This window comes from Streptomyces sp. NPDC054796, assembly GCF_053611545.1.
On record NZ_JBSHAO010000012.1, the window covers coordinates 31456 to 89126 of the forward strand.

Sequence of the window (57671 nt, forward strand, 5' to 3'; positions counted from 1 at the left end):
CTTTGGGGGCCCCCCGGGGGCGCGGAGCCCGTCGGGGGGGTAACGCAGCCGCGCGGGCGCTCAGACGCGCTCGGCCGACACCAGCCACGCGGGCGCGTACAGCCGCCCGTGCTCGTCGGCGCCGTCGAACTCCGAGCGCAGATATGTGTCGGGCGCGTCGTAGCCGAACGCGCGGGCGCCGCGCTCCACATGCGCGTGCGTGAACGCGGTGAGGTAGCGCGTGCGGCGCAGTGTGGTGATGCGCCATCCCGCGTCCGCGCTCAGGACGTCGCGCAGCTCGTCCTCGTCGATGTAGTGCACTGCGTCGTTGGGTTTCCCGGCCGCGTCCGAGAAGCACAGCAGATGCAGACGGCCCCCGGGGCGGCACACGGTGTGCAGTGCCTCGACGTAGCCGCGCCGCAGGTCCGCGTCGAGGCAGTGGTACAGGGCGCTGTCCAGCACCGTGTCGAAGCCGCGCCCCGCGAGGGGGTCGCCGGGTCCGCTGAGCGCGGTGGCGTCGGCGACGGTGAACTCGATGCCGGCGCCCTCGGCCGCGGCCCGTTCGGCGGCCCGTGCCACGGCGTGCGGCGAACCGTCGAAGCCGGTGACGCGGTAGCCCGCGCGGTGCAGGAAGAACGCGTTGTCCCCGGTGCCGAACCCGGCGTCCAGCACGCTGCCCGTGATCTGCCCGGAGCGCTCCAGCGCGACCACCTCGGGCTGTGGCGCGTCGATGTCCCAGGGGGTGAGTGCCTCTCCGACGATCTCGCGCAGGGGTGACTCGCCCCGGTAGAACGCGTCGTACCTGAGCGCGCCTGCCGACACACCTTCCGACACGCGTTCTGGCGCGCTGTCCGGTGTGCCGTCCGTGGGCTCGGGCTGCTCGGGGCGCTCGGTGTGCCCGGACGTGGCCATGCTGACCTCCACTGGGATTCGGGGGAGTGGGGCGCCCCGCGATGGCGGACGGGGCCGTGCGCTCGCGGACCCGGCGGCGGGCCGGGCGCGCGGTCAGGCTCCGGCCGTCTCGGCTTCGGCGAGCCGCTGACGTACGCCCTTGAGCGCGGCCGACCAGGCGATGAGGTCGTCCAGCAGCTCGAAGAGGGTGGGCTCCTGGTGCTCTCCGGGGGTGATCTCACCGGGGAGGGTGGGGTCGGTGATGGCGAAGTCGGTGAAGGCGTTGAGCGCCACCTGGCTGCTGACGGTGGCGACCTTCAACTCCGTCATGACGGCGCGCAGGTGCTCGACGGCGCGGGTGCCGCCGTGCACTCCGTGGCTGACAAAACCGGCCGCCTTGTGGAACCACTCGCCGTAGAGGTAGTCGAGGGCGTTCTTCAGGGAGCCGGGGAGGGAGTGGTTGTACTCCGGGGTGACGAAGAGGAAACCGTCGAAGGAGTCGATGGCCCGCGACCAGCGCTTGGTGTGCTCGTGGCTGTACTGGCCGAAGGCGGCCGACACCGCTTCGTCCAGCACGGGGAGGTCGAAGTCGGCCAGGTCCAGGAGTTCGAGGGTGACGCCTCCGTCCTTGACGGCGGGGTGCCGCCCCGCTGCCTCGAAGGCCCACTGAGCGGCGACCAGGGTCCGGCGCTGGGGGCGGGTGCTTCCGACGATCACGGCGATCCGGGTCATGGGGTCCTGCTTCCGTCGACTGCTGGCTATGCTGTCAGCAGTAAAGTACAACAGGTATGGCAGCAAGTAAAACGATGGGTTTCCCTTACCTGGGAGGACGGGCGGCGATGGACAGGCGCGCGAGGCCGAACGAGAGACCTGGGGTGCCCGGACCGGGGACGTCGGGACGGGGGACGTCAGGGCGGGGAATTCCCGCGCACAGCGGGCAGCCGGACAAACGCCGGGCGATTCTGGACGGCGCGCAGAACGTGTTCGCGCGGGACGGCTACACCCGCGCGAGTATCGACGCCATTTCGGCGGAGGCCGGTGTGTCCACGCGCACCGTCTACAACCACTTCCGGGACAAGCGGGCGCTTTTCCAGGCGGTCATTCAGGAGAGCGCACGACGTGCGGCCGAGGCGCAGATCGCTGTCATCGACCGCTATCTGAGCAAGGTGACCGATCTGGAGGCCGACCTCGTGGCCTTCTGCCGCGCCTTCGCCGGACCCGAGACCTCCGCGTGTGCGCCGCACCGGGGGCTGGTGCGTCAGGTCAGCGCCGAGGCGGGGCACATCCCGCGCGAGGCGCTGGAGGCGTGGCGCGAGGCCGGGCCGCTGCGGGTCCGTCGCGAACTGGGCGCGCGGCTCCAACGGCTCGGCGAGCGCGGACTGTTGAGGGTGCCCGACCCCGCCGGCGCCGCGTTCCACCTGATGCTGCTGACCACGGTGGCCGACCTCCCCGACCGCCCTGAGCCCTCCGTGGGCCCTGACGGGATCGTCGCGACGGGCACGGTGGACGCCGCGGATGCGGGAGCGGGACCGGGAGCGGGAGACGTGGCGCACGGGGTGATCGTGGCCGGGGTCCGCGCGTTCCTGCACGGCTACCGCCGCCGGTCTCCCGGCTCCTGAGACGGGCGCCCGGCCGTGCGCCCGCCCGTACGCGTCCGCTCAACTCCGTTCAATTTCCTCCTCCCCGCCGTCGAACGCCATTGCGGAATTCTGGAAAAGGGCCAGGTGGCCGCCTGTTACCCGGAGAAATGCGGGCCGGAACGGGCGGTCGTCCGGTGCGTTAGCGTGACCGGCCGGTATTCGGCGACGGGGCACGACAAGGCACGACGGGGGAGCGGAAACAGGTGGACGAAACGAAGGCGTCCGGGGCCGGTAAATCTCCGCAGGCCGACAACCGTATGACGGGCGGGGAAGCGAAGTACGTGATCATGACGGGCACGACGGACGGGGTGACCATCCGTGAGGAGGCCCCGCCGCGTCTGTCCTCGCCTCGGCGCCGGGCCCGCCAGAAGGCGCTGTTCGCGGTCCTCGGCGCGGTCGTCGCGGCGATCCTCGTCGCGGCCGGGGCCGCCGCCTACCGCTTCTGGCCGCCCGAAGGCGCTGCCCGTGGCGGCGGTGAGCGTGTCCCGGCGGCGGCGCCGGGCCGCGCCAGCGCGTCGGCCACGCCGAGCGTCGCCCCGTCCTCGTCGGCGCCGCGCGGGCCCGCCGTGGCGGAGGCGCCCGCTTCCGCGCCCGTACGGGAGACGCCGCACGAGGCGCCGTCCTCCGCGCGGCCCGGCCAACCGGACGACGATGAACCGCCCCCGAAGTCCCCGCCCGACGCCCCGTTCACCGACTACGAGACGACGACGCCCGGCACCGAGATCGTGGACGGACCCGCGTGCGGCTCATACTTCCTGTGCGCCTACCGCAGCGCGGGCCACGAGGACCGCTTCGACTTCCGCGCCCCGGAAAGCGACTCGGGCGGCACCTGCTACAGCTTCCCGTCCGGCGACCCCGGCTTCGTCGCCGTCGTCAACGGCCGCCGCTACTCGTACCACGTCTTCGAGAGGCCCCGCTGTGAAGGCGAGAGCAGAACCCTCGCCACGCACAACAGCCACCAGGACCTCCCGTTCCGCTTCCGCTCCTACACGAAGGCTTGACCATTCTCGCCCGCATAAGTGAGGACGATTCCCTTCAGCTCGCGTGAGCGGGCTCGGGGGCTTCACGCATCCGCCTCCGGCCGGTGGCCGGGACTCGCACCGTAGTGGTGCTGCGCGTGCTGTTGGTCACCGTGCCACCGGTCCGGCGGGCACGGGCCTCGATCTCCGCCGAGGCGTTGTGGTCGGCATCGTCCTCGTGCCCACAGTGGACACAGGTGAACACATGTCCGCCTTCACCCCGCTATTGCGCCGTTGGCTTATGGCCCACACGCCCCAGATCCGTCCGGAGGCCAACGAGCCCTCGGAAGCGGGGGGTCTCGTCGGCTGGACGACGCCGTCCGCGCGGCGGCCCACGTCGCTCCAGGGCGGCGGGACCTCCGTCGAGCCCGACGTCACCGAGGCGCTGACGGACGCGAACGACGGTCCACGCACGCACGGTCCACGCACGCGCGAAGGCGCCGCCGGACCCGCCCCGTGAAGGGGCTGGGCCGACGGCGCTCTCGTGGTGTGCCGGGAAGCCGGGGGTCAGGCGCTCGCGGCGGCCTGGGCCTCGCGGACCTGCTTGAGCGCACCGGACCAGAGGATCAGGTCGTCCAGCAGCTCGAAGAGGGTGGGCTCCTGGTGCTCTCCGGGGGTGATGTCGCCCGGCAGGGTGGGGTCGGTGATGGCGAAGTCGGTGAAGGCGTTGAGTGCCACCTGGCTGCTGACGGTGGCGACCTTCAGCTCGGCCATGACGGCGCGCAGGTGCTCGACGGCGCGGGTGCCGCCGTGCACACCGTGGCTGATGAAACCGGCGGCCTTGTGGCCCCACTCCGCGTGCAGGTAGTCGATGGCGTTCTTCAGGGAACCCGCGTAGGAGTGGTTGTACTCCGGGGTGACGAAGATGAAGCCGTCGAAGGAACCGATGGCCTGCGCCCAGCGCTTGGTGTGCTCGTTGCTGTACTCGCCGAAGGCCGCGGGGGACTGCTCGTCCAGCAGGGGGAGGCCGAAGTCGGCCACGTCCACGAGCTCGACGCTCACTTCACCGTTCTTGACGGCGCTGTGCCGTCCGGCGGCCTCAAGGGCCCACTGAGCGGCGACCAGGGTCCGGCGCTGGGGGCGGGTGCTTCCGACGATGACGGCGATCCGGGTCATGGGGGTCCTGCTTCCTTGTCCTCTGGTTGAGCTGACACAGGTAAAGTACAACAAGCATGGCAATATTTACAACGGCTATTGCGCCTCTTGGCCCGGCTCATGGAGCAGCGGGTCCCCTTCGCGGGGTGCGGAAGGGAATGGGGGTTGCCCTGTTCGTCGGGGGTGTTGCGCGGGACGGTTGTCCGGTGTGGTGGGTGCCGTAGGGTCCCGCGCTGATTTTTGTGCCGCAGCACGCCTGGGCGGGGCCCCTTGCGCGGGGCGGTTCGCCGTTTCCGGGTGCGGGTGGGTGGCTTCGGCGCGGCGTGTGGTTGCGGTGCGTCGCGGCTTGCGCCGCGTGATTCCGGGTTCCTGTTGGGGTTGTGGGTGCGTGGGTGGGGGGTGTCCGGTGCCGCGGTGGGGTGTCTCCTCGGCGTGAAGCTTTCGTCGTCGCCTCTCGGCCGGTGACTTTCTCGACCTGCGGGGACACCCCACCGCGTCCCCGTCCCGCCGGTGGCCCACCTCCACTCCGGGTCGGCAGGAGCCGACTCCATGACGTGCGGCGGCACGCCCCCAGCGCGGGACCTGCGGTCCCCACTTCACCGGCCGACCGTCCCGCGCAACACCCCCCTTCGCAGGGGTGCGCCTCACCAATTGCCCCTTGAGGGGTCGTTCGCGTGCTGCGGGCTTGTGCCCACCCTCCCCCAGCTACCGCTGGGAGGTGCCCCTCGCCGAGCGGAACGCCTGCCCACAACAAGGGTGGCCGGGCCCCTCCTGCACGGTGCCGGGGCGGGCGCATGGCGGTGGTGTAGCGGTGCCGGTGAGGCGCCGGTCCACAGCATGGGAACAAGCGGAGGGGGCACCGGCCGAGAGTTGGCCACCGGGTGGGAGGTGGTGCGGTGGGGTGTCCCCGCAGGACGAGCAAGTCACCGGCCGAAAGCCGAACGCGAGACCTTCACGCCGAGGAGACACCCCGGCGCGGCGCCGACCCCCACCACACAGCGACCCCATATCCACGGTCGAAACCCGGAATCACGCGGCGCAAGCCGCGTCGCACCGTCACCACACGCCGCGCCGAAGCCACCGACCCGCACCCGGAAAACGACGGCGCCCCGCCACATGACGCCGCCGCCCCGCCGACGAGGGGCACAAAAATCAGCGCGGGACCCTACGGCGCCCACCACACCGGCGAACCGTCCCGCGCAACACCCCCGGCGAACAGGGCAGCCCCCCATTCCCTTCCGCACCCCGCGAAGGGGACCCGCTCAGGTGCCCGTTCGGGCGAGCAGGCTCACGACGTTCGGGTCACCGCCGGACACGTCCGTCCCGTCGGACGCCGCGGGCCGCGGCCGACCGCGCGTCGCGCGCGCCGTGGAGGGCGGTGGCGCGGCACCCTCGGCCGACGGATGGCCGACGGTGGCGGCCAGCGCCGAGCGGTCGGTGATGCACAACTTCCGGTAGACGCGGCTCAGATGCATCTCGACGGTGCGCCGGGTGACGTAGAGCCGGTCCGCGATCTCCTGGTTCGTCAGCCCCTCGGCCGCGAGCAGCGCCGTGCGCCGCTCGGCCTGGGTCAGCGACTCGGGCCCGGTCTCCGCGTGCCGTCGCGGCTTCGCACCCGCGTCCGCCAGATCGCGCCGCAGTTCGGCGACGAGCCGTGCGGCGCCGGAGCGTTCGGCCAGCCCGGCGGCCGTGCGCAACTGGAGGCGGGCCTCCCTGCGCTTGCCCGCGCGTAGCAGATCGCTGCCCAGATCGCGGCGCACCTGGGCCTCCTGGAAGTCCGTACCGGCCGACCGGAACAGTTCCACCGCCTCGTTCAGCAGCGCCGTGCGCTGCCTGCCGCCCGCCACCTGGGCCGCGGCCCGCAGCGCGCGGCCCACCACGTGCGGGGCGCCCCAGCGTCGGGCGAGGTTCACCTCGTCGCGCGCGAGCCGCTCCGCCTCCGCGCGTTGCCCCAGCGCGAGATGGGCGAGCGCCGCCTCCGAACGCCACGCGCACACGGCCGGGTTGAGCCAGCCGCGCGCGGTCAGCAGCCGTCCGCACTCCCACAGGTCGGCGAGCCCCGCCTCGGTGCGGCCGGCGGCCAGGTGCAGCCGTCCGCGCTGGAAGAGCAGCTTGTGGCTGAGGGTCTTCGGCACGTTCTCCTCGTCGAAGCCGTCGAGCACCGTGCGCTGCGCCGCCTCGCTCTCGCCCAGCTCCAGCAGGGTGTCGGCCGCCCACAGGCGTCCGTGCGTCGCCGAGCCCTCCCAGTCGCCGGAGGTGGCGGCGGAGGCCGGGGCCGGGGCCGTGTCCTCGGGGTGCGGCGGGAGAAGGGACCGCTCCGCCTCGCCGGCGCTCCCCGCGCGCAGGGCGCAGTGCCCGAGCACGTGCCGCGCGGACTCCGCGGCGGCGCGCTGCCCCGAGGCGCGTGCCTCGGCCAGCACGGCGCGGCACGCGGCCAGCGCCTCCGCGTGCTCGCCCGCGCGGGAGAGGACGGTGGCCAGCGACAGCCGCTCGGCGGGGAGGACCGCGGCGCTGCCGCCCGGATCGGCCAGCCCTTGGCGGGCGAAGGCGACGGCCTCGGCGCGCCCCTCGCCGCGCCAGTGCGCGTGCAGCGCCTCGGCGACGGAGACGACGCGGCGCACCCAGGGCCGTCGCACCTCGGCAGCGCGTGGCGAGGTGAGTGCGGGCGGGGCGACGCCGCCGTTGAGGGAGGCCAGCAGCCCGGACAGCGCCCGGATGCCGAGCCGTACCTCCTCGTCTGCGCCGCCGGGCTCGGCCGCCTCGGCCTGGACGGTGCGCAGACCGGCGTACGCGCGACCGCTCAGCACCTCGGCCCAGCCGTAGTCGACGAGCGCCGTCGCGCGGGTGTCGCCGCCGCGCGGCGCCAGTTCGAGGACCCGGCGGAACTTGTCGGCGGCCCCGGCCGGGTCGGTGACCAGCTCCACATGGCCGAGCCGGTGCAGCAGCCGTGGCTCGTCCTCCTCCTCGCACACCGCCAGTGCCTGCCGCAGGCAGGCGCCCGCCTCGCGCAGCCTGCCCCGGCGCACATGGCTGTCGGCGGCGTCGGCGAGCAGTTCGCGCGCCCATGGCTCGTCCATCGGGTCGGCCCGCACCAGGTGTGCGACGACCTCCTCGCTCGGCGCGGCGGAGCGGTGCAGCATCTCGGCCGCCCTGGCGTGCAGCGACGACTGTTCGCTGGGGGAGAGCGCGGCGAGGAACGAGGTGCGCACGAGCGGGTGGCGGAAGCTGACGGTCCCGTCGGACTCGCGCAGCACGCCGCCGTGCACCAGCGCGTGCAGCAGATCGGCCGTCGACTCCGGTGTCATGCCCGCGAGTTCGGCCACCGTGCAGGGGCCCGCGACCGAGCCCATCACCGCAACTCCGCCGAAGACCCGGCACGCGCCGGGGAACCGGAGCCCGAAGCGTGCCGCCAGTGTTTCAGCGACCTCCACGGCGCCCATGTCCCGGATGCGCTCGGGGTCCATGCGGGCCAGGTCGGTGCCGGTGCGGCTGATCTCCCGCAGCAGCGCGTGCATCCACAGCGGGTTGCCGCCCGTCACCTCGTGGCAGACGCGGGTGAGTTCGGGCCGCACGGGCCCGCCCGCCAGCGAGCCGAGCAGATAGCCGACGCTGTCCACGTTCAGCCCGCGCAGCACCAGTTGCTGGTGGAAGCCGCCCGTCAGACCGACGGCCGCGCTCTCGTTCTCGGCCTGCCGGCCCTCGGCAGGGGGCACTCCGCGTGCCAGGGAGGCGAGGAGCGCGACGGGCAGCACCTCGATGCGGGCCATGACGTGTCCCAGCCAGTACAGGGACGGTGTGTCCACCCACTGCACGTCGTCCACGACGATCAGCACCGGGCGCCGGGCGGTCAGTTCGGTCAGCAGTCCGTACAGCTCCCGCGCCATGGTCTCGGGTTCGTCCCGGCTCCACGCGGTGCTGGCGCTGGCGCCGGTGCGGGTCGCGTCGGCACCGGCGTCTGCGGGGGAGGGGCGCTTGAGCTGCTGGAGGAGCTGGTCACGGGCCTGGTGCGCCACCGCGTACGGGATGCCGCGCTCCTCCTTCCTGCCCCGCACGGCGACGACGCCGAAGTCGCGGGAGCGCGCGGTGCGCATGGCGCCGCGCAGCAAGGACGACTTGCCCGTGCCGATGCCCCCTTCCAGTAACAGGCTGGTGCCCATCCCGGCGGTCGCGCCGCCGAGAACCTTGTCGAGGGCGGATGTTTCGCAGTCCCTGCTGAGCATGTCGGCTCTCCTCGGATACGCGTCGTCCTTCGCCTGTCGTGCGTGCCTCCGTGGTGCTGTTCGCCGCGCTTCCGCGCCCCTCCCCGAAGGGGGGCTCAGAAGGCGGTGCCGTGCCCGTGCTCGTCCCGCCACTGGTCGGTGGCCACCCCGGCGAGGACGACGGTGACGACGTCCTCCGCGAGTGTGGGGGTGACCGGGAGGTGGGCGAAGAGGACCCGGTAGTACGTCGTCGAGGCCAGCATGTCCAGGAGCAGATCGATGTCGGCGTCGGCACGGATGTCGCCCCGGCGGATGCCGCGCCGCAGCGCCTCGGCCGTCGAGGCCCTGCGGGGGTGGAAGAAGGAGTCGAGGAACTCCCGCTCCAGTTGCGGGTCGTCGGCGAGGTCGGCCACGAGCGCGGGCAGCGCGCGGCGGCCCACGGTGGTGGTGAACGCCTGGCTGAGGGTGCCGATCCCGGCGATGAGGTCGCAGTGGGTGCAGCCCGTGTCCGGGGTCGGCGTGGTGCCCAGGGTCTCGGCCAGCGAGTCCACGACGAGGTGCTGACGCGAGCGCCACCGCCTGCGCAGCGCCGGCTTGCTGGTGCCGCCCCGTGAAGCGACCGCCTCCAGGGTGAGGCTGGCGTACCCCACCTCGTTGAGGATCTCCATCACCGCGTCCCTGACCGCCCGGTCGATGCGCTCGTCGCGTGGTCTGCCGGTCCGCTTCTGGGGCGGCGGCGCGGCGGTGCCCGCGCCGCCACCGCTCCTTGGGGTGTTCACCATGCCCTCAGTATAGGTAGCATTCCGTTCCGATCCACAACGGAACGAAATTCCTTCGAAGGAGTTGCCCCCATGTCCCAGCACATCGACGAGGCAGCCGAGAACTCCCCCGGACACGGCTCCCCGCCGACGGCCGAGTCCGCGACGACCGGAGCCGCGACGACGGAATCCGCGACGGCCGGGCACGCGCCCGACGCCAAGGAGAGCGTCTTCAGCGGGCCCTACCGCGCGCTCACCCTCGGCGTGCTGCTCTCCGTCGGCATGGTCGCCTTTGAATCGCTCGGCGTGGCCACGGTGCTGCCCGGGATCGCCCATGACCTGGACGGACTCGGCGCCTACGGCTGGGGCCTGTCCGCGCTGATGCTCGCCAACATTGTCGGCACGGTCCTCGCCGGGCGCTCGGCCGACCGCGGCGGGCCGCTGCGCCCCATGGCCGTCGGCATGATCGTCTTCGCCCTCGGCTGCGCGGTGGCCGGAGCCGCGGCGAACTGGCCGCTCTTCCTCGTGGGCCGCTTCGCGCAGGGCCTCGGCGTCGGCGCCGTGATGTCCATGGCGTACACCATGATCGGCCTGGCCTACCCCGAGCACCTGCGGGCGCGGATGTTCGCGCTGCTCTCCTCGGCGTGGACCATTCCCTCCCTCGTCGGCCCCGCCGTCGCCGGCACCCTGACCGACCTCAGCAGCTGGCGCGCGGTCTTCCTGCTGATGCTGCCCATCGCCGCCGTCGCCGCGCTGCTGACGCTGCCGGGGCTGCGCCGCATCCCGCGCCCCGAGGCCGCCGCCACCGCCGCTTCCGACGCGTCCGCTTCCGCGACGCCGTGGTGGAAGGGCCCGCTGGCCAGCGCCATCCTGCTCACGGTGGGCACCGGACTGCTGCTCCAGGCGCTGCTGCTGGAGAACCTCGCGCTGCTGGCCGTGCTGTCCGTGGTCGGCGTCGTCATCGCCGTCCCGGCCCTGCGCCGCGTCACGCCCGAGGGCACCCTGAGCGCACGCCCCGGCATCGGCGCGGGCATCGTCGTGCGCGGCCTGCTGTGCGGCGTGTACTTCGGCAGCGAGGCGTTCCTGCCGCTCGGGCTCCAGGAGGAGCGCGGCATGGGCGCGACGGCGGCCGGCATCGGCCTGTCGGCGGGAGCCATCACCTGGGTCGTCGGCTCCCTGTACCAGGCCAAGCGGGACAACGGCGCCCCCGGCAGCCGCGTCGCCGGCACGGCGCTCGGCTTCGTCGTCCTGCTCGTCGGAGTGGTCATCATCGCGCTGACGATCGTCACCACCGCGCTGCCCGCGTGGATCGCCATCGTGGGCTGGGCGATCGGCGGTCTCGGCATGGGCGTCGCCTTCAACGCCTCCACGACCGACACCCTCGAACAGGCACCCGCCGAGAAGCAGGGCGAGACCAGCGGCGCACTCCAGCTCGCCCAGACCCTCGCCACCGGGCTCATCGCCGGGCTCGGCGGCGCCGCCATCGCACTCGCGCAGCACTACGACTCCAGCACACGCACCGCGCTCGTCAGCGTGTTCGCGCTCACCGCGCTGCTGGCACTGGCGGGCATCGTCCTCGCCCGAAGGCTGCGGCCCGCGCGCGGCGCCTGACGCACGAGCCGCGCACGAGCCGCACACCGGCCGGTGCCGCCCCCGTGGGCGGCACCGGCTCCCGCACGGCGCCTCGCGGCGGCGCGATGTCACAGCACCAGAACGAGAGTGAAAGGAAGCGGAACCCATGCGTGAGGTGCGGATACTTGCCCTCTGCCCGCCCCGGCACACGGACCCCGTCAGCGCGCGGCTGTTACGGGCCCTCGCCCAGCCCGGACTGGTGGGCCTCCAGGTGGAGGTGTGCCAAGTCCCGTACGGCTTCCGTACGTTCTCGGACGCGGCCGACTCCGCGCCGTCCCCCGAAGCACGCGCGCTGCTGGCCAGGGCGGAAGAAGCGGACGCCTTCATCACCGCCAGCCGCGAACCGGAGGCCGACGGGACCGAGCACCCCGGCACCGGGCCGCTGCTCGCCGCGCTGGACCGGCTGACCTGCTACGCCGACCCCGCGGGAGCGCCCCTCGCGGGCAAGCCCGCCGCCGTGCTGACGACGTCGGAGACGGACGTGGTCAGCCCCGTGCCCTGCACCGACATCGAACTCCTGCTGCTCGGCACCGACTGCGAGATCGTCGGCCCGCGCACCGTCTCCTCGCGTGTCCCCGAGGCCCTGTGGGAGCAGGCGGACGGCAGCCTGGCCATCTCCGACCCTTGTGTGGCCATGCGACTGCTGCTCCACCTGCGCCGCACCGAACGCGCGGTCCGCTCGGCCTCACCGGGGCGCGGTGACGGGTTCTACGGGTGACGCGGTGCTACGGGGACGGAACCGGCGCGGCACAACTCGCGGGCGCACGACGGAGGTTGCGGCTACGGTGACCCCATGCCACATGTGCCACATGTCCCCGCGCTCCTCGTCATCGACATGCAGAACGCCCTCATGGCCATCGCGCACCGGGCCGCCGAGACCGTCGCCGTGATCGGCGGGCTCCGTGCGCGTGCGCTGGCGGCCGGGGCGCCGGTGGTGACGGTGCAGCAGCAGGGGAAGGAGCTGGAACCGGGTACGGAGGGCTGGCGGGTCGTGCCCGAACTCGCACCCGGCGACGGGGAGTTGACCGTCCCCAAGACCAGCGCCGACAGCTTCCTCGGCACCGGCCTCGACGAGATCCTGAAGGGTCTGGGGGTCACCGAGGTGGTCGTCACCGGGTTCGCGACGGAGGTCTGCGTGGACACCACGGCGCGGCAGGCGCTGAGCCACGGGTACGACGTGGTGCTCGTCGCGGACGGACACACCACGTCCGCACGGCCCGAGGGCGGCGAGCTGGCCGTACCGGAGCGCTCGCGCGCGCACCACAACGAGATCTTCCGGCACCTCGACTTCCCCGGACGGAGCATTCGCGTACTGCCCGCTGCCGAGGTGGACTTCGCCACGGCGGGAGCTGTGCACGCCGGGCTGTGAGCGCCGAGTCATGAGCGTCGGGCCGTGAGTACCGCGCCGTGAGTACCGCGCCGTGAGCGCCGCCCGCCCGCACTGCGGGCGGCGATCCGGGAAGAGTCCCGCTCACGCGCGTGGCCTCACGCGCGGCAGCGCAGCATCTCCAGCGGCGGGTTGGCCAGGAAGTCGTCCCAGAAGCCCTCGCCCATCGCGCGCCTGCCCTCCTCGGGCACCGTCAGCGGCTCCCAGGACAGGTCGCTGAACCCGGCCGCGGTCAGGCACTCCTCGTACACCTCGCGACGGGGGTAGCCGGTGACGAACTCGACGGGCGGGTCGAGCAGCGCCGTGATGCACACGCGCGGACCCATCGGGCCCTCGCCGACGCGCTCGTACACGAACCCGTACTTGGCCATGGAGGGCCCGTCGAAGCGGTAGTCGGGTGCCTGGGTGAGGACATGGAAGCCGCCACCGGGGGCGAGGGAGCGGTGCACGCTGCGGCACATCTTCTCCATCGCGCCCGCGTCCTCCGCGTAGTTGAGGAGGTAGACGGCGGTGGCCACATCGAACGGCGCCTCGGGCACCGGCAGATCGGCCACGTCGCCCACGGCGTAGCGCACACCGAGGGGTTGCCGCTCCTCGATCGCGCGCGCTGCGGCGACCATCTCGCGCGAGATGTCCACCCCGAGGACGCGGTCGGCGCCGAGCCGCTTGATCCCGCGACTGTAGAAGCCGGTGCCGCACGCGAGGTCCAGCACCGACAGGCCGCGCACGTCACCGAGCAGCCCGAGGAAGCTCGACTGTTCCGGATAGCGCGCCATCGGCAGCGACTTGAACCCCTCGTAGGTCTCACCGATGGCGTCATACTGCTGGTAGCTCATACCCGTACCTCTCCTCCTCCGGTCCCGTGGCAGGAACGCCTGCCACGGCGTGGTGCCCGGCCGGTGTGCCTGCGGGCTCTCCGATATGACGGGTTGTCAGCGGCAGCGGTCTGATACGGGCCGCCGCCGTGACGGCTCTCCTGGCCTGGTGCGCGACGGCGGCGAGCGCGCCGGGGCCTGGGGACGCGCCCAGTGACAGCGGGTACGACGTGCCGTACGGGTTGCCGCCCGCCTCGTAGACCGCGCGTGCCGTGTATCCGGGCGGCACGACGAGCGCGCCGCCGCTGAGCAGCAGATGGTTGAGCCCCAGCAGCGCGGACTCGCTGCCCGCGTGGGTGTGCTCCACCGAGACGAAGCCGCCGCACGGCTTGTCCCGCAGCGGGGCCGGGCCCAGCCCGTCGGCCAACGACTGGAGGAACCCCGTCAGCGTGCCCGCCACCGCGCCGAGCCGCGCGGGCGCCCCGAACAGCACGGTGTCCGCCCACGCGACGTCCTCCGGTCCTGCCGGTGCGGCGAGGGGACCCGGCCACCGTTTCACGTCGCGGCCGTGCGCACCGCCACCACGTACGTCGCCGTGTCCGCCGTCGCGCCCGCCCGGCCCGCCCGGCATGTCCGCGAGGCGCCGCAGCCGCACCCGTGCGCCCGCCGCGCGCATCGCGGCGGCGGCCTCCAGCGCCATCAGCCGCACGGCCGCGTCACCGGGCACATGTACCACCAGCGCCTTGACGGGCCCGGAACCGGAACCGGCCGAGGGCGCGGGGAAGGAGCCCTTGCGCGCGGCGAGTGCGGCCAGCCGCGAGCCCAGCTCCCGCGCCCCCTCCCGCTCAGCGGGACCGGAGGGCCCGCGCCCGCCGACGGCGGACAGGCCGTACGGGTTGCCGCCCGACAGCCCGAAGTGGGGCGCGCCCGGATCGGCCCCGGCCACCCAGCAGCCCCAGTGGTAGACGGTCTGGTGCAGTGCCAGGAGCGTCGCCTCCCGGCCGCCGTGCGTGCATGTGGAGGACGTCATGCCCGTCACCAGCCGGTCGGCGAGCAGCCCCTCGCGCCACAGCGGGGTGGCGCTCTCCAGGAAGCGCTTCAGGGACGAGGAGACGTTCCCGAAGTACGTGGGGCCCGCCAGCAGTACCGCGTCGGCGCGCATCACGTCCTCCGGTGCCGCGACGCGCTCGGGCCACCTCGGCATACGTGCGACGCCTGCCGCCCCTGCCGCACCCGCCGCGCCAGGCCCGTCCTCGTCCGCCACCTGGAGCACCCGCACCCGCGCCCCCTCCCGCCGCGCACCCTCGGCCGCCGCGAGGGAGAGGGTGCGCAGGGTGCCGTGCCTGCTGTGGTAAATGACGGCGAGCCGTGGCCTCACGCGCCCTCCCCCGGCAGCGGCCTGGCGCGCAGCACGAGCCGTACGTCCTCGCCGAGCCTGGTCACCTCGTCCAGCCGCAGGCGCAGCCCGTCGGCGAGCGTGCCCACACCGAAGTCGGCGAGCACGGGGTGGGCCCCGGCGCCGAGCAGCAGGGGCGCCACGTAGGAGACGACGCGGTCCAGCAGCCCCCGTGCCGCGAACCCGGCGGCCAGTCCCGCGCCGCCCTCCAGCAGGACGGACCGCAGCCCGCGTGCGTACAGCGCGTCGGTGACGACCGTCAGATCGAGGGCGCCGTCCACCACGGGTGCCCGCAACACCTCGTGTCGTTCCGGCAGTTCGGGGCGCGGGGTGTCCTCGCCGACGACGACCAGCGTCGGCGCCGCCTCGTCGAGCACCCGCGCGTCGCGGCGGATGCGGCCCATGCGGTCGAGGACCACCCGCAGCGGCTGCTGACCGCCCGGCACCCCGTGGCCGTGCCGCACCCCGAGGTGCGGGTCGTCGGCGCGCAGGGTGCCGGAGCCGACCAGTACCGCGTCGTGCGCGGCGCGTACGGCGTGCACATCGGCGCGGGCCTCCTGGCCGGTGATCCAGCGCGAGGTGCCGTCGGGCGCGGCCGACCGCCCGTCGAGGCTGCCGCCGAACTTCCACGTGACGCAGGGCCGGGCAAGGCGGGTCGCCGTCAGCCACAGCTCGTTGACGCGTTCGGCCTCCGCGCGACGCACGTCCCCGAGCACCTCGACGCCCGCGTCCCGCAGCCGCCGCGCCCCGCCCGAGGCGAGCGCGTTCGGGTCGGGCACCGCGTACAGCACCCGGGACACACCCGCCGCGAGCAGTGCCTCCGCGCACGGACCCGTGCGCCCCTGGTGGTTGCACGGCTCCAGGGTGACGACGGCGGTGGCACCACGGGCCCGGACACCCGCGGCGGCAAGTGCCTCGACCTCCGCGTGCATATGGCCCGCACCCCGGTGGAAGCCCTCGCCCACGGTGTCTCCCGTGGGGCCGAGGATGACGCAGCCGACCAGCGGGTTGGGGCTGGTGCGGCCCGCCGCGCACGCGGCCAGGCCGATCGCGCGGTGCATCGCGGCCAGTTCGGCCGTGGAGGCGGTGGTGGCGGTGGGGGAGGTGGTGGCGGTCCGCTTCGTGATCTCGCCGCCCCTCATGGTGTCTCCGCCAGCCGGAACCCCATCGCGTAGATGTCGCGCGCGTACCAGCCGTGCCTGCGGCGGCACCTGGCCAGATCGCCGAAGCGGGTGAAGCTGCCGCCGCGCGCGATGCGGTAGCTGCCCCGGCGCACCGCGAGGTCGTCGGCCACGGCGGTGCCACCCGGGTACGGTCGGTACGCGTCGGCCGTGTACTCCTCGACGTTGCCCGCCATGTCGTGCACCCCGAAAGGCGAGCGCCCGGCGGGGTGGATACCGATCGGGGTGGTGGTCAGCGGGCCGTGCTCGGCGGTGTTGGCGTGGCCAGGCAGGAACTCCTCGCCCCACGGGAAGTCGCGCCCGTCCCCGCCCGAGGCGGCGTACTCCCACTCGGCCTCGGTCGGCAGCCGGAACCGCCTGCCCGTACGCGCGGCCAGCCACGCGGCGTAGGCGTCGGCGGCCTCCGGCGCGACCGTCCACACCGGATGGTTGCCGCGCCCCTCCTGCCACACCCCGAACGTCCACGAGGTGGGCAGCGCGGTGCTGCCCGTCGCCTCCAGGAAGAGCCGGTACTCGGCGTTGGTGACGGGGTGGCGCGCGATACGGAACGCGGGCAGCGACACCTCGTACACGGGGCACTCCTTGGCGATCCAGTCCGCCTCCACACCCACGTGCCGCCAGCGCGCCGTGACCGCCTCCACCTCGGAGGGGTCCAGGCCCAGCCGTACGGTGGCGGCGGGCACGTCCGCCATGGGCGGGTCGTCGGGACGGATGCGCGGGTCGCCGACGAGGCCGAGCACCGTGCCCGCCGCGTACCGCCGCGCGAAGGACTGCACCGGGTCCTCCGCCACGGCGACGAGGGTGTCGGCGCGCGCGCCGAGCAGGTCGCCGTGCGCGCGCAGTGGCCACGGGGAGGCGGCACGCGGCACGAAGGTGTCGGGCAGTCCCATCGCGGCGCGGTCGGAGAGGGTGTTGGGGTTGGCCATCACCGTCGGCGTGGTGGAACCGGTCATCGAAGCGTTCGTCACGGATGTCACGGATGCCTCCGCTCGCTGGCGGTCGCCGGGGCGCCGCTGAACGGCTCCAGGGGAACCGTTCCGGCGACGGCCCGGTAGCCGTCGTCGTTCAGATGGATGTGGTCCCCGCTGTCGAAACCGGCCCGCACCCGCTCCGGGTCCGCGGGGTCGCGCACGGCCGCGTCGAAGTCGGCGACGGCGTCGAAGTCCGCCAACGCGTCCTGGGAACGCAGCCGTTCGTTGACCGCCACCCGCGCGCGCTCCGCCTCCGGGGTCCAGAGGGGCGAGCCCTTGAACGGGGTGAGGGTGCCGACGACGACGGGCACACCCTCGGCACGCAGCCGCGCCGCGATGGTGCGCAGCCCCTCCACCACCTCGTCGGCCGTGGCGAAGGGCTCCAACTGGAGGTCGTTGATGCCCTCGTACAGCACGGCGCCGCGTACCCCCGACTGCCCGAGCACATCGCGCTCGAAGCGGCCGAGCGCGCTCGTGCCCCGCTGCGGCCGGTCGGTCTCCTGGCCGTCGCGCAGCACGCGGTTGCCGCCGAGCCCCTTGTTCAGCACGCCGGTGCCGCGCGTCGCGGGGGTGTCGGCGAGGCGCCGCGCGAAGGCGTCCGTCCAGCGGCCGTTGCCGTCGACGGTGGAGCCGCCGCCGTCGGTCTGCGAGTCGCCGAGCGCGACGATGGTGCCGCGCGCCTCGGGCCCTCGCACATCGACTCCGGTGAGGAAGAACCAGGAGGTCTCGGTGCTGGTGAAGGACTCGGCGCCGTCCTCGGCCGCGTGGTCGCCGGGTTCCGAGAGGTACGTGTGCTGGTGGGCCAGCCAGTGCCAGGTGACGGGGCCCGTGGCGCGCGGCAGATGCGTGCTGACGAGGAGGTCGGACCCGGCGGGCACGTCGAACCCCAGCGGGTCGCTGTGCTTCTCCGCGCCCGCCGCGACGGTGGTGCCCTTGGCGCCACCGTCGAAGGTGACCTCGCGCAGGCTGCCGGGCACCGCCGAAGCGGGTGAACCGGGTTGGGAGAGTGCGACGGTGGTACGGCCGAGCGCCAGCGGTGTGCTGCCGTAGGCGTGCGAGAAGCGCAGCCGCAGCGAGTCGCCGCCGACGGAGGTGTGGGCCACCATGCGCAGGGTGCGGTCCTCGAAGCCGTCGCGGGAGATGCCGTCGGGCGCTGCGGGTGCGGGTGCGGTGCCCCAGGTGCCGGTCCAGCCGGAGGCACGGTCCGCGCCTCCTGCGCTTCCCGCGCTGGCCGTCGTGGGCGAGAGCAGCGCGGCGCACATGGCGGCGACGCACCCCAGCACGGCCCAGCGCCGCACCGCTTTCCCGGTGCTTCCCCCGTGACCCCCGTTGCCCCCGTTCACGTCAGCTCGTCGGCGTCGGCGTCGGCGTCGGCGTCGGCGGTGGTGGCGGTGGGCGTGCTGCGGAACGTGCCGACGAGGTAGTGGAGCGCGTCCCTGCCCCGTGGCACGGTGCGCAGCTCCACCACGCTGAAGCCGTGCGCGGTGAGCAGCCCGGCCAGCTCTGCCTCGGTAAACTCCCGGTACAGCCGCCGCCCGCCGTTGACGAACAGGTCGCCCCGCTCGGCCGCCGAGTGGAACACGGAGACCGTCAACAGGCCGCCAGGGTGCAGCAGTTCGTGTACGCGCCGCAGATAGGCGGGGTAGCGGTCCGGGTGCTGGTGGTGCAGGCAGCCGTTGTCCAGTACGGCGTCGTACTGCCGTGCCCCGGTCAGCTCGCCCGGCTCCGTCAGCTCCGCTGCCCCGAACCTGGCGCGTCCCGGCCAGCGTGCGCGGAGCCCGGCCCACTCGTCCGATGCGACGAGGTCGATGCCCGTCACCCGGTGGCCGCCCGCCAGCAGGATGGCCGCGTCCCGGCCGTGTCCCGTACCGATGTCGAGGATGTGCGCGTCCTGGGTGTCCGCCAGCGCGGCCAGCAGGATGCGGGGTGTCTCGCGCATGGCCTCCTCGCCGGTCCAGATGTCGCGGCCGTGTGCGTAGTGGTCCGTGAAGTCGGCGCGCAGTACCGCCGCGTACTCCTCGTCGGCGAGCGGCGGCGCCGCGACGGGGACGACGGTGTACGCCTCGGCTATGTCATGTGTGTCCATGCACCTATGGCTCCTGTCGTGTGGGGAGTGCGGCGCGCGCCCTCGTGTGCGGAGCGCGGCGGCGGGCCGTGGGCCGCGGGCGCGGTGACGGTTCGTACCGGCGCACGAGGGCACCACGGCACGACCCGGCACCGCGCCCGGCGCGGCCTGGGGTGAGGAGAGGGGATGGGGGGTGGGCGGCGTCGGGGCACGGAGGGGCCCGGCACCGGGAGAGGAAACGTGAGGGGTGAGAGAGGGGGCGGGGCACCGTCACCCCGCCGACGGGCCCTCAGCCGTCGATGGGGTGCACCCGGCCGTCGTAGGAACCGGCGACGAAACCCTTGCGCTGTGCGTCGTAGGCGAGGCAGGAGATCCCGGCGGTGGTCGGCCGCACGTCGACGGTCCAGCTCCCCTCGGCCCGGTCGTAGAGCGCGACGCGCCCGTCGTAGCTGCCTGTCGCGACGAGGCGGCCGTCGTCCGAGGCCGCCACGCACTTGACCGAGTGGGTGTGCGGGGTGGCGACGTTCTCGGCGCGGCGCTCCGGGTCGAAGAGGCGCAGCACCAGGTCGCGGCTGACGGTGGCGAACCAGCCGTCGGCCAGGCCCACACAGCCGTTGGCGATCTTCTCGTGCGCGTCCTCCACCGTCGCCACCGGCTCCAGTGTGGAGATGCGGTACCAGGTGGCGGACGCGTCGGCTGCCACCGAGAAGAGGAAGTCCCCGCTGACGGCCACACCCTTGACGGCGTTGGCGTGCAGCGGCAGGTCCCGTACGTGCTCGACGCCGCCGTCCGCGGTGAGCCGCAGCAGCAGCCCCTCGCCGGTGTAGGCGCCGACGACCGCGTACCGCTCGCCCTCCCGCTCGAAGGCGACGGCGCAGTTGAGGGGCGAGTGGTGCTGGTACAGCTCCTTGCCCGTCAGCGCGTCGAAGACCTTGCCGAGCTGTCCGCCCGAGAGGACGAGCGGGCCGAGCGGGGTGAGGAAGTTGCACAGGCTGCCCGTGCGTGCGACGAGCGCGCCGTCCCTGCGCACCTCGCCCGCGTCGCCGACGGTGAGGACCTCGCCCGAGTCCGTCGGCAGCACCGCGTTCACACCACCGGTGGGCGCCACCTCGGCGGTCTCCCAGGTGCGGGTGCGGTAGTCGTAGCCCCGGTAGCGGGCGCCGAACGTGGCGAAGACCAGGGTGGTGCCGCCCGCGAAGGCGCACGAGCGCGGCCACACGTCGTCGGGCAGGTCGGTGGCGTCCACCTGCGAGGGTGTGTCGCCGGAGACGTCCCACAGCCGCATCGTGCGGTCGTAGCTGAGGCTGACGAGCAGATCGCGTCCGTCGTCGAGCACCAGCCGTTTCACACCGGCACCGTGCGCGGGGACGACGGTGCGTCCGGAGTCGGCGATGACGATCAGTTCGCCGTCGTCGTTGCCCGCGAAGATGGTGCCGCCGGAGGAGATGGCGATGGTGTCGGTCTCCACACCGTTCATGTCGAGGTCGGCGATCAGTCCGCCGCTCTCCAGGGACCAGCGCTTGATGGTGCCGTCGTCGCTGGAGGAGATCAGCTCGTCGGCGCCGCGTGCCCACTCCACGGAGATGACGTCGGCGGTGTGCCCGGTGAAGGTGGCCAGCAGTTCGCCGGAGAAGTCGTAGACGCGCACCCTGTGATCGCGCGACGCGGTGGCGATCCACTCCTTGGCGGGGTGGAACACCGACATCTCGACGTCGTCCTCCTGCTCCGCGAAGACGGCCTTCAGCCGCAGGTCAGGCACGGTCCACAGGCGGGCCGAGTAGTCGCTGGAGGAGGTGAGGAGGTAGCGCCCGTCGGGCGAGAACTGGCACTGGTTGGCCAGGTGGTCGTGCAGGGAGCGGCTGAGTGCCTTGCCGGTGGCCTGGTCCCAGCAGATGACCTGGTTGTCGTAGCCCGCCGTCGCCACGTAGGCGTCCTGCCAGGCGGCGATGCCGCTGATCGGTCCGAGGTGCTGAATCATATGGCCTCCTCCGCGAACGTGATGGTGTGCCCGCTGTGCTCGACCTTGGCGCGCAGATAGCGGTCGTTGTACGCGGTACGGAAGGTGCCGGTCGGCACCACCTCGTCCACCGCGATGCCCGCGGACTCCAACTGGGCCTGCTTATCGGGGTTGTTGGTGAGGAGCCTGATCCGCTGCACGCCGAGCGCCTGGAGCATCTGCGCCGCCACCCGGTAGTCGCGGGAGTCGTCGGAGAAGTCGAGTTCGCGGTTGGCCGCGAAGGTGTCGAGTTGCAGCTCGTCCTGCACCCGATAGGTGTCGATCTTGTTGTAGAGGCCGATGCCCCGGCCCTCCTGGCGCAGGTAGAGCAGGATGCCGCCCGCGTCGGCGATCATGCTGACCGACTCGTCGAGCTGCGGGCCGCAGTCGCAGCGCCCGGAGCCGAACACGTCACCGGTCAGGCACTCCGAGTGCAGCCGTACCAGGGGTACGGAGGTGACCGGCGCGAAGGTGACCGCGATGTGCTCGCCGTCGTCGATGAGGTCGCTGAAGGTGACCATTTCAGCGGGCTTCCATGTACTCCCGGCCGACACCGGCACGGTGACGCGGGTCCTGACCATCGCCGCGGAGTACGTCCGGGCCGACTCCATCGTCGGCGTCTCGTCGCTGGACACGTTGAGCATGGTTGTCCCTCCCGTGGAAGCGGCGCCGCTACGAGGGGCGGCGCCATCTACACACGATGGGGGGTCAACGGGATTTGCACAGTACGGTGTACCCAGCAGCAGTACCGAAATCTTCTTCGCCGGGCACCGAAGCCTTTTGCGTTACGTAAGTGCCTGCTGAGACCCCCGTGTTGCCTGTGTTTCCCAGGTGGGAGGGCACTCGGGCCGCCGCGTCCTTCACCGGCGCAAGGTGTCGTCAGCGCCCCGCATCACCACCGCATGGCGTCGAAGTCGACGGGCCCTGGCCGCAACTTCCGTGCGCGCTTGGCCAGTTGCCGCAGCCTGCGCGCCATCTCGTCGGACGGCAGCCGCCTGCGGTCGCCGTGCCCCGGCAGCAGCCACTCGAAGCGGAGACTGCCGACGGTACGGTCCAGCGAGGCCGCCTGCTCCGTGATCGAGTACCAGGTGACGTTCGCCGCCACCTCCACGTCGCCCGTCGTCCGCGACCAGTACATGCTGTCGCCGCTGAAGCAGTACCGCTCGTCGGCCACGTAGAGCACGCTGCCCCGCGTGTGCCCCGGCAGCGGGTACGCGGTCACGCCCGCCGCGATACGGACCGGGTCCGTGCCGCGCAGCACCTGGTCGGCGTCGGGCGCCGCGTCGAGGTCGCCCTCGTGGATCCACAGCCGGGCACCGAAGCGGTCCGCGTAGCGGCGGCCGTGCGCGGCGTGGTCCCGGTGCGTGAGCAGCACGTCGGTGATCCGGCCCAGCGCCTCGTAGCGGTCGGCCAGCTCCGTGCTCCAGCGCGGGGTGTCGATCATCATCCGGGTGCCGTCGGCGCGCAGCAGCAGATAGGCGTTGGCGGCGGCGTTGCGGGGCGCGTTGTGGCCGCACAGGTGCACGTGGTCGTCCAGCGCGAGGGGGTACGGGTCCATCGCGGGGTCGAGGCGGTGGGCCGGGTGGCGGATCGAGCGGGTGTGGCAGGCGAAGGCGGCGGCGTAGAGCTGCTGTTCCTCCGCCGCGTCCCGTGGCTGCCGGATCATCTCGGAGCGGCCCCGCTCCTCGCGGATCAGATCGGGCGCGAGCTGGCGCGCCACGTCGCAGTTGGTGCACCGCGAGTCGACGTACCAGCCCTCTTCCGGGGCGGGCGCGGGGGTGGGGGCGGACGTGGCGGCGGGTGCGGGGGAGGGGCCGGTGTCCATGGCGGGGTTCCTTCCAGATGTGCTGGTCGGCGGGGTGCCGGGCGGGTGTGCGGGCCGTTCCAGGGTTTCGGCGCGGGCGGCAAAGCGGAAGGGGGGACAGCGGTTGTGCTTCCCCTGACCAGCGCCTCTCGGCCACGGCCGCGAGTGACGCCCGTAATAGCATGAATGCCCCTTTATATGCTCCTTGTGCGCCCTTCAGTGGACGCGCCTCCGCACACCAGTGGGCCCGGGGGAAACCGAATTCCGGGATGAGCGCGCCGGTCGCTAGGATGAGGGCGGCCCGCACTAGCGCATCGTCACGCAGAGTGCACGAATGCTGGACGTGTCGTGCGTACCAGTTCGTGGATGGCGTTGTATGGCGTTGCTGCGTTCCGTTTGACCGCACCCGCCGCGGCGCCTCCCCAGGGGCCGCAAGATCAATTGGAGCATCCGAGGATGGCTCGACACCTCATCACCAGCGCGCTGCCGTACATCAACGGGATCAAGCACCTGGGGAACATGGTCGGGTCGATGCTCCCGGCCGACGTGTACGCGCGCTATCTGCGCCAGCGCGAGCACGACGTCCTCTACATCTGCGCGACGGACGAGCACGGCACCCCGGCCGAGCTGGCCGCGGCGGCGGCAGGGCTCCCCGTCGACGAGTTCTGCGCCCAGCAGCACGACGCGCAGCGCGCGATCTACGAGGGCTTCGACCTCGCCTTCGACTACTTCGGCCGCAGCTCCTCGCAGCAGAACGTCGAGATCACCCAGCACTTCGCGCGGAAGCTCAACGAGCACGGCTTCATCGAGGAGCGCGCCATCCGGCAGGTCTACTCCGAGGCCGACGGGCGCTTCCTCCCCGACCGCTACATCGTCGGCACCTGCCCCTTCTGCGGCTACGAGAACGCGCGCGGCGACCAGTGCGAGAACTGCACCCGCGTCCTCGACCCCACCGACCTCATCGAGCCCCGCTCCGCGATCAGCGGCAGCACGGAGCTGGAGGTGCGCGAGACCAAGCACCTCTTCCTCCTCCAGTCCAAGCTGGCCGGAGAGGTCGAGCAGTTCATCGACGCGTACGGCGAGGAGTGGCCCGTGCTGTCCTCCTCCATCGCCCGCAAGTGGCTGACGGAGGGTCTCCAGGACCGCTCCATCACCCGCGACCTGGACTGGGGCGTGCCCGTCCCGGCCGACACCTGGCCCGACCTCGCGGCCGAGGGCAAGGTCTTCTACGTCTGGTTCGACGCCCCCATCGAGTACATCGGCGCGACGAAGGAGTGGGCCGACGCCGGCCCGGAGGAGCGGGACTGGAAGTCCTGGTGGTACGAGGCCGACGACACCGTCCGCTACACCGAGTTCATGGCCAAGGACAACGTCCCCTTCCACACCGTGATGTTCCCGGCCACCCAGCTCGGCACCCGCGAGCCGTGGAAGAAGGTCGACTTCGTCAAGTCCTTCAACTGGCTGAACTACTACGGCGGCAAGTTCTCCACCTCCCAGAACCGCGGCATCTTCACCGACGCCGCGCTGGAACTGCTCCCCGCCGACTACTGGCGCTACTTCCTGATGGCCGCGGCGCCCGAGTCGGACGACGCGTCCTTCTCCTGGGAGCTGTTCTCCTCCGTCGTCAACAAGGACCTCGCCGACACCCTCGGCAACTTCGTCAACCGCGTCCTGTCCTTCTCGCGCAAGCGCTTCGGCGACGACGTGCCCGCGGGCGCCGAGCCCGGCGAGGCCGAGCAGCGGCTCGGCGAGGAGATCGCCGGGCTGCTCGCGGAGTACGAGGCCCAGATGGAGGCCCTCCAGTTCCGCAAGGCGGCTGCGGCGCTGCGCGCGCTGTGGAGCGCGGGCAACGTGTACCTGGAGGAGAAGGCGCCCTGGCTGGAGATCAAGACGGACAAGGACGCGGCGGCGCTGACGCTGCGGACGGCCATGAACCTGATCCACCTCTACTCCGTCGTCTCCGAGCCGATCATTCCGGCCACGGCGAAGGCCATGCGTGAGGCGTTCGCGCTCGACGGTGACACGGCACGCTGGGTCTCCGCCGACGAGGCCAGGTCCCTGTCCTCGGTCCCGGCCGGGACGGGCTTCACGGTGCCCCCGGTCCTCTTCCAGAAGATCACCGAGGACGACCTCGCGGCCTATCGCGAACGGTTCGGCGGCGAGCCCGAGACCGCGTAAGCGTGTAGCGGCGCCCCGGTGTGCGTGCGCCTGCCCCGGCGCGGGGTCTGGGCGCCGGGGCAGGCGGGGCCCGTCCCCTGGACCGCTGCCGACGGTTTCCCCAGGGGACGGGGGTAACGGGGGTCAGCTTGGCTGCACCGTCGCGAGTTGGAGTGTGCGTCCGCCGACGAGGGGTGCGGTGAGGATGACGGTGCGGCCCTGGTGTTGCAGGGCCTTGCCGATGCGGGTGTGGCGGGCCTGCCACCAGTGGCGGGGCGCGAGCAGGGTGGAGACGCAGTCGCGTGTCTCCCCGTCGACGGCGATCCGCTCGCCCTTTTCGCGCAGGCGCAGGGCGTGGCAGGCGTGGGCGGTGAGGAGGGTGGCGAGGTTGCCTTCCATGATCTCGATGACCTGGCCTCGCGGCATGGGGCGCGGGTAGCTGGTGAGGAACGCGGGCCCCTGCGGCAGCTCGTACATGAGGCGTACGGCGCGGTCCTGGATGCGGCGCATCACGAAGCGCGCCTGCTGGCCTTCCAGCACGGCGACGGGGAAACCTGACGAGGTGGCCCAGCCGTGAGGGTCGTAGAGGACATCGTCGGGATCGGCGGGGATGAGGACGGTGTGATCGCGAGGCACGGGGCTGCTCCAGGTCGGTGGTGGGTGGGGGTCACGGGTTGCGCACCACGCGCAGGGCGGGTGGCGCTGGGTCGACGGGTTCGGTGTCGGTGCGGCGTTTTCCGGCGCCGGTGAAGACGGTGATGGCGCGGGCGACGGTCTCCCCTGTGACCTCGGCGCGGATCGTGGCCAAGGGGAGATAGGCGCCGTGACCGGGGCAGAGCCACACCGGGTTGTGCCAGGGGTAGCGGGCTGTGGGCAGGTAGCGGACGACGGGGCCCACATGGCCGCCGCCCTCGACCTCGCAGGCGTGGCGGGTCACCGGTGCGTGTCCGTGCTCGCGGTACGGGCTTCGTCCTCGGCCGCGCAGGGGTCGCAGACCTTCACGGGGACGGTGCGTGTGCGTGTCTGCGGGCTGGCGCCCCGCTCGTCGCCGGAGTACAGGTCGAGGACAACCTGCGTGCCGGGGCGCTGGCGGCAGCGGAAACAGCGCTCTGCGGCCCGCCGCGCACACTCGGAGCAGATCTTCACCGGAACAGCGCGCGGGCCTGCCGCATCCCCGGCGGGCAGGACGTAGATCTCCACCGTGCCCGGCAACCGGCGGCAACGCACGCAACGCGGACTCACCGCCCACCCCTGCTCACATCGTCGCGGGGCCCGTGCTCGGCACGGATCACGGCGTCGAGCACCACGTACAGCAGCCGCGCATCCGTGAGCCCGTGCTCGGCCCAGCCCCGCACCCAGTGTGTGAAGGCCGAGCGGGTGCACCAGCCGGGCGGAACCGTCACATGCTGCGCGGTGCTGAGCAGTTGCACCCACGAGGTCTCCGGCACCACCCACCCCCGCGTCGCACCGGGCGGCACCAGCCAGGTGAGCCGACACCCGTACGGGTCCCGGATCACCGCCCCCGACTCCCGCCCGAGCCGCGCCAGCACCCGCTCCCCCAGATACGCGGGCACCTGGACCCCATCCCAATGGACCCCGGCAGGCATCAACTCGGCGACGACCCCGGCAGGCGGTGCCCAAGACGCACCACCGGCTGGGCGGGGAGTCGCGAGCGGGGAGGCAACCCGGTTTGCGCTGCGCTGTTCGTCATCGCGCTCGCCTGCCTCGTACCCGTAGTCGGTCACGCAGCGGTCTCCCGCTACGCTCATAAAATCGGTCACTCGCGGGCTTACCGGGCCTGCCGGGCACAGGCGGCGCTCGCCGGGCTCGGCGAGGGGGAGCCTCTGCGCGCGTAGTTCGGCGGCAAAATGTGCGAGGCCGCTGCTCGCGCTGTCGGTGGTCACGCAGCGATCCCATCGCGGACCGGGACCGCAGGGGATATGACAACCTATGACATGGAGTCGACCATGGGCCGCGCGGTCACCATCACAGGAACCCGCTCCACCGGGCACCGCCCTCACGCCGACTATTCCCGGCTCTTCGCCGACTATCTCGGGCCTTTCGCCCATGGCCGGACGCACTTCTACATCGGCGGCGCCAAGGGCATCGACAGCCTGGCCCTGCTGTGGCTCGCTGAGGAGAGCAGCGCCCTCCTGACCGTCGTCGTGCCCAACACTCTCGACCAGCAGCCCGACGATGCCCGCCGGGCCGTCGCCCGCGCCGGGGAGCGCATCCACGACGTCGTGGAACTGCGCGCCGAGCAGGTCGGTACGGCCGCCTTCCACGCCCGCAACCGGTGGATGGTCGATCACAGCGACATGACCATCGGTTTCCCGCTCGCCGCCGGGCCCCGGTCCGGCACCTGGCAGACCCTCGATTACGCCACCCGGAAGGGGCAGCCGCGCCTGATCGTGCCCGTATAGACAGCGGAACGGGGCACCATACCGGCATGAGCGAGGCGAACTGCGAGGCGGATCGCGCGATGGCGGCGACGACGATGAAGTCGCTGCGCCGCCATCGCGGCATGTCCCTGGCCGATCTCGCACGCGCTCTGCGAGAGCACTCGACCCGCACCGGTCAGCCGCTCGCCGCGAGCCAGGCCAGCGTGCAGCGCACCGTCGCCCGTTGGGAAGCGGCACGGCCTGTCCCGCCGGGCGCGCGCTACCGCCACCTCCTCGCCCTCCACTACGGCCACTCTCCCAGCGGCGAGACGGCGCTCGGGGCCGGCTCGGACTTCGCAGAACTCTGCGACGCTCTCGCGCACTTCGGAGTCGGCGAGGAAGAGCTGCGCAATCTGCGCGACTTGATGGTGCGCATCGCTACGGCGGACGGCTGCGGCCTGCTGGCTCTGCTGTCCCCATCGGTGCGCGCACCGCTCGCCGCCGCGCTCGCCGACCCCACCCGCACCGACGAAGACTTGACGGTGCACCTCGGCGCGCTGGTTGCCGACGTCGACGCACAGGTCAGCTCGATGCCGTTCGCACGGCTCCAGCTTCTCCTCGCTCCCGCCGTCGACGCGTGTCACCGCCTCATCGGCGGTGAGCTGCCCGCCCCGCTGCGGCCCGCGATGCATGAGGTGGCGGCTGCCGCCTTCACCCTCGCGGGGCGCCTGGCCTTCGAGACACGTGATGACGCGGCGGCAGCGGCACTGTACGACGCGGCGACCGCGGCCGCCGCCGTGCTGCCCCCGTGGCGGCGGGCCTCCGTCCACATGAGCCACGCCCTGGTCACCCTGTACGGAACGCCCGGCCGCGACCGGGACGGTCTTCCGCGCGGGCTCGGCCCCGCCCGCGCCTTCGTCGACGCGGCGGTGTGCGACGCCCGCGCGGGCGACAGCGTCACCGTCCGCGCCCGCACCCATGCCCTCCAAGCGGAGATCGCCGCCCGCGCCGGTCAGCGGCGCCACGCCGAGGCAGCCCTGTCCCTCGCCCGCTACGACCTCGGCCAGAACCAGCACGGCGATCCCGTGCCGAGCAGCTTCACGACCAGTCATCTCCAAGGGTTCGAGGGCCTGTACGAGCTGTACGTCGGTGACGCCGAGACCGCGCACCGGCAGTTCGCCGCCTCCGTCGCAGCGCTCACCGCGCCCCGGGAGCAGGTACAGCGCTCCATCGTCCGTGTCGATCAGGCCCTGGCCCGGCTGCGCCTCGGAGACGCCAAGGCGGCCACGGAGCTTCTGCACCTGTGCGTCGAGGCGGCGTCTGGCATGGGCGGCCGGGTGCCCGCGCTCCGGTTGCGCGAGGCCCGCAGGCAACTGCGTCCGTGGCGACGGGAGGGCTTCGTCGCGGACCTGGACGACCACCTCATCGACCTGCTCGGCACCTGACACGCACGCGAGCCGAAGTGCGCGGGCCCGGTGGCGAGCCCGAGTCCGCGTATGCGTGGGGCGGCGCCCCGGTGTGCTGGGGCGCCGCACGTGGGGCGTTCGCGTCTGCTCCGGGTCCGGTTCCGGGCCCGGAACCGCGAGCGCCGTTAACCGGGGGTGGTCAGCGTTGCAGGGTGAGGAGGCCCGGTCGCCAGGGGAGTTGGTTGTAGGGGCCGCCCGCGGTGGGGGACTTGCCCTGGTAGAGGAACTGGAGGTTGCAGGGGTCGATGGTCATGGTCTGGTCGGGGTTGTCGCGGACGAGGTCGCCGTGGCTGATGTCGTTGGTCCAGGTGGCGCCGCTGTTGGCCTTGCCCGCGAAGGGGTTGCTCTCGCTGGCGGCCTGCGGGGTCCACGAGCCGTTGAGGCTGGAGGCGGTGAAGGAGCGGAAGTAGCGTCCGTTCGCGCCCATCGCCTCGACGATCATGAGGTACTGGTTCTGGCCCTGGACCTTGTAGACCTGTACGCCTTCGAACAGGTTGGCCTTCGTGTCGCTCATGACTGTCGTGTACGAGGAGCCGAAGCTGCCGGGGAAGTTCCCGATCGGCATGCTCGCCCGGTAGATCTTGCCGTTGTCGCCGGCGAAGAACAGGTACATGTTCTGGCCGTCGGCGATCAGGGTCTGGTCGATGGGTCCGGTGTCGGAGCCGGAGATGCTGCCGGTGAACAGGGGCTGTGGCGAGGACCAGCCGTTGGGGTTGGTGGGGTCGCTCGATGTGCGGTAGATGAACGGCCACGCGCCCCACTGGTAGGCCAGCACCCAGATGTTCTTGGGCGCGAAGTAGAACAGTGTGGGCGCCACCGCGGCCTGGTTCATCCCGCTCTGGCCGGCCGAGGCCATGTCCGACCAGTTGCTGAAGGGGGTGAACGTCATCGAGCCGTAGGACGATCCCGACACGTTGGACGCGTAGACCAGGTGTTTGCCGTTGTACGTCACGGTGGTGAAGTCCTTGAGCGAGAGCCACCCGTTCGCGGGCTGCGCCAGCACACCCGTCGATGACCACCGGTACGCCGACGGGAGGGAGCACGCGCTGGCGGACGCCTGGGCCGGATTGTTGGCGACGAGCATCGCCGCCAACGCGACCAGGGCCGTCATCGCGGCGGCGAGCACCCCTGGGAGGGTTTTGCGGCTGAATTTTCTTCTGCGCATGAGAACCTCTCGTTCCTTGAGTGAGCGGTTCCGGTCGGCCACATCGGAGGCTGTTCTGACGGTCGACGTGGTGCTCGATACGGCCGGTGGTGGCTGCCGCCGCGTGACGACGCGGGGCCGACGAGGCCATGGCACAGGCATAGCGGGTGGCTCCTTGCGGCTTGGCCGTTTCGATGGGCGTGACCGGAGGCGCGCTGCTGGGCGAGTGGAGCACTTCGGGTGTGTTCGTCATATCGAACATGTGCCGAAGTATCGAGCAACCTGGATGATAGGGAACCGGCGAACGGCGTCAATGCCTCTCACAGAATTCGCGGGCGACGCCGCGGGGACTGTGCCGTGTTCGCGGTCCGCGACGCGGCACAGGCGTCACCCGTGGCCCCGACCACCCGCCCTTCGCGGCCGTATCCCGGGCGAAACCCGGCGGAAACCCCGCGTGCCCGGACAGCGTTCTACGCTCGGATCAAGGGGCGTGCCCGGGCGAACAGGCGGCCGGGGAGCCGAGCCGGGAGGCGACAGAGTGGGGTCCGTGCCGGGAGCGGGACGGCTGCGGCCGGTGGCCGAAGGGGACGTCCGGCTGCGGTACCGGGTGGTGCACGGCTACCGCCGCGCGTACCGCACGGCGGGGGAGGGACCCGCGATGGTGCTTCTCCACGGCATCGGCGACTCCTCGGCGACCTGGAACGGGGTCATTCCCGGCCTGGCCAGACGGCACACCGTCGTCGCCCCCGACCTGCTGGGGCACGGCGCCTCCGACAAGCCCCGCGCCGACTACTCCGTCGCCGCCTACGCGAACGGGCTCCGCGACCTGCTCGGGGCCCTCGGGATCGACCGCGTGACGCTGGTCGGGCACTCACTGGGCGGCGGGGTCGCGATGCAGTTCGCCTACCAGTTCCCCGAGCGCACCGAGCGGCTGGTGCTCGTCAGCACCGGCGGGGTGGGCGTCGAGGTCAACCCCGTGCTGCGCGCGGTCTCCCTGCCGGGCGCCGATCTGCTGCTGTCGGCACTCACGCTGCCGGGGATGCGCCGGCAGACCCGGACGTTCGCCCGGCTGGCGCGGCTGCTCGACACCGATCTCGGACAGGACGCGCCCGACCTGCTCAACCTCGTGGACGCGCTGCCCGACGCCTCGGCACGCAGCGCCTTCATCCGCACGCTGCGCGCCGTGGTCGACTGGCGCGGGCAGGTCGTGACCATGCTCGACCGCTGCTATCTGGCCGAGGGGATGCCCACGATGCTGCTGTGGGGCTCGCGGGACAGCGTGGTGCCCGTACGCCACGCGTACAGCGCGCACGCGGCGATGCCCGGCAGCAGGCTGGAGATCTTCGACGGGGTGGGCCACTTCCCCTTCCACGCCGACCCGGTGGGTTTCCTCGCCCGCGTTGAGGACTTCCTCAACACGACCGACGCCGCCGACTGGAGCGCGGAGCGCTGGCAGGAGCTGCTGCGCGCGGGGCGCCCCGGGACGGCGGCGGGGCGGCCCGACGACGCGTACAACCGCGCCGTCGAACGCGATCTGCGCGAGACGAGCGAGCGCAGCGCGACCTGACGGGCCGGGCCTCCGTCAGCTCTCCCGCTCATACGTCCGCACCGTCACACCGTTGCCGAACGTCCGCACGGAGCCGAGTGCGAAGCGGTCGAGGCGGAAGTCCGAGGCGAACATCCGCATGCCGGAGCCGAGGATCAACGGGTAGGTCTTGATGACGAGTTCGTCCACCTCGTCGCGCAGTTCGCCCGCGAGCCGGGAGCCGCCGCACAGGTAGATGCCGAGTGCGCCCTCCTCGGCCTTCAGCTCACGGACCTTCGCGGCCACGTCGCCGGAGACGATCTCCACCGCCGGGTCCGGCGACTCCTTGAGGGTGTGCGAGGCCACGTACTGGCGCATGTGCGCGTACGGGCTGGTGACGCCGATGCCCAGGGCCAGGTCGTAGCTGGCCCGGCCCTGGATGACCGTGTCGAACCGCTTGTTCTCCAGGTCGTCGATGCCCAGATGCTGCCGTCCGTGGGTGGGCAGGGTCTCCGGGTACTCGGAGGTGAGGAAGTCGAAGTACTCCTCGTCCACGTACTGGGTGAAGAACTCCGCATCGCCGTCCGGGTCCCCGATGAACCCGTCGATCGAAGCGGCGATGAAGTAGCTGAGCTTTCGCAAGCCGGGCTCCCTGTGCTGTTGTCGTGGCTACATATTAGAGGGCTTCGCCTCGGAGGGATGCCGCCCGCCGCCGGTGTCCGTGACCATGCGGACGAGGGTGTCGACCAGCTCGTCGGGAGTGGTGCGCATCTTGTCGGTGCCGAGGTGGCCGCTGAGTTCCATCTCCGCGATGCCGTGGGCACTGGCGAGCAGCAGTGCGCCGTAGTGCTCTGTGTTCCGCTTGCCGACGAGGTCGGTGACGATGGCCAGGAACTCGTCCTGGAAGCGTCCGGCCGCGCGGGCGCGGTCCGCGGCCGGGTCGTCCGCCGGGCCGCACAACTGACGCTGGACGCGGCCGAGTCCATCGCCGAGTCCTTCGCCGAGTTCTTCGGGACGGTGTCCCGGGCGCCTGAACAGCATCTGGTACAGGTGCGGTTGCTCCCGGCCGACGCCGATGAGGATCCGGAGAGCGCCGCGCAGCCTCTCGGCGGCCGACAGCGCGGCGTCGGCACGCAGGGCGTGGACCTGGTCGGCGATCCGTTCCCAGCTCTCGGTCGCGACGGCGGTCAGCAGACTGTCCTTGCCCGTGAAGTGCCGGTACGGCGCGCCCCGGCTCACGCCTGCCCGCGCGCCCACCTCGCGCAGGGTGACGGCTTCGGGGCCGCCGAGGTCGAGAAGCTCGGCGGCCGAGTCGAGCAGGGTGCGACGGGTGGCGGCGGCGGATTCCGCGCGGGTGACCATGGCGCCCATCATACAGTTGACAGCGTCATCTGAATCAGTACGGTAACCAAGATGACAACGTCAACTGAGACTCGACGGCTGGCCGTCGTCACGGGAGCCTCCACCGGCATGGGCGCGTCGGCCGCCCGCGAGCTGGCCCGCCGGGGGTTCCACGTGCTGGCCGGTGTGCGACGCGAGCGTGACGCCGACGCCATCCGCGCGCCCGGCATCGAGCCGGTCATGCTCGACATCACCGAGTCCGAGCAGGTGGAGGCGCTCGCGGCGCGGGTCGCCGACGACCCGCGCACGCTGCACGCGCTCGTCAACAACGCGGGCATCCAGGTGAACGCCCCCGTCGAAACCCTGCCGTTGGCGGAGTGGCGGCGGGTCTTCGAGGTCAACCTGTTCGGCCACATCGCCGTCACCCAGGCGCTCCTGCCCGCACTGCTGCGCGGCAGGGGCCGAGTGGTCAACATCAGTTCGGTCGGCGGCAAGTACGCCATGGCCACATACGGTGCTTACGCGGGTGCGAAGTTCGCCCTGGAGGCCGTCAGCGACTCGCTCCGCCGTGAGGTGGGGCCGCTGGGCGTACAGGTGGTCGTGGTCGAGCCCGGCGGCGTCCGCACGGAGATCGCCGCCCGAGGGGCCGCGACGGCGAACGACCTGGCGGCCCGGATGACACCGGAGCAGCACGAGCGCTACGGCGACCTGGTCCGGGCGAACAACAAGCTGATGGCCTCGGGCACCGCGTCGGGTCTGACCGCCGACGCCGCCGCCCGGGTCATCGCGAAGGCCGTGACGGCCCGCCGGCCACGCACCCGCTACACCGCGGGCCGGGACGCCGCCCTGGTCATGCGCCTGGGCCCGATGCTGTCCGACCGCGCGCTCGACCGCGTCCTGGCCGCCAACCTGCGCCGCCACTACCCGAAGGGAGCCACGGCACGGCCCGCCGCGAACTCCGCCTCGCCCCCTCTTTGACCCGGGCGCACCCTCGTTGACCCGGCCGCACACCGCCGCCCGGCCCACTTCGCGGGGACCGGGCGGCGGTCGGCGGGGTGCTGTCGTGCGAACCGTGTCACGTGCTCACGGGTTGATGTTGATTTTGAAGGTGGAGGTGGTGTTCTTGACATCCTGTGCGTTGCCGCTCATGCGCAGGCCGTTGAAGGTGACCTCGCCCACCGCCGGGCCCTGCCCCGCCTCGGGCATCTCGTTGGCCCAGATGCCGAAGCCGGACTTGGCGTCGTACTCGTCGCCGCTCTTGCGCGCTCCGGTGATGGAGATGTCACTGAACACGGTGTCCTTGACGGGGAACTGCGGCTGCCCTCCCACATAGTTGGTCTGGAACATGACGCCGTGGTACGTCGGATCGACGATGTCCACGTTGTTGACGCGGATGCCCTGGAACACCTTCGAGGCCGAGAAGCACCAGATCCCGGGGAAGGTCTGGGAGCCCCAGAAGTGGCCGCCCGCTCTGATGATCGAGATGTTGTCGAAGGTCGTCGGATCGGTGCCGAAGCCGTTCATCGGGTAGCCGAAGTCCAGTGAGCTGATGGTGATTCCGGAGTACACCAGCGTGTCCGCGATATGGATGTTGCGGAAGGTGTTGTTGTAGCCGCCGTAGACGGCCACACCCGCCGCGCGCCAGGTCAGGATCGACGTCAGGTTCTCGTAGACGTTGTCCTTCATGTCGGCCCCTCCCGCGTCGATCGCCGAGAAGAGCGCGAAGCTGTCGTCACCCGTGGCCCGCGCCTCGTTGTTGGAGACGAGGTTGTCGGTGCTGCCGTTCGTCATGTTGATGCCGTCGGCGAACATGTTGCGGATACGGGAGTTCTTGATCGTCACCTTGTCGGTGTTCGCGCCCCAGTAGAGGCACACCATGTGCTCGTTCCACACGTTGTCGATGACGATGTCGGAGACGTTGGAGAAGTCGAAGACCTTCCCAGGGCCGTCGATGCGTGAGGTGTAGTTGCCGAAGTAGGCGAAGTCCGAGAACGAGGAACCCTTCGCCGTGTTGTCGGCGCGGAAGCCGATGTCGGTGTTCTCCTGGCCCGACGGGGCGTGGAAGCGGGTGTACCACGGCCCGGCGCCCACCACCTTCACGGCCTTTCCGTAGACCTGGAACTTGCTGGACGTCTGGTAGTCGCCCGCGGGCAGGTACACCCCGACGAGCTTCCCCGTGGTGTCCATCCGCACCCGGTCCAGCGCGTTCTGCACGTCCTGGTGGCTGAACCCGGCCGGGACCGCGTACGCGGCGGGATCCGGGTTGGGGTTCTGCGTGGCCTGTTCCAGGCTGACGAAGTCGATCGCGTACTTCGAGGTGTTGGCGCTGTTCTTCTGGAGCTTGATCTTGCTGCCCGCCGGGACAGTCTTGCCCAGCATGACGTTGGCCTCGTCGTAGATGTGCCGTGCCGGGCCCGCGCTCGGCGAGTTGCCCGGACCGGCCTCGGCCCCGTACAGCCAGGCGTACTTGGAGGTGAGGTCGATGGACTTGAGGAACGCGCCGTCGACGTAGACGTTCAGCGTCGCGTCGATGCCACCGCCGCCCGGCGCGTCCGGGATGGAGAAGCGGGTGACCAGCGTGTTCGTGGCGGCCTTGGCCGTGAACTCCACCGACTCACCGGTGTTGTCGAGGGTCACGGCCTTGCGCCCGGACGCCTCGCCCGCGACATCGCCGACGGTGCGGTTGGGCCCGACGACCTTCGCGCCGCCGCCCGTCGCGCCGTCCTCCGCCTCGTACGTGTCGTACGGCATGTCGGCGCCGCGCCCCACGAAGAGGGACTCGGTGCGGGTGTTGTTCTCCCGCTTGACCGGCAGTTCGTTGGCGTCGTCCGCGACGACCGTCTTCACCGAGAACTTGCCGTTGGCCGCCGTCCATGTGCCCAGCCGCACCGGCTCCGTGGTGCTGCCCTCGCCGATCGTGCCCGTGTGGGAGCCGGTGAGGGTGCGCACGCTCTGGCCCTTGTCGTCGAACACCTCCAGGGAGATGCCGTGCGCACCGTCGGCCGAGGCACGTGTGCCCTGGTTCTTCAGCGCGACGGAGAAGGTGACGGTGTCACCGCTCGACGGCGAGCCCGGCGACCAGCTCACCTGGGGGACCAGGTCGGAGCTGGAGACGGGCTTGACGACCAGCGGGTCCGGGCTGGTGTAGGTGTTGTTGGTGTCGTTCTGCTCGATGACCTCCTCCGCCTCGTCCACGACGGCGCTCAGCGTGTAGCTGCCCGCCTCCCGCTCGCCGATCTCCTTGCTGACGGTCGTCGACGCACCGGCCGCCAGCGCGCCCACCGAGGCGGTGCCGACCTTGGTGTCACCGAGCCGGAAGGCGACATCGGTTGCCGGGGACGCCTCGGTGCCGCTGTTGCGCACCGTGGCCGACAGGGTCACCTTGTCCGTCTCGACGGGTGCCGAGGGCGAGGCGGTCAGACCGGTGATCTCCAGGTCGGGGTTGGGCGCGGCCACGCCGTTGACCTGGAACTCCGCGATCTGCCCGGCCGGTGCGCCGCTGTTCGCGGTGAACTTCAACTGCACGTCGGCGACCCGCGCCCCGACGGGAACCGTGACGGTGTTCCCGCCGGACGGCTTGAACGCGTACTCCTTCGCGGCCACCAGGCTGCTGTACGAGGTCGCCTTCTGCTCGCGGCCCAGCACCTGGATCGTCTGGGTGCGGTCGCCCCAGGCACTGTCCGGGTTGAGCTTCAGCACCAGCTCGCTCACGTCCGCGTTGGCGCCCAGCTTCACGGTGAGCGTCTGCGGATAGCTGCCGCCCGCGCCCTCCCAGTACGTCGAGGTCTTGTTGTCGTTCGCGTTCTCCGCGACGTAGGTGTGCACATACGACGACGCCGTGATCGGCTTGCCGACGGCCAGGTTGGACCCCTCACCGGAGGACCCGGTGCGGGTGACGGTGTTGCTCTCGGGCGACTGGTTGCCCGCCGCGTCCCTGGCGCGCACGTGGTAGGAGACGGTGGTGCCCGCCGGCTGGGTGGTGTCGGTGTACGTGGTGACATCGCCCGCGACACTCTTGAGCAGTTTGTTGTGCGCGTAGATGCCGTATCCGGTGACCTTCACGTTGTCGCTCGACGGCTGCCAGCTCAGCTTGATCTGCCCGGCGGCCGGTTCGCTGAGCGTCAGCCCCGAGGGTGCGGTGGGTGCCTGTGTGTCACCGCCCGAGCCCTCGCGGGTGACGGTGTCGCTGTCAGGCGACTGGTTGCCCGCCGCGTCCCTGGCGCGCACGTGGTACGAGACCGTGGTGCCCTTCGGCTGAGTGTCGGTGTACGCGGTGACATCGCCGCCCACGCTGGTGCGCAGCTCGCCGTTGGCGTAGATGTCGTAGCCCGTGACCTTCACATTGTCGGTCGCGGCCTCCCAGGTGAGCCTGATCTGCCCGTCGGACGGCTCGGTGTACGCCAGCTTCGCAGGCGCCGACGGTGCCTGGGTGTCGCCGCCCGTCGGGCCGTAGACCTCCAGCTCGGCGAGCTGCCCGGCGTGCTGGACGGTGTTGGCGCTGACCTGCACGCGTACGTAGCGGGTCGTGGTGGTGTCGAAGGGGATCGTCACCGTTCCCTCGTTCGCGGGCTCGAAGGTGTAAACCTTCGAGGCCGACAGATCCGAGAACGTCTCCCCGTTCTGGCTGCCCTGGAGCTTCAGCGTCTGCTCGCGGCTCTCCCAGTGCGCGGGCAGCCGCAGGGTGACGCGGTCCACGCGCACAGAGGCGCCGAGGTCGGCCTGGATCCACTGGGGGAGGTCGCCGTTCTTGCTCTCCCAGTAGCTCTTCCGGTCGCCGTCGCCCGCGTTGGCCGCCGCGTAGGTCTGTGTGACGCTGCTGGCCGTGAGCTTCTTGCCCTCGGCGAGGTTCGCCGTGGACTCCCCGGCCCCGTGCACCTCCAGTTCGGCGAGCTGCCCCGCCTTCCAGCCCGTGTTGGCCGTGATGTTCAGCCGTACGTAGCGGGTCTGGGCCGCGGGGAAGGACACCTTCACGGTGTTGGCCGCACCGGGGGTGAAGGAGCGCTCGGCCGAGGCGTCGAGGGTCGTGAAGCTCGTGCCGTCCGCGCTGCCCTGCACGGAGAGGGTCTGCTTCCGCGCCTCCCAGCCCGGCGGGAGCTTGAGGACGACCTCGTCCACGCGGGTGCTCCGGCCGAGGTCGGCCTGCACCCACTGCGGGAAGCCGCCGCCCCCGCCCTCCCAGTACGTCGACGCGTCGCCGTCGGTGATGTGCGCGGCGCCGTGCGCGCTCTCGGAGCCGCTCGCCGACGCCTTCTTGCCCGCCGCGAGGTCGGGTCCGCCCACGGCCGAGGCGGTGAGCGCGGGCACGCCCACCAGGGCCATGCTCGCGGCGACGAGGACGGCAGCCGCGCGCCGCGCCCGCCGCCCTCCGCGCAGGGTGCGACGGAGCCGGTGCCTCAGCCGTTCGCCCGGCCGTTGTCGTTCCGGGGGAGGTCCGCTCGTTGGTCGTCTTCGCATCTGTCTCTCCTCCTGTTCGCTGTTCGCCGTGCGGGAGTGATCCGTGCTGTACGGAAGCGGGGCGGGGGCTGGGGCGGGGCGTCCGGCGTTCCGGCGGGACGCGTCAGGCGCGGAGCCAGGCCGCCGTGTCCCGGGGGAGGCGGCCGTCCCCGTCCAGGGGGCCGCTCGTGAGCAGGACGCCGGTGTGACCGGGGAGCGCGGTGGGCTCGTCGGCGAGGTTGACGACGCAGACGAGCCCTTCGGTACGGGTGAAGGAGAGGACGCCCCGCTCGGCGGGGAGCCAGCGCAGCGGCCCGTCTCCGAAGCCCGGTTCCGTGCGCCGGATGCGCAGGGCCGCGCGGTACAGGCTCAGCATCGAGCCGGGGTCAGCGGTCTGCCGGTCGGCGGCGTAGGACGGCCAGTCCTCGGGTTGCGGCAGCCACGGCTCGCCCGTCGAGCCGAATCCTGACCAGGGCGCGCCCTCGCTCCAGGGCAGCGGCACCCGGCAGCCGTCGCGTCCCGGGTCGGTGCCTCCGGTGCGGAAGTGCATCGGGTCCTGGATGCGGTCGCGGGGGATGTCGGCCTCGGGCAGGCCCAGCTCCTCGCCCTGGTAGAGGTACACGGAGCCGGGGAGGGCGAGGGAGAGCAGCGCCGCCGCGCGGGCTCTGCGGGTGCCGAGAGCCAGGTCGCTGGGGGTGCCGAACTCCTTGGCCGCGAAGTCGAATCCGGTGTCGGCACGGCCGTAGCGGGTGACGGTGCGTGTCACGTCGTGGTTGCACAGCACCCAGGTGGCCGGGGCACCGACGGGGGCGTGCTCGGCGAGGGTGTCGTCGATGGCGGCACGCAGCTTCACCGGGTCCCAAGGGCAGCTCATGAACGCGAAGTTGAAGGCGGTGTGCAGCTCGTCGGGGCGCAGATAGCGGGCGAAGCGCTCCGAGTCCGGCAGCCACACCTCGCCGACGAAGATGCCGCCGAACTCGTCGGCGACGGCACGCCACGAGCGGTAGATGTCGTGCAGCTCGTCGCGGTCGATGTAGGGGTGCGGATCCCTGCCTTCGACGAAGTCGGGCAGCGCGGGGTCCTTGGCGGGCAGCGCCGCCGAGTCGATACGTACGCCCGCCGCGCCGCGCTCGAACCAGAACCGCAGCACGTCCTCGTGCTCCTCGCGCACGGCGGGGTGCGCCCAGTTGAGGTCGGGCTGCTGCGGTGTGAACAGGTGCAGATACCACTCGCCGTCGGGCACCCGGGTCCACGTCTCACCGCCGAACTGCGAGGGCCAGTCGTTGGGCGGCAGCTCGCCGTGCTCCCCGCGCCCGGCCCTGAAGTGGAACAGCTCGCGCTCGGGGCTGCCGGGCCCGGCGGCCAGCGCGGCACGGAACCAGGGGTGCTGGTCGGAGACATGGTTGGGGACGATGTCGACGATGCTGCGGATGCCGAGCTGCCGTGCCTCGGCGATCAGCTTCTCCGCCTCGGCGAGGGTGCCGAACGCGGGGTCGATGGTGCGGTAGTCGGCCACGTCGTAGCCGCCGTCGGCGAGCGGGGAGAGGTACCAGGGCGTGAACCACAGCGCTTCGACGCCCAGTTCGGCGAGGTAGGGGAGCTTCGCCCGTACGCCCGCGAGGTCGCCGGTGCCGTCGCCGTCGCCGTCGGCGAAGCTGCGGACGTACACCTGGTAGATGGCGGCCGAGCGCCACCAGTCGTCGGTGGCCTCTGCCGGACGGTTCGCTGCCACGTGTGGGTCCTTTCGGGCGTGGGCGGTGGGCCCCGCGGCCTGTGCTCGCCGGGGACGGAGGGTGGGACGTGCGGTGTGGAGCGGGACGGCGCGACGGGGGAAGGGCTCAGCCCTTGGTGGCTCCGGCGCCGATGCCCGCGATGATGTGCCGCTGGAAGACGAGGAACAGCGTGACCATCGGGACGCTGGCGATGACCATGGCGGCGATGAGCTGGCTGAGCGGCATGGCCTGCGCCTGCTGGACGAGCGCGACGCTGATCGGCAGCTTGGTGGTGTCGGAGAAGACCATCAGCGGCCAGAGGAAGTCCTGCCAGACCGCGACCAGCGCGAAGATCGAGACCACGCCGAGCACGGGGCGCGACATGGGCAGCACGATCGACCAGAGTGTCCGCAGCCTGCCCGCGCCGTCGATCTCGGCGGCCTCCAGCACGTCGCGGGGCAACTGGTCGAAGAAGCGCTTGAGCAGGTAGAGGTTGAAGGCGTTGGCGACGGCGGGCAGCCAGATCGCCAGCGGGTCGTTGAGCAGGTTGGTGTGGATGAGCGGCAGATCGGCGACCGTCAGATACTTCGGTACGACCAGCGCCTGGCCCGGGACCATCAGCGTGGCCAGGATGCCGCCGAGTATCACCTTGGAGAAGGCGGGCTTCAGTCTGGAGAGCGCGTAGGCGGCGGCCGTGCAGAAGACGAGCTGGAGCAGCCACGCGCCCGACGCCTGGAGCACCGTGTTGGTGAGGTGTCTGGCCAGGCCCATGCTGGCCCACGCGTCGGCGTAGTTGGTGGGGTCGAACTTCTCCGGGAACAGCGTCGGCGGTGTGCGCACCAGCTCGTCCGGGTGCTTCGTCGCGCCGGAGACCATCCAGTAGACGGGGAAGAGGAAGGCCAGCGCGAAGGCGAGGACGACGCCGCTGAACACGCTCCAGTAGGCGGCCCTGCCCCGGCGGCTCGCGAGGGCGAGCGGCGAGACGAGGGTGCGCACGGCACGGGCCCGGTCCTGGGCGCTGGTTCCGGTTCTCGCACTTGCTCTTGCTCGGGTTCTGGCACTCATCAGTCCGGGTCTCCTGATCTGGTGAACCGCAGATAGAGCGCGGAGAAGGCGCTGAGCAGGGCGAGCAACAGCACGCTGAGCGCGCAGGCGCCGCCGAAGTCGTTGTAGAGGAAGGCGTACTTGTAGATGAGGTAGAGCACGGTGACCGTCGAGTTCTCCGGGCCGCCACCGGTGATCACGAACGGCTCGGTGAAGATCTGCATCGTCGCGATGATCTGAAGCAGCATCAGCATGAGGATGATGAAGCGGGTCTGCGGGACGGTGACGTGCCGTACGCGCTGCCAGATGTTCGCGCCGTCCAGCTCGGCCGCCTCGTACAGCTCGCCGGGTATGCCCTGGAGCGCGGCGAGGTAGATGAGGACGGTGCCGCCCATGTTGGCCCACGTCGCGACGATGACGAGGGAGACGAGGGCGGTGTCGGCGCCGTTGGACCAGTTCGAGGTCGGCAGGTGCAGGAAGCGCAGCGCCTCGTTGGCCAGCCCTGCGCCCGGATCGTAGAACCACTTCCACAGCAGTGCGCTGACCACGGGCGGGATCATGACGGGCAGATAGACCACGACGCGGAAGAACGCCCTGGCGTGCCGCAGTTCGTTGAGCACCAGCGCCATGAGGAACGGCACAGCGAACCCGATCAGCAGCGCGAGCACCGTGAAGGTGAGGGTGTTGCGCCAGGCGGCGGCGAACTCGGGGTCCTGGAAGACGCGGGTGAAGTTGGCGGTGCCGACCCACTCGGGGGCCGCGCCCGGGGTGTACTTCTGGAAGGCGATGACCACGGCGCGGATCGCCGGGTACCAGGAGAACAGCGCGAAGCAGAGCAGGCCGCCCGCCAGGAAGGCGTAGGCCCTGGCCTGGTCGCCGAGCCTGCGGCGCAGCCGCGCGCGCCGCCCGCCGGGTCCGGTTCCCTGCACAGGGCCGTGCCCGCTCCGGCCCCCGTGTCCCGCGCGACGGGAGGGCGGGGCGCCGGGGAGACCGGGTGCGGCGGACGGCGGCGGGGTCGCGTGGGCGGGGGGCGTCGAGCCGCCCTGGACGGTCTTCACCGGCCTCAGCCCCTGGCCAGCACGCCGTCGATCTTGCTGTCCGCTTCCTTGAGCAGCGCGTCGATGTCCGCGTCCTTCTTGGTGAGGACAGCGGAGACGGCGCCGTCGAGGACGGAGTAGATCTGCTGTGCTTTGGGCGGCTCGATCTTCATCGTCAGGTCCTGGTTGCCCTCGACGAACGAGCGGTAGTTGCCGACCGGCACGTTGGCGTACTTCTTCTTGATCTCCTGGTCCTTGGCATCGCTCTCGCCGCTCCACAGCCGTGGCTCGGGCAGGCCGACGGGCGTCTTGAGCTTCGCGGCACGCTCGTAGTCACCGAGGAAGCCCTGTCCTGGGGTCAGGAACATGTGGTCGATCCACTTCAGGCCCGCGCGGATCTGCTCCGGGCTGGCTTTCTTGTTGAACATGTAGCCGTCGCCGCCGATGAGCGTGCCCTCGCCGCCGGGCATGGGCGCCAGCGCCAGGTCCTTGTACGAGCCCTTGAACTGCTTGACGATCAGCGGGATGTTGTCGGGCGCCGCGAGGTACATGCCGAGCTTGCCCGAGCCCATCATCTGCTGGACGTCGTTGATGATGAGCAACTGCTTGCTGCCCATGGAGTCGTCGCGCCAGCGCATGTCCTTGAGGTTCTGGAGCCACGCCTTGCCCTCGGGGGTGTTGACGGTGGCCTTCTTGCCGTCCTCGCTGACGACGTCGCCGCCCTGTGCGTAGACGCCCGCGGTGAAGTGCCAGCCGCCCTGGTTCTGGGCGCTGTAGTCGGCGTAGCCGACGTAGTCCTTGCCGAGGCCCGCGATCTTCTTGGCGGCTGCCCTGACCTCTTCCCAGGTGGTGGGGGGTTTGTCGGGGTCGAGCCCGGCCTTCTCGAACAGCTCGCGGTTGTAGAGCAGGCCCATCGAGTAGTTGGTGCGGGGGATGCCGTAGACCTTGCCGTCGACCGTGTAGATGTCTTTGAGCTGCCGCTGGATGTCCTCGTACCCCTTCAGTTCCTTGAGGTACGGGGTCAGATCGGCGGCCTGGTCGATGTCGACGACGTGCTCGGCGTCGGTGAAGTACGTATAGAAGACGTCCTCCATCTGCCCGCCGGAGAGCTTCGCCTCGAAGGTCTTGGGGTCCTGGCAGGGGAAGGCGTCGTGGACGGTGACGTCGATGTCCGGGTTCAGCTTCTCGAACCGCGCGACGTCCTGCTCGAAGATCTTCCGGTCGGTCTTGGCGCTCTTGGGCGGCATGCAGTTGGCGGTGATACGGGTCTTGCCCCCTGCCGCGTCGTCACCGCCGGCGCCGCACCCGGCGAGGGCCAGCACCAGCGCGGACGCGGTCAGCGGGACGAGGACGATACGCGTACGGCCGAACCCGGAGCTTCTCATCGGTGGACCCCTCTTGGGCAGGAGCGTGGGAAGCCCACAGCCCAACGCTGTGTGGCGGGCCACACTCAAGCACCGCCCACAGAAGAGCGCAAGATGTCGCGCGAGAAGTGAAATTGCCTGACAACTACCTGAGGGAGTTCCGCGAGACCTGTGCCGTAGAGCCGCGCACCACCAGTTCCGGCTCGAAGAGCAGCTCGCCCGGCGGCACCGAACCGCCCTGGATCTGCGCCGTCAGCATCTCCACCGCGGCCCGTCCCATCGCCTCGATGGGCTGGTGCACCGTGGTCAGCGGCGGCTCGGTGCAGCTCATGAAGGCCGAGTCGTCATAGCCGACGACCGACACGTCACCCGGCACGTCGAGACCCCGCCGCCGCGCGGCGCGCACGGCCCCCAGCGCGAGCGGGTCGCTGGCGCACACCAGGCCCGTCACGCCGCGCGCGAGCAGCCGCGATGCCGCGGCCTGGCCGCCTTCGAGGGAGAACAGGGCCCGCTCCACATACTCGTCGGGCAGCTCCCCGGCCGCCGTGCCCGTACCCGCCCCCGTGCCCGCACTGGCGCGGGCGCACGCGCGGGCCGCGGCCAGCTTGCGCTGCGAGGGCACATGGTCGGACGGGCCGAGCACCAGACCGATGTGCTCGTGCCCGAGCGAGACCAGGTGCCGCCACGCCTGCTCGACGGCCACCGCGTCGTCGCAGGCCACGCAGGGGAAGTCGAGGTGCTCGATGGCCGCGTTGATGAGGACGGCGGGGATCTTGCGCTCCGCCAACTGCTGGTAGTGGCCGTGCGGCGCGCTCGCCTGCGCGAACAGCCCGCCCGCGAACACCACGCCCGACACCTGCTGCTGGAGCAGCAGTTCCACGTAGTCCGCCTCGGACACGCCGCCCTTGGTCTGGGTGCACAGCACGGGGGTGAGGCCCTGCTGCGCGAGGGCGGCGCCGATCACCTCGGCGAAGGCGGGGAAGATCGGGTTCTGCAACTCGGGGAGGACGAGGCCGACGAGCCGGGCCCGCTCGCCGCGCAACTGCGTCGGCCGCTCGTACCCGAGCACGTCCAGCGCCGACAGTACGGCCTGCCGCGTCGCGTCGGAGACCCCCGGCTTGCCATTGAGGACCCGGCTGACCGTGGCCTCGCTGACCCCGACCTTCTTCGCCACCTGAGCAAGTCGTCGCGTCATGAACGCAAGAATAACGCAACCTATGCAAGTGGCTTAAGCGGCTTGAGCAAGTGGCACAAGCGGCTGCGCGGCGTTCCACGGGGGTGTGGGGGAGTGATGCGTACCGGTGCCGCATCATGAGGCCATGTCCAGGAAGAGTCCCCGCAGGTCCCGGCGTCCCGCCCGCTCAGCCGCCTCCGCTCCCGCGCCCGCCCGCGCCCTCGCCCAGGAGGCGCCGTGCCCCTGCGGGCTGCCTGCCGCGTACGGGGAGTGCTGCGGGCGGTGGCACGCGGGACAGGGCGCCGCGCCGACGGCCGAGGCGCTGATGCGCTCCCGGTACGCCGCGTTCGCCGTGCGCGACGAGCCGTACCTGCTGCGCACCTGGCACCCGCGCACCCGCCCCGGACGCCTCGGCCTGGACCCCGCCATGCGGTGGACGGGCCTGGAGATCCTGGAGACCACGGGCGGCAGCGGCTTCCACACCGAGGGCACCGTCACCTTCCGCGCCCGCTTCACCGCCGGTGGCGAGGCCGGGTCCGAGGCCGGGTCCCTCCACGAGTGCAGCCGTTTCGTGCGGCACGAGGGCGCGTGGGTGTACCTGGACGCGGTCTTCGCCGAGTAGCGCGCCGCCCGCCCTCACCTCCTCTGAGCCCGACTTCCGTGTGGCGCGCGCGAGTTGGGGCTACGCGCGTTGCGTGATGTGACATGAACACGTCTCGCGATGGGTATTCGGTCTTCCAACTACCCCCCACAACACCCATACGAGGTGCCATGAAGCCGCAAAGATGGGCGGCTGCCGCAGCAGCCGCAGCCGCGTTCTTCGGACTCACCCTCACCGCGGGCGCCACTCCCGCCGCCGCCCAGGAGGCGGCCCCCGCCTATGTCGCACTCGGCGACTCCTACTCCTCCGGAGTCGGCGCGGGCGACTACGACCCCGACAGTGGCGACTGCAAACGCAGCGCCAACGCCTACCCCCAGCTCTGGAGCGCGGCGAACGCGCCCTCCTCCTTCGACTTCGTCGCCTGCTCGGGCGCGACGACCGACGATGTGCTCTCCGGCCAGCTCGACGCGCTGAGCGACGCGACGGGCGTGGTCAGCATCAGCATCGGCGGCAACGACGTCGGCTTCGCCGACACCATGACCACCTGCGCGCTCAACGGTGAGGCCGCCTGCCTGGAGCGGGTGGCCGAGGCCCGCGCGTATGTGACCGACACCCTCCCCGCACGCCTCGACGGTGTCTACGACGCCATCAAGGCCAAGGCGCCCTCGGCGAAGGTCGTCGTCCTGGGGTACCCGCGCTTCTACCAGCTCGAAGGGTCGTGCGACGCGGGCCTGAGCGAGGCGTCGCGGGCCGCCATCAACTCCGCCGCCGACGACCTCAGCACCGTGACCCAGGACCGCGCCACCAGTCACGGGTTCAGCTACGGCGACCTGCGCCCGGCCTTCACCGGGCACGAGATCTGCTCGTCGGACTGGTGGCTCCACAGCGTCAGCGTCCCCGACGTCGGCCAGTCCTACCACCCCACGGAAGAGGGCCAGTCCGGCGGCTACTACACCGTCATGGAGGGGCTGGTCTAGGGGGTGTCTTCGGAGTCCCGTCTGGGTCGCGGGGCCTGGCACGCACGCTCGCGACGTTGTCGGTCGTCAGCGCAGCCCTCCCCCAGGCCCTGCGGGCTGGGCGGTGCCCCCTGCGCTTTCCTCCCTCCGCCTTGCGACCGCACGCACCAGACCCCGTGACCCCCGGCCTGGCGGCCGGACGACGCTACTCCGAAGACACCCCCTGGCCGTACGGGGGCGCCCGGAATCCCTGTGGGCGCCTTCTTCGCCCGCCCGGCCTTCGGGTTCCGTGCCGCCTAACGGGCCGTCGGGGACAGCGGTCGTGACCGTCGTCCCCGACGGCAACGGCGTTCCGGAAACCGGCCATCCGGCCGGAAGTTGCCCGTCGGCCGAAGTGGACCCGTGGCAGGGGCCACGCGTCCGGCGGGCCGGACGCGTCCCGTCTCGGCTCCTTCACGCGGACGCGCCCCGGCGTTCGCGGAACCGGCGCCTCCGCCCCCTGTGACGGTCGCTTCACCAGTACCCGCGCGATGCCTGAGATGCCGCTCCGACCAGCCGGAACACGCCCTTGTGACCCCCTTGCCCCGGTGACATGCTGCGCCCCCGCCCCGGCAAGCGACCGGGTGGACTTCCGATGCCCGGCGGGTGACCGGCCGGGGCTCGTCCCGGAGGGGGAGACACCATGCGCATGATCTACTCCGACAGGGGGCCGTCGCCGCTCGACGTGCAGAAGCCGACGGGCGAGCGGGACTCCACCGCGGGGAAGTGGGGCGCGTTCAGCATCGAGACCTTCGCGAGTGCGAGTTCGCTGCGCCTGACGCACGAGGACGCGACGGGCTTCCTCGACTACCTGTTGCAGTTCAGCGACCGCAACTTCTGGTTCGCCGACTCCGGCGTCGCCGTGTGGGCCTACGAGGAGACGTACGACAACTGGCAGGACCGCTACGGCATGGACGCCGTCATGGCCGCCTACCACTCGGGCCACGGCACGATGCTCGGCGACGGCACCTTCGTCGCACCGATGGGCGCGAAGTGGGACAACCGCACCGACGCACGCTCGAACACGATGAAGCTGGGCAACGAGAAGGTCAACTACGTCTTCTGGTCGACCTGTCTCTCGTGCCGCGTCCTCGACGGACACAGCCCCGTCCGCACCTGGGGAGGCCCCAACCTCGGCTTCCGGATGCTCTTCGGCTTCGAGACCGTCAGCATCGACAACGCCAACTACGGCAAGTTCTTCTGGGAGGAGTGGCGGAAGAACAAGACGTTCGCGCAGGCGTGGCTGGACGCGAGCTGGCGCATCTACACGCGCCAGGCACCCTCCGTCACCGCGTGCGGCGCCACCCGCGACGAGGCCGTCAACAGGCTCAACACCGAACGGCTGCTCTCCGCCGACCACGTGCACGACGACTGGTACGCGTGGCGCTGGTACAACGCGAGCACCAGCGTGCGGGAGGCGACGCTCGACGTGCCGTCGCAGCCCTCGGTCGTCGAGCTGGCGCCGCGCAGCCCCAGCGAGGAACTGGCGGCGCTCGGACAGCGCGCCGACTTCGGGCAGCGGTCGCTCGCCGAGGTGGAGATCGACCGGCTCGGCGTCGCGAGCGCCACCGAGGGCGAACGGCAGATCGCCACGGGCCCGCAGGCCAGCCGCTGGCTCAAGCTCGCCGACGCGAACCTCGCGAACCGCGAGGCCATCGACGAGGAGCGCGCCATCGACATCGCCCGTGACTTCGCGCGGCGGCAGCACGAGCAGGGACTGGGACAGGGAGCGGGACAGGACGGCGACCTCGTCCTCGACGGCGTCCACCACCTGATGCAGTGCTGCGGCAGCAAGGACGGCGCGATCGAGAAGCCGCAGCGTCTGGAGACACTGGTGACGTTCCGGCAGACGTTCGACGGCATCCCCGTCGTCACGCCCGGCCGCGGCGAGATACGGGTCTCCGTCGACAACGACGGCACGATCGTCTCCGCGCAGCTCTCCACCCGCGAGGCGGTCCGCACCAGCGGGCGGCTGAAGACGGCGGCCATCGAGCCGTCGCCCCAGGGCCAGGGAGCGAAGCTCCCCAGCGGCTCGACGCCGCCCCTCACCCCGCCCGAGGAGGCGCTCGACGCGGCCCAGGCGCGACTGATCGCCGAACTGGACATCCGTACCCCGGCGGACGGCGGCATCGGGCGCGGCGCGCCGGTCGAGGTGCCGGGCAGCAAGGAGGTCGGCTACGAGATCGAGGGCAACGAGGCGTATCTCGCGGCCCGCAAGCTCGTCGAGTTCACCGACGACAACGGCTACGTCTCCCGCCACTGGGTCGTGGCTCCGCTGGCCCGGTAGCGGACGCCAGGGGCCCGGCGCCGGACGCCGGTCCGGGCCCGCGGAACCAGAGGCCGCACGGAACCGGAGGCCGCACGGGCTGGGCGTGCGGCCTCCTCGCGTGCGCGGGCATGTGCGCGCGGACGGCAGGGGTGACGGGAGTGGCAGGGGCGGCCCGTCCCTGACCGGCCCCGGCCCCGGCCCCGGCGCCGGCGCCGGGTGCGAGGTGTGGGGTGCGAGGTGCCCGAGGGCGCACGGGCGCCCGGCACCCGACGCCGCTTCGCGCCCGGTCGGACCCCGTCGCGCCGGGGGCCGTCCCGGGCCTGACATGGGCCCGCACTCGGTGGGGCTCCTTCGCGCCGGGGCGGGCCCGGTGCCCGGCTCGTGCGCTCCGGGCTGCCCCCGGAGCCGTCCCGACGTCGCCTCCGGCTGCGCTCCGCAACGAATCCACGGTCCCGCCTCCGTCGGCGCAATGATCATCCGGCGATGCGCAAGGGTGGTGCGTTACCCGCGCGCAGGCCCAGCTCATAGGGTCGTGCGCTGTACGTGGAGTGGCGGGGACCGTCGGCTCGGCGGTTCCCCAGCGCGCTTCGTCCGCCGAGGCGCGCGGGCCGCCGTGCGCTGTGCGCCGTGTGGCGCGAGGCGGTCCGCGCCGCCCGACCGGCAGCGATGAAGGAGCCCCCGCGTGTTGGACCACAGCGCCACGCCGCCCGCCCGAGACGACACCGGAGGCGAGGGGCCCGGGGGAGACCCGGCAGGCCGCCCAGGCGGCGCGCCGGACCCCGGGCGACCCGGGCCCCTCGCGCGGGTCATGCGGCGCAAGCCCGTCGAGGCGCTGATCGCCGACGGCGGCAAGGGCGAGGGCGGCACCCTGCGCCGCTCCCTGGGCATGTGGCAGCTCACGATGATCAGCATCGGCGCGACGCTGGGCACCGGCATCTTCGTCGTCCTGGGCGAGGCCGTGCCGGACGCGGGCCCCGCCGTCACGCTCTCCTTCGTCATCGCGGGGCTCACCGCGCTCTCCTACGCCGAGCTGGCGGGCACCATCCCGGTCTCCGGCTCCTCCTACTCGTACGCCTACGCCACCCTCGGCGAACTCGTCGCCTGGATCTGCGGCTGGTGTCTGATCCTGGAGTACGGGGTCTCCGTCGCCGCCGTGGCCGTCGGCTGGGGCGACTACCTCAACGAACTCCTGCGCGGCACCCTCGGCTTCACCATCCCCGCCGCGCTCGCCGCGCCCCCGGGCGACGGCGGCGTCTTCAACCTGCCCGCGCTGCTCGTCGTCCTCCTCGCGATGGCGTTCCTCCTGGGCGGGGCCCGCGAGAGCGCCCGCGCCAACACCGTCATGGTCGTCGTGAAGATCCTCGCGCTGCTGCTGTTCTGCGCTGTGGCCTTCGCGGGCGTACGCGCAGGCAACTACACGCCCTTCATGCCGCTCGGCATGGCCGGGGTCAGCGCGGCCGGTGCCACCCTCTTCTTCTCGTACATCGGCTTCGACGCCGCCTCGACGGCGGGCGAGGAGGCCACGAACCCGCAGCGCGACCTGCCCCGCGCGATCATCCTCTCCCTCGTCATCGTGACCGCGCTCTACGTGCTCGTCGCCGCCGTCGCCGTCGGCGCGCACCCGTGGCGGGACTTCGAGGGCTCGGAGGCCGCGCTCGCCGGAATCCTCACCTCCGTCACCGGGCACGAGTTCTGGGCGGTGCTGCTCGCGGCCGGAGCCGTCGTGGCCATCGCCAGCGTCGTGCTCACCGTGCTCTACGGGCAGACCCGCGTCCTCTTCGCGATGTCGCGCGACGGACTCGTGCCCGCCTTCCTGTCCAGGGTCCACCCGCGCACGGGCGCGCCGCGCGCCAACACCGTCGTCGTCTCGCTCTTCTGCGGCGCGCTCGCCGCCGCCGTGCCGCTCGGGCGGCTGGCCGACGCCACCAGCATCGGCACCCTCTTCGCCTTCGCGCTCGTCAACATCGCCGTGCTGGTGCTGCGCCGTACCCGCCCGTCGATGCCCCGCGCCTTCCGCGCCCCGTTGGCCCCGCTCACCCCGCTGCTGGGGCTCGGGCTGTGCCTGTGGATGATGGGCAGCCTCGACGAGGCGACGTGGGTGGTCTTCGGCGTGTGGATGGCCGCAGGGCTCGCGCTGTACTTCGGGTACGGGGTGCGCAGGTCCAGGCTGGCGGCGACGACGGAGAAGTGAGCTGTGCGCGAGCTGTGAATCCGCTGTCTCTCATGCGGGGGAAAGCTCCGGCACAGCGCCCTGACAGGGAAGAACGCGAGTCTTCCTGGCATGGCACACGCGACACAGTCCTCACCGCCCGCCACTCCGGGGGGCGCGAGAAGGCTCCTCCTGGGGCATCCCAACGATCCACGGTGGGCCCGGCCCGCGCTGTGGGCGGTCCTCGCCCTCGCCGCGGTCCTCTACCTGTGGAACCTGTCCTCGGTCGGACAGGCGAACTCCTTCTACACCGCCGCCGTCTACAGCGGCACCCAGAGCTGGAAGGCGTTCTTCTTCGGAGCCCTCGACGCGGGCAGCTTCATCACGGTGGACAAGCCACCGTTCGCGCTGTGGGTGATGGGGCTCTCGTGCCGCGTCCTCGGCTTCGGCACCTGGCAGATGATGCTGCCCATGGCGGCGGCAGGGGTGGCGTCGGTCGCCCTGCTGTACCGCATGGTGCGCAGCGGCTTCGGACACGTCGCGGCGACCGTCGCCGCGCTCGTCCTGGCCCTGACGCCCATGACGGTGGCGATCACGCGGGACAACAACCCGGACCCGGTCCTGGTGCTGCTCATGCTCATCGGCGCCACGGGCACGCTGCGGGCCATCCGGCGCGGCACGCTGCTGCCGCTGGTGTGGGCCGCGGTGGCCATCGGCTTCGCCTTCAACACCAAGATGCTCCAGGCGTACATCGTGCTGCCCGCCTTCTTCCTCGCCTACGTGGTGGCGGCCCGCGCCTCCCTGGGCAGGCGGCTGCGCAACCTGGCGGTGGCGGCGGTCGCGCTCGTGGTCTCCAGCGGCTGGTGGATGTTCGTCGTCGACCGGGTCCCGGCCGACAGCCGCCCGTACATCGGCGGCAGCACGGACAACACGGTCTGGGACCTGGTCATCGGCTACAACGGCCTCGGCCGCGTCTTCGGCGAGAGCGGCGGCCAGGGCGGCGGTGGCGGTGGCGGCGGTCAGGGCGGCGGTTTCGGCGGACAGGCCGGGATCGGACGGCTCTTCAACGACATCGTGGGCGGCCAGATCTCCTGGCTGATCCCCTTCGCCGCCGTCGCCCTGGTGGCCGCGCTGATCTTGCGCGCACGACGCCCGCGCACCGACGTCCAGCGTGCGTCGCTGCTCCTGTGGGGCGGCTGGCTCGTCCTGCACTACCTGGTCTTCAGCCTCTCCGAGGGCACCTTCCACCCGTACTACGTGACCGCCATGGCCCCCGCCATCGCGGCGCTGTGCGGCGCGGGCGGGGTGGCGTTGTACCGCGCCTTCAGGCACCGGGGCGCGCGGTGGGCGTGGGTGCTGCCCGTCGCCGTCGCGGGGACGGCGGCGTGGGCGATCGTGCTGCTGGCCCGTACGGACGGCTGGAACGCGTGGCTGATGCCCGCCATCGGCGTCGCCGGTGCGGTCGCGGTGGCCGCGCTGCTGGTCTCGCGCTTCGGGCGCGGCGTCGGCAGGGGGGTGCGGCGGGGCAGGCTGATGGCGGTCGCGGTGCTCGCCTCACTGGTGGCGATGCTGGCGGGGCCGACCGCGTACGCGGTCTCCACCACGGTGTCCTCGGGCGGCGGCATGAACGGCACCAACCCGACGGCCGGTCCCAGCACGGGCGGCGGCATGGGCGGCCCCGGCGGCGGCATGGGCGGCCCGGGTGGTCAGGCGGGCCGGAGCGGTGGTCCTGGCGGCGGCTCGGGCGGTGCGCCCTCCGGCGGTGCGCCCTCCGGGGGTGCGCCGGGTGACGGGCAGCGGAGCGGCGGCATGGGCCAGCCCCCCTCGGGCGGCGAGAGCGGCCAGAGCGGCAAGGGCAGCGGCGGAAAGGGCGGCGGTCCCGGTGGTGACGTCAGCTCCGCGATGCTCTCGTACCTCAAGAAGCACCAGGACGGCGCCACCTGGCTGGTGGCCGTGTCCAACGACCAGCCGGCCTCGTCCATCATCCTGTCGAGCGGCCGGCCTGCACTCTCCATGGGCGGCTGGACCGGCAGCGACAAGGCCATGACGCTGACCAAGCTGAAGGCGCTGGTGAAGGAGGGCAAGCTGCACTACATCATGCTGGGCAGCAGCGGAGGCGGCCCCGGCGGCGGCACCGACACCGAGGTGAGCGACTGGGTCGAGAAGCACGGCTCCAAGGTGTCCTCCGACGCGTACAGCGGCTCCAGCGGCTCCAGTTCCGGCGACTCCGGCTCCGGTTCCAGCTCCGAGAAGTCCGGTTCCTCGTCGAGCGGCTCCCTCTACCGGCTGGACGCCTCCGACGTGAACTGACCCCGCCCGACGCACCAGCGCGCCGCCGCACGGCGCTGGCCCGTACCGCTCAGGAGGACAGGAAGCGGTTCAGGACCTGCGCCGTGCGGCGGCCGTCGTGGTGTGCGCGGGCGAAGTCGGCGGCGGCTGTGCCCAGCCTGGCGGCCTCCTCGCGGTCGTCGAGCAGGGACTCCAGGGCCGGACGCAGCCCGTCGGCCGTCGTGTTGACGACGGGCACCTCGCTGCCGACGGCTTTGGCGACCGCCTCGCTCAGGAACGCCACCACCGGCTTGCCCGCGGCCATCCCCTCGCAGCCGAACGTCCCGTAGCTGCCGACGGCGAACTGGTCCACGACGATGTCCGCCTCCCGCACCATGCCCCGCATCCTCGGCCAGGGCACGCCCTCCGCCAGCCGGAAGTCGATCGCACCGCGCTCGTGCAGGTCCTGGAGCACAGGGAGCACGCGCTCGGTGCCCTTCGTCCAGCGCTTCGAGGGTGCGTGCAGGACGACGGGACGCCTGCGCCGCAGCACCGGGCGGTCACACGCCCAGGCGTCCACGTCGATGACGAGCGGCGCCCACACGGCCCACGGGGGAAGGTCGTCCAGCAGGTCGGGCGTGGTCGCGAAGAGCGGGAGGCCGCTCTGCTCGGCCACGTCGCGGTTGCGCTCGGCCTTCTTGACGAGCGCCTCCGTCAGCCCCTCGGGCGCGTCGTGGAAGAGCGAGTGCGGATGCTGATCCATGTGCCGCAGCGGGTGCCGCACCTCGCTGCCGTGCGCGAGCAGCGCGACCTTGATCCCGGCCCGGCGCAGCGCGGGCAGGTCCCCGGCGATGTGGTTGCCGTTGAGTGTGCCGAGCACGGGGCGGAAGGCGTCGGCGAGCAGATGGGTGTAGCCGCCGAGCACCCGCCGGACCTGGTCGAGCTGCACGTCGAGCCGGTTCAGGTGGCGGTTGTCGAGCAGTACGTCGGAGGGGTAGCCGAAGGAGCCGGACGACGTGGCCGTGAACACCTCGGCGGACACATCGGGGCGCGCGTCGCACACCGCCCTGGCGAACGAGGCGAGCTGGCCCGCGTAGTTGGCGGGGCCGAGTCCGAGGCGTACCGGCGTGCTGCTGAGCTTGGCCCAGCCGCGCGGGGCGGCGGGTGTGGACGCGGTGGGGGAGAGGCCGGTGTCCGTGGCCGCCGTTTCGGGCTCAGGGGCGGGTTCCGGGTGCGCGGTTTCGGGCTCCGGGACCGGTGTCGGTACGGGCTCGTGTCCGGTGATCTCGCGGTAGAGGTCCAGCAGACCGGCCGCCTGGTGCCCCCAGGACAGCTCCTCGCGCACCGGCCCCGTGATCCGTCGCATCAGCACACCCAGCGAAGCTGTCGCCTCGCGTACGGCCTCGGCCAGGGAGCCGGTCTCCTCGGGGTCGAAGACGACGCCCGCCCCGTGCGCCGCCACGTGCTCCCGTGCCGTGCGCACCTCGCCGACCACCAGGGGGAGGCCCGCGCGCAGATACGCGGCGCACTCGTCCGGCAGCGTCAGCTCGCGCTGCGATGTGCGCCGAGCGCAGACCAGGCCGAGGTCGGCGGAGGCGAGAAAGCGCGGGTCGTGCGGGTGTGCGCAGTCCTCGCCGGTACGGGGCACGGTGTGCACCCGGTCGCGTACGCCCAGGGACCCGGCCAGGGCCAGCAGTTCCTCCCACCCGGCGTTCCCGGCGTCCCCGGCGTCCTCCGCCTCCCCGCTCCCGTCGTGCACGAGCGCGAGGTGGTGTTCGGGGAGGCCGGGCAGCGCGCCGACGACCGTGTCGAGCCCGTGCCCAGGCCCGACGTCGCCCGCGTGGACGAGAAGGGGCACACCGGCCCGCAGCCCGCACACCTCGCGAACGGATACGTGGGATCCGTCGGACCCGTCGGACCCGGCCGTGGACACCCCGACGCGCGGCATGTCCCGTACCACCAGCGGCTCCTTGCCGAGCCCGTGGTCCGTGTGCAGCGTCTCCGCGATCTCGGGCGAGGGCGCGACCACCCCGTGCGCGCGACGGATGAACTCGCGCTCGGCCGACCTGCCCGCGCTCCAGCGGTGCGCGTCCGTCCACGCGGCGCCCCGCGCGTAGTCGTGGGCGTCGTACACCCAGGCGCAGCGGCGCCCCCGCGCCCTCAGCCGTGCCGCGCTCAGCGCGGCGGTGGCGAGCACGGGCGCCCCGGCGGCGTGGATGAGGTCGGGCTCGGTCTCCTCGACGGCGGGGCCGAACGCGAGGTCCAGGTCCAGGAGTTCCGGGCAGTCCTCGCGCCAGTGGCCGCTGGGGCGTGCCCGTCCCGGAGCGTGCCGCTCCTCCCAGTGGTAGGCGCGCATCCGCATCCGGTGGGCGCCGTCCCGCACCCGTACGCGTGACGTGTGCAGACACCTCACCGCCGCTGCCGCCACGCGCAGCATCTTCCCGCCCGCGAGGCCGCGCGCGGGGTCTTCGGCGTCCTGCGCCGCGTACGTCCAGCCCACCCGCGCGGAGTTCTCCCGTACCCACGCCGCGTGCGCCGCGCGGCGGCGCGCCAGCGAAGCGGCCGTGCGCAGCCCCGGCTGGGTGAGCCTGCGGCGCAGGCGGCGGCGCTGCTGTGCCGCCTCGGCCCTGACGCGCATCGCGTCGCCGACCGGGACCCGGACCAGGGAGACGGGCCCGAGCGCGGAGCGCGTCGGCGCATCCCCCGTGCCCCCACCTCCGCCCCCGCCCCCACTCGCGCCCGTATCCGTAACCCGGGTGAACAGGGTGACGTCCCAGCCGTCGGCGGCGGCGCTGAGCGCGGTCTTGTGGGCCCGGGACCCTTCGGCGAAGCCTTCGGCCACGATGACGGCCAGCCGCGGCCGGGACTCGGAGAGCGTCATACGGGAACTCCCTGGTTCTGTCGGCTCGCCGAAGACTTAGCAGGGGAATCCGTGTGGACGTCGCCTGTGTGCCCCCGTTCGGCCCTGTAGCCCCGGGAAATTCACACGGCGGACCTAAGCGTGCGGGAGCGCTCCGGCAGGCCGCGCCTCCGGCAAGGGCGCCGTCACCCCACCGTGAACGCCCTCGTCGTCCCGGAAATGGCGCGGACCGTGCCCACCAGGGGTTTGGCATCGCCGTGGTAGCTGATCCGGTACGTCCCCGGCTCCGTGCCCTCGGGGATGTCCCAGGACACGGTCACCTTCGAGGCGGCGACGCCCTCGCGGGCCCAGCGGAAGGTGGTCGCCCAGTCCCCGTCGTCGGCGACCGTCCGCCAGGCGCCGTCCCCGCCGTCCCCGCCGCTCCCGCCGTCCTGGCGCTCCACGCGCAGATAGGTGCCGCCCCGGTGCGTGTCGTTCCCCGGGTGGGCCCCCGCGAAGACGGCGGTGACCCGCTCGCCGGGGCGGTAGGCGGCGCGGGGCTCGGTGAGGACGTCGCCGAACTTCCGGCCCAGCGGCGGCGCGTCGAGCACGACGGGCGGTTGCAGGGCCAGCGCCTTGTCCGCGATGTCGGGCGCGACGGGCCCGACCGGCAGCTCCTCCCCGTCCCGCACGGCCCGCGCCAGCCGGGCGGCCGTCTGCTGGAGCGCGGGCAACTGCCACCGCCCGAAGAGGGTGCTGCCGCCCTCGTACTGCTGCGCGTCGTACTCCTCGGGCGTGGTCAGGTAGTGGAAGTACGCGTTGGCGTAACCGGCGACGAGCACGTCCCGCAGCTCGGCCCCCACGATCCCGGCGACGGTGCGCCGCAGCCGCAGCCCCGCCGCGATGGTCACCTCGCCCGGCACACCGATCAGATGGAGCCGGCCGACGCGCAGCAACTGCACCGGGACCTGCTCCTGCACCCACGGGTAGATGTGGTTCAGCTCCCCGATGGGCACGAAGATGCCCTTCGGGGCCTGGGCCTCGCGCAGTTCCGGCGAGGCGTTGTACACGATCGAGTCGGAGATGGTGTCCCAGAGCGGGTTCTCGCCCTCCGTGAACCCGGGGAAGGCCGGGCCGTCCTCCAGGCTGCCCGCCGCCATGGACGCGCCGATGGCGGGCTTCGCCGTCTTGTGCGTCCTGCCGTCGCCGGTGAACTCCGGCTCGACGGTGACGTCGGACAGGTCGATGTAGACGAGCCGCGCGTCCACCCCGCCCTCGACCTCGGTACCGCGCTGGTCGAGCTGCTGCGCCGCGGCGCCGTACTGGCGCAGCCCGCTGGCCCTGGTGTGCGCGAAGTCCTCGGGGGTGGTCGGGGGAGTGAGGGAGAGGTTCGGGGACATGTCGCCCGCGTTGGTCTGCGCGAAGGCGGCGACGAAGCCGGGCGTGCCGTCGCCGGTGTAGTCCTCGAGATAGTCGCCGTGCTCGACCTCGCGCTCCCAGTGCAGGGCCGCGTAGCCCTTGTTGTCGGAGCTGATCAGCCTGTTGTCCCCGGACATGCTGGTGCCGTGCGTGGCGAACCAGTTGACGGCGCCCACGGCGCGCCCCTCGCGCTCGACGCGCAGCAGTGTGGTCTGCGGGTCGATGGCGTCCGGGAAGTGCCGCTTCACCTCGGCGGGGTTGCGCTCGAACGCCCCTCGGGACCGGTTGACGCTGGAGTCCTTCAGCTCGCCGTGTGTCAGCGTCAGCCGGGAGGGCGCGAGGTCCTCGTGTGCGCGCACGACGGCCTCGACGATGCCGTCCGTGACTGCGTCGAAGGTCTTCTTGTGGAAGCCCAGGGTGGTGAGGTTGTAGAGGAGGTGGTGGGAGTAGCCGCCGGGGCCCGCGTGGGTGTGCGTGGCCGTCAGCATCACGTTGGCGAGGGTGTAGAGATCGCCGTAGCGCTCG

General features: G+C 72.1%; 44 protein-coding genes and 1 pseudogene (1 of these 45 running past the window's edge). 16 read left to right on the plus strand and 29 right to left on the minus strand.

Features of this window, described 5'->3' with window-relative positions:
• Positions 1–60 precede the first annotated feature (60 nt).
• Together ACWGJ2_RS12730 and ACWGJ2_RS12735 are read right to left on the minus strand one after the other, a co-directional pair.
• Complete coding sequence (locus ACWGJ2_RS12730) at positions 61–891, minus strand: class I SAM-dependent methyltransferase (RefSeq protein ID WP_453346064.1); 831 nt, start codon at positions 889–891, stop codon at positions 61–63.
• 93 nt (positions 892–984) lie between these two features.
• Complete coding sequence (locus ACWGJ2_RS12735; RefSeq protein WP_453346065.1) at positions 985–1602, minus strand: NADPH-dependent FMN reductase; 618 nt, start codon at positions 1600–1602, stop codon at positions 985–987.
• A gap of 230 nt (positions 1603–1832) precedes the next feature.
• Between ACWGJ2_RS12735 and ACWGJ2_RS12740 the strand changes: the two genes are divergently transcribed.
• From ACWGJ2_RS12740 to ACWGJ2_RS12750, 3 genes are all read left to right on the plus strand, one after another.
• Entirely contained in the window at positions 1833–2489 is a 657-nt protein-coding gene (locus tag ACWGJ2_RS12740; protein ID WP_453346184.1) for a TetR/AcrR family transcriptional regulator, read from the plus strand.
• A gap of 224 nt (positions 2490–2713) precedes the next feature.
• Positions 2714–3511, plus strand: a complete 798-nt coding sequence (locus ACWGJ2_RS12745) for a hypothetical protein (RefSeq protein WP_453346066.1) — start codon at positions 2714–2716, stop codon at positions 3509–3511.
• Between the two features lie 259 nt (positions 3512–3770).
• Positions 3771–3989, plus strand: a complete 219-nt coding sequence (locus ACWGJ2_RS12750) for a hypothetical protein (protein ID WP_453346067.1) — start codon at positions 3771–3773, stop codon at positions 3987–3989.
• Between the two features lie 47 nt (positions 3990–4036).
• Here the strand turns inward: ACWGJ2_RS12750 and ACWGJ2_RS12755 are convergent, their stop codons facing one another.
• The 3 genes from ACWGJ2_RS12755 to ACWGJ2_RS12765 form a co-directional block, all read right to left on the minus strand.
• Positions 4037–4645: an NADPH-dependent FMN reductase gene (locus ACWGJ2_RS12755; protein ID WP_453346068.1), complete on the minus strand. Its 609-nt coding sequence runs from the start codon at positions 4643–4645 to the stop codon at positions 4037–4039.
• A 1241-nt stretch (positions 4646–5886) separates the two neighbouring features.
• On the minus strand, positions 5887–8844 hold the full coding sequence (locus tag ACWGJ2_RS12760; RefSeq protein WP_453346069.1) for an AAA family ATPase: 2958 nt from the start codon (positions 8842–8844) through the stop codon (positions 5887–5889).
• Between the two features lie 95 nt (positions 8845–8939).
• Entirely contained in the window at positions 8940–9605 is a 666-nt protein-coding gene (locus ACWGJ2_RS12765) for a TetR/AcrR family transcriptional regulator C-terminal ligand-binding domain-containing protein (protein WP_453346070.1), read from the minus strand.
• 69 nt (positions 9606–9674) lie between these two features.
• Between ACWGJ2_RS12765 and ACWGJ2_RS12770 the strand changes: the two genes are divergently transcribed.
• From ACWGJ2_RS12770 to ACWGJ2_RS12780, 3 genes are all read left to right on the plus strand, one after another.
• On the plus strand, positions 9675–11192 hold the full coding sequence (locus tag ACWGJ2_RS12770; protein WP_453346071.1) for an MFS transporter: 1518 nt from the start codon (positions 9675–9677) through the stop codon (positions 11190–11192).
• A gap of 127 nt (positions 11193–11319) precedes the next feature.
• Entirely contained in the window at positions 11320–11931 is a 612-nt protein-coding gene (locus ACWGJ2_RS12775; protein WP_453346072.1) for an NAD(P)H-dependent oxidoreductase, read from the plus strand.
• A gap of 75 nt (positions 11932–12006) precedes the next feature.
• On the plus strand, positions 12007–12582 hold the full coding sequence (locus ACWGJ2_RS12780; RefSeq protein WP_453346073.1) for a cysteine hydrolase family protein: 576 nt from the start codon (positions 12007–12009) through the stop codon (positions 12580–12582).
• A gap of 116 nt (positions 12583–12698) precedes the next feature.
• Here the strand turns inward: ACWGJ2_RS12780 and ACWGJ2_RS12785 are convergent, their stop codons facing one another.
• From ACWGJ2_RS12785 to ACWGJ2_RS12825, 9 genes are all read right to left on the minus strand, one after another.
• Positions 12699–13436 (minus strand): class I SAM-dependent methyltransferase, encoded by a 738-nt coding sequence (locus ACWGJ2_RS12785; protein ID WP_453346074.1) that lies wholly within the window; start codon positions 13434–13436, stop codon positions 12699–12701.
• Entirely contained in the window at positions 13417–14793 is a 1377-nt protein-coding gene (locus ACWGJ2_RS12790) for an NAD(P)H-dependent oxidoreductase (protein ID WP_453346075.1), read from the minus strand. The genes ACWGJ2_RS12785 and ACWGJ2_RS12790 overlap by 20 nt, the downstream gene beginning before the upstream one ends.
• Entirely contained in the window at positions 14790–15953 is a 1164-nt protein-coding gene (gene ribD, locus ACWGJ2_RS12795) for a bifunctional diaminohydroxyphosphoribosylaminopyrimidine deaminase/5-amino-6-(5-phosphoribosylamino)uracil reductase RibD (RefSeq protein ID WP_453346076.1), read from the minus strand. The genes ACWGJ2_RS12790 and ribD overlap by 4 nt, the downstream gene beginning before the upstream one ends.
• A complete protein-coding gene (locus ACWGJ2_RS12800) occupies positions 15950–16945 on the minus strand; it encodes a formylglycine-generating enzyme family protein (RefSeq protein ID WP_453346185.1) in 996 nt (331 codons plus the stop codon). The genes ribD and ACWGJ2_RS12800 overlap by 4 nt, the downstream gene beginning before the upstream one ends.
• A 20-nt stretch (positions 16946–16965) precedes the next feature.
• Complete coding sequence (locus ACWGJ2_RS12805; protein WP_453346077.1) at positions 16966–18306, minus strand: SGNH/GDSL hydrolase family protein; 1341 nt, start codon at positions 18304–18306, stop codon at positions 16966–16968.
• A complete protein-coding gene (locus ACWGJ2_RS12810; protein ID WP_453346078.1) occupies positions 18303–19049 on the minus strand; it encodes an SAM-dependent methyltransferase in 747 nt (248 codons plus the stop codon). The genes ACWGJ2_RS12805 and ACWGJ2_RS12810 overlap by 4 nt, the downstream gene beginning before the upstream one ends.
• 268 nt (positions 19050–19317) lie before the next feature.
• Positions 19318–21006, minus strand: a complete 1689-nt coding sequence (locus ACWGJ2_RS12815; protein ID WP_453346079.1) for a WD40 repeat domain-containing protein — start codon at positions 21004–21006, stop codon at positions 19318–19320.
• The gene (locus ACWGJ2_RS12820; protein ID WP_453346080.1) at positions 21003–21668 is read right to left on the minus strand and encodes a GTP cyclohydrolase II; all 666 of its coding nucleotides are present in this window, start codon (positions 21666–21668) and stop codon (positions 21003–21005) included. Before ACWGJ2_RS12820 ends, ACWGJ2_RS12815 begins: the two co-directional genes overlap by 4 nt.
• A 248-nt stretch (positions 21669–21916) precedes the next feature.
• Positions 21917–22849 carry a 4Fe-4S domain-containing protein gene (locus ACWGJ2_RS12825; protein ID WP_453346081.1) on the minus strand — a complete coding sequence of 311 codons (933 nt, stop codon included), beginning with the start codon at positions 22847–22849 and terminating at the stop codon, positions 21917–21919.
• Between the two features lie 435 nt (positions 22850–23284).
• On the opposite strand from ACWGJ2_RS12825, the gene metG reads away from it, so the two are divergent.
• Positions 23285–25006 (plus strand): methionine--tRNA ligase, encoded by a 1722-nt coding sequence (gene metG, locus ACWGJ2_RS12830; protein WP_453346082.1) that lies wholly within the window; start codon positions 23285–23287, stop codon positions 25004–25006.
• 123 nt (positions 25007–25129) lie between these two features.
• On the opposite strand, the gene ACWGJ2_RS12835 is transcribed toward metG, so the two are convergent.
• From ACWGJ2_RS12835 to ACWGJ2_RS12850, 4 genes are read right to left on the minus strand one after another with little or no spacing between them, the layout of a single operon-like run.
• A complete protein-coding gene (locus ACWGJ2_RS12835) occupies positions 25130–25621 on the minus strand; it encodes a hypothetical protein (protein WP_453346083.1) in 492 nt (163 codons plus the stop codon).
• 31 nt (positions 25622–25652) lie between these two features.
• Positions 25653–25922, minus strand: a complete 270-nt coding sequence (locus ACWGJ2_RS12840) for a hypothetical protein (RefSeq protein ID WP_453346084.1) — start codon at positions 25920–25922, stop codon at positions 25653–25655.
• Complete coding sequence (locus ACWGJ2_RS12845) at positions 25919–26197, minus strand: hypothetical protein (RefSeq protein WP_453346085.1); 279 nt, start codon at positions 26195–26197, stop codon at positions 25919–25921. The genes ACWGJ2_RS12840 and ACWGJ2_RS12845 overlap by 4 nt, the downstream gene beginning before the upstream one ends.
• Positions 26198–26223: 26 nt before the next feature.
• Positions 26224–26559 (minus strand): hypothetical protein, encoded by a 336-nt coding sequence (locus ACWGJ2_RS12850; protein ID WP_453346086.1) that lies wholly within the window; start codon positions 26557–26559, stop codon positions 26224–26226.
• 366 nt (positions 26560–26925) lie between these two features.
• Between ACWGJ2_RS12850 and ACWGJ2_RS12855 the strand changes: the two genes are divergently transcribed.
• Together ACWGJ2_RS12855 and ACWGJ2_RS12860 are read left to right on the plus strand one after the other, a co-directional pair.
• The gene (locus ACWGJ2_RS12855; protein ID WP_453346087.1) at positions 26926–27408 is read left to right on the plus strand and encodes a hypothetical protein; all 483 of its coding nucleotides are present in this window, start codon (positions 26926–26928) and stop codon (positions 27406–27408) included.
• Between the two features lie 26 nt (positions 27409–27434).
• Positions 27435–28811, plus strand: a complete 1377-nt coding sequence (locus tag ACWGJ2_RS12860; protein WP_453346088.1) for a hypothetical protein — start codon at positions 27435–27437, stop codon at positions 28809–28811.
• A 160-nt stretch (positions 28812–28971) separates the two neighbouring features.
• Here the strand turns inward: ACWGJ2_RS12860 and ACWGJ2_RS12865 are convergent.
• Positions 28972–29874: pseudogene (locus ACWGJ2_RS12865) on the minus strand (non-reducing end alpha-L-arabinofuranosidase family hydrolase); the annotation flags it as partial.
• 649 nt (positions 29875–30523) lie between these two features.
• On the opposite strand from ACWGJ2_RS12865, the gene ACWGJ2_RS12870 reads away from it, so the two are divergent.
• The gene (locus ACWGJ2_RS12870; RefSeq protein WP_453346089.1) at positions 30524–31543 is read left to right on the plus strand and encodes an alpha/beta fold hydrolase; all 1020 of its coding nucleotides are present in this window, start codon (positions 30524–30526) and stop codon (positions 31541–31543) included.
• Positions 31544–31558: 15 nt separating this feature from the next.
• Here ACWGJ2_RS12870 and ACWGJ2_RS12875 read toward each other — a convergent pair whose 3' ends face one another.
• Both ACWGJ2_RS12875 and ACWGJ2_RS12880 read right to left on the minus strand, forming a co-directional pair.
• On the minus strand, positions 31559–32143 hold the full coding sequence (locus ACWGJ2_RS12875) for a dihydrofolate reductase family protein (RefSeq protein WP_453346090.1): 585 nt from the start codon (positions 32141–32143) through the stop codon (positions 31559–31561).
• A gap of 27 nt (positions 32144–32170) precedes the next feature.
• Complete coding sequence (locus ACWGJ2_RS12880) at positions 32171–32863, minus strand: TetR/AcrR family transcriptional regulator (protein ID WP_453346091.1); 693 nt, start codon at positions 32861–32863, stop codon at positions 32171–32173.
• A 51-nt stretch (positions 32864–32914) separates the two neighbouring features.
• Here ACWGJ2_RS12880 and ACWGJ2_RS12885 point away from each other — a divergent pair, with 51 nt between their 5' ends.
• Positions 32915–33820 (plus strand): SDR family oxidoreductase, encoded by a 906-nt coding sequence (locus ACWGJ2_RS12885; protein ID WP_453346092.1) that lies wholly within the window; start codon positions 32915–32917, stop codon positions 33818–33820.
• A gap of 105 nt (positions 33821–33925) precedes the next feature.
• On the opposite strand, the gene ACWGJ2_RS12890 is transcribed toward ACWGJ2_RS12885, so the two are convergent.
• The 6 genes from ACWGJ2_RS12890 to ACWGJ2_RS12915 all read right to left on the minus strand — a co-directional run bounded on the left by ACWGJ2_RS12890 (position 33926) and on the right by ACWGJ2_RS12915 (position 44627).
• Entirely contained in the window at positions 33926–38161 is a 4236-nt protein-coding gene (locus tag ACWGJ2_RS12890) for a discoidin domain-containing protein (protein WP_453346186.1), read from the minus strand.
• A gap of 238 nt (positions 38162–38399) precedes the next feature.
• Complete coding sequence (locus tag ACWGJ2_RS12895; protein ID WP_453346093.1) at positions 38400–40007, minus strand: glycoside hydrolase family 13 protein; 1608 nt, start codon at positions 40005–40007, stop codon at positions 38400–38402.
• A gap of 106 nt (positions 40008–40113) precedes the next feature.
• The gene (locus ACWGJ2_RS12900) at positions 40114–41052 is read right to left on the minus strand and encodes a carbohydrate ABC transporter permease (protein ID WP_453346094.1); all 939 of its coding nucleotides are present in this window, start codon (positions 41050–41052) and stop codon (positions 40114–40116) included.
• Positions 41052–42089 carry a carbohydrate ABC transporter permease gene (locus ACWGJ2_RS12905; protein WP_453346095.1) on the minus strand — a complete coding sequence of 346 codons (1038 nt, stop codon included), beginning with the start codon at positions 42087–42089 and terminating at the stop codon, positions 41052–41054. The genes ACWGJ2_RS12900 and ACWGJ2_RS12905 overlap by 1 nt, the downstream gene beginning before the upstream one ends.
• A 5-nt stretch (positions 42090–42094) precedes the next feature.
• Positions 42095–43453 carry an ABC transporter substrate-binding protein gene (locus ACWGJ2_RS12910; protein WP_453346096.1) on the minus strand — a complete coding sequence of 453 codons (1359 nt, stop codon included), beginning with the start codon at positions 43451–43453 and terminating at the stop codon, positions 42095–42097.
• Between the two features lie 124 nt (positions 43454–43577).
• On the minus strand, positions 43578–44627 hold the full coding sequence (locus tag ACWGJ2_RS12915; RefSeq protein ID WP_453346097.1) for a LacI family DNA-binding transcriptional regulator: 1050 nt from the start codon (positions 44625–44627) through the stop codon (positions 43578–43580).
• Positions 44628–44751: 124 nt separating this feature from the next.
• On the opposite strand from ACWGJ2_RS12915, the gene ACWGJ2_RS12920 reads away from it, so the two are divergent.
• The 5 genes from ACWGJ2_RS12920 (at position 44752) to ACWGJ2_RS12940 (ending at position 52930) form a co-directional block, all read left to right on the plus strand.
• Positions 44752–45228, plus strand: a complete 477-nt coding sequence (locus ACWGJ2_RS12920; RefSeq protein ID WP_453346098.1) for a YchJ family protein — start codon at positions 44752–44754, stop codon at positions 45226–45228.
• A gap of 149 nt (positions 45229–45377) precedes the next feature.
• Positions 45378–46184 carry an SGNH/GDSL hydrolase family protein gene (locus tag ACWGJ2_RS12925; RefSeq protein ID WP_453346099.1) on the plus strand — a complete coding sequence of 269 codons (807 nt, stop codon included), beginning with the start codon at positions 45378–45380 and terminating at the stop codon, positions 46182–46184.
• Between the two features lie 661 nt (positions 46185–46845).
• Entirely contained in the window at positions 46846–48489 is a 1644-nt protein-coding gene (locus ACWGJ2_RS12930; protein ID WP_453346100.1) for a DUF6345 domain-containing protein, read from the plus strand.
• A 664-nt stretch (positions 48490–49153) separates the two neighbouring features.
• Positions 49154–50662, plus strand: coding sequence for an amino acid permease (locus ACWGJ2_RS12935; protein WP_453346101.1), 1509 nt, complete (start codon positions 49154–49156; stop codon positions 50660–50662).
• 90 nt (positions 50663–50752) lie between these two features.
• Positions 50753–52930, plus strand: coding sequence for a glycosyltransferase family 39 protein (locus tag ACWGJ2_RS12940; protein ID WP_453346102.1), 2178 nt, complete (start codon positions 50753–50755; stop codon positions 52928–52930).
• A 49-nt stretch (positions 52931–52979) separates the two neighbouring features.
• Here ACWGJ2_RS12940 and ACWGJ2_RS12945 read toward each other — a convergent pair whose 3' ends face one another.
• A complete protein-coding gene (locus tag ACWGJ2_RS12945; RefSeq protein WP_453346103.1) occupies positions 52980–55769 on the minus strand; it encodes a glycosyltransferase in 2790 nt (929 codons plus the stop codon).
• 164 nt (positions 55770–55933) lie between these two features.
• On the minus strand, positions 55934–57671 hold the 3' portion of the coding sequence (locus tag ACWGJ2_RS12950) for a neutral/alkaline non-lysosomal ceramidase N-terminal domain-containing protein (protein ID WP_453346104.1). 362 nt of this gene lie beyond the right edge of the window; only the last 1738 of its 2100 coding nucleotides appear in the window; its start codon lies beyond the right edge, outside the window; it ends in the stop codon at positions 55934–55936.

Bases quoted from the DNA above. Each gene is read 5' to 3' on its own strand.
- ACWGJ2_RS12730 (WP_453346064.1), bottom strand. From the start codon at position 891: ATGGCCACGTCCGGGCACACCGAGCGCCCCGAGCAGCCCGAGCCCACG.
- ACWGJ2_RS12735 (WP_453346065.1), bottom strand. From the start codon at position 1,602: ATGACCCGGATCGCCGTGATCGTCGGAAGCACCCGCCCCCAGCGCCGG.
- ACWGJ2_RS12750 (WP_453346067.1), top strand. From the start codon at position 3,771: ATGGCCCACACGCCCCAGATCCGTCCGGAGGCCAACGAGCCCTCGGAA.
- ACWGJ2_RS12755 (WP_453346068.1), bottom strand. From the start codon at position 4,645: ATGACCCGGATCGCCGTCATCGTCGGAAGCACCCGCCCCCAGCGCCGG.
- ACWGJ2_RS12760 (WP_453346069.1), bottom strand. From the start codon at position 8,844: ATGCTCAGCAGGGACTGCGAAACATCCGCCCTCGACAAGGTTCTCGGC.
- ACWGJ2_RS12765 (WP_453346070.1), bottom strand. From the start codon at position 9,605: ATGGTGAACACCCCAAGGAGCGGTGGCGGCGCGGGCACCGCCGCGCCG.
- ACWGJ2_RS12770 (WP_453346071.1), top strand. From the start codon at position 9,675: ATGTCCCAGCACATCGACGAGGCAGCCGAGAACTCCCCCGGACACGGC.
- ACWGJ2_RS12775 (WP_453346072.1), top strand. From the start codon at position 11,320: ATGCGTGAGGTGCGGATACTTGCCCTCTGCCCGCCCCGGCACACGGAC.
- ACWGJ2_RS12780 (WP_453346073.1), top strand. From the start codon at position 12,007: ATGCCACATGTGCCACATGTCCCCGCGCTCCTCGTCATCGACATGCAG.
- ACWGJ2_RS12785 (WP_453346074.1), bottom strand. From the start codon at position 13,436: ATGAGCTACCAGCAGTATGACGCCATCGGTGAGACCTACGAGGGGTTC.
- ribD (WP_453346076.1), bottom strand. From the start codon at position 15,953: ATGAGGGGCGGCGAGATCACGAAGCGGACCGCCACCACCTCCCCCACC.
- ACWGJ2_RS12800 (WP_453346185.1), bottom strand. From the start codon at position 16,945: ATGACCGGTTCCACCACGCCGACGGTGATGGCCAACCCCAACACCCTC.
- ACWGJ2_RS12810 (WP_453346078.1), bottom strand. From the start codon at position 19,049: ATGGACACACATGACATAGCCGAGGCGTACACCGTCGTCCCCGTCGCG.
- ACWGJ2_RS12815 (WP_453346079.1), bottom strand. From the start codon at position 21,006: ATGATTCAGCACCTCGGACCGATCAGCGGCATCGCCGCCTGGCAGGAC.
- ACWGJ2_RS12820 (WP_453346080.1), bottom strand. From the start codon at position 21,668: ATGCTCAACGTGTCCAGCGACGAGACGCCGACGATGGAGTCGGCCCGG.
- ACWGJ2_RS12825 (WP_453346081.1), bottom strand. From the start codon at position 22,849: ATGGACACCGGCCCCTCCCCCGCACCCGCCGCCACGTCCGCCCCCACC.
- metG (WP_453346082.1), top strand. From the start codon at position 23,285: ATGGCTCGACACCTCATCACCAGCGCGCTGCCGTACATCAACGGGATC.
- ACWGJ2_RS12855 (WP_453346087.1), top strand. From the start codon at position 26,926: ATGACAACCTATGACATGGAGTCGACCATGGGCCGCGCGGTCACCATC.
- ACWGJ2_RS12860 (WP_453346088.1), top strand. From the start codon at position 27,435: ATGAGCGAGGCGAACTGCGAGGCGGATCGCGCGATGGCGGCGACGACG.
- ACWGJ2_RS12880 (WP_453346091.1), bottom strand. From the start codon at position 32,863: ATGGTCACCCGCGCGGAATCCGCCGCCGCCACCCGTCGCACCCTGCTC.
- ACWGJ2_RS12885 (WP_453346092.1), top strand. From the start codon at position 32,915: ATGACAACGTCAACTGAGACTCGACGGCTGGCCGTCGTCACGGGAGCC.
- ACWGJ2_RS12890 (WP_453346186.1), bottom strand. From the start codon at position 38,161: ATGGCCCTGGTGGGCGTGCCCGCGCTCACCGCCTCGGCCGTGGGCGGA.
- ACWGJ2_RS12900 (WP_453346094.1), bottom strand. From the start codon at position 41,052: ATGAGTGCCAGAACCCGAGCAAGAGCAAGTGCGAGAACCGGAACCAGC.
- ACWGJ2_RS12910 (WP_453346096.1), bottom strand. From the start codon at position 43,453: ATGAGAAGCTCCGGGTTCGGCCGTACGCGTATCGTCCTCGTCCCGCTG.
- ACWGJ2_RS12915 (WP_453346097.1), bottom strand. From the start codon at position 44,627: ATGACGCGACGACTTGCTCAGGTGGCGAAGAAGGTCGGGGTCAGCGAG.
- ACWGJ2_RS12920 (WP_453346098.1), top strand. From the start codon at position 44,752: ATGTCCAGGAAGAGTCCCCGCAGGTCCCGGCGTCCCGCCCGCTCAGCC.
- ACWGJ2_RS12925 (WP_453346099.1), top strand. From the start codon at position 45,378: ATGAAGCCGCAAAGATGGGCGGCTGCCGCAGCAGCCGCAGCCGCGTTC.
- ACWGJ2_RS12930 (WP_453346100.1), top strand. From the start codon at position 46,846: ATGCGCATGATCTACTCCGACAGGGGGCCGTCGCCGCTCGACGTGCAG.
- ACWGJ2_RS12940 (WP_453346102.1), top strand. From the start codon at position 50,753: ATGGCACACGCGACACAGTCCTCACCGCCCGCCACTCCGGGGGGCGCG.
- ACWGJ2_RS12945 (WP_453346103.1), bottom strand. From the start codon at position 55,769: ATGACGCTCTCCGAGTCCCGGCCGCGGCTGGCCGTCATCGTGGCCGAA.